Genomic DNA, 55,885 nt, shown 5'->3' with positions numbered 1-55,885 from the left:
CGGATCAATTTTTCCTGAATCACCTGCTGATCCCCCTCCAGCAACACCTGCTGCTTACCCGCGACCATCACCGCTGCCGGCAACCCGTCCCGGTACACAACTCGATTGCCACTCACTGCCGGCACCTTGCTGCCTGGCAACAGCGTGCCCACCAGGTTCAATGGGTCCGCGCCACACACCGCAATCAAACTCCCATCATGGGGCCGACGCCGCACTTCACGCAGCAATGGAATCGCCTCCGGCAACGCAAACTGCTCTCCCGCCAAGCCACTCACAAACCGTCCGCCACGAATCTCCCCGCGCGCTTCCAGGCGGTGAAAGGTGCGCAGCAATTCGCGCCAACTCGGCAGCCATTCCGCCTCGCGCTCCAGCAGGCGCCAGAACACCACGCCATAGCGGCGCAGCAGGGTCATCGCCACATGCTCCAGGATTTCGGCCGAGTGCGGGCCGGCGGCAGTCGACGGGCGCCGGACCAGCGCCCAGCGACCCGCATCGTCCATACCGCCCACAAACGCCCCGCGCCCACGCCGGCTGCTGCGCGCCTGGCGTTTACTGGCGGGGGTGGTCAGGGCGCGCAGGCCGGCGAAGCTGTCGGCGTTCACCAACCCGGCGCCTACCAGTTCCTGCAAGGCGGTTTCCAGTTCACTGCGCAGCAAGTGGGCTTCGTGCACCAGTTCATCAAAAAACAGCGCGCCGTGATCGCGCAGTGCCTGGTGCACCTTTTGCGCCTTGGGCGACAGCGTGGTGGCGTCAGTGAGTTCGGTGAGGCCGCTCCACAGCCCCACTTGGCTGCGTGGCAGCAACACTACCGGCGTGCTGCGCAACGCGATGGCGCTGGTCTTGTTGCTCAAGCGCGTCCACACCAGCTTGCCGCTGCGGCACAGCTCGTCAAGCCAGATGGAGGAATAGTCCTTGAGGCGCGCACTGAGCAGGTCGCTGTCCCAGGCGGACGTGGCAGCGGCATAGCCTTCAAACTGCCCGACGATCTGCGGCAACATCGCGCTGCCCTGGCCACGGGTGCTGTCGGACACGTGCTGCCAATCGAATAGAAAACGCATGAAGTCCTGCAACGCCACCGGCTCGATTTCCCGGCGCAGGCGCTTGACCGTGTAGCGATGGATGCGCGCCAGCAGGTGGCGTTCGCACCATTGCTCCTGGGTGGCGCCAGGGCTGAAATGCCCGCGCAGCACGTAGCCTTCCTGCTCCAGGCGGGCGAGCGCCTGGGTCACATCCGCCACCGGCAGGGCCAGGGGCGCGGCGATCTCGATCAGGCTCAGTGGGCCGAACCCACCGAGGCGCGCGCGCAGTACTTCGGTCACGGCCTCCTCAACGGTCCAGGGCTCATCGAAACCGGGCAGCAACGGCACATCGCCGGGGTAGATTGTCTGCACACAACTCAGGCGTTCAACCGCGACCCACAGGCTGGTGTGTAAGTGAGTGTGCAGTTGATAGGCGCGACCACGCTTGGCCAACGCCTGCAGCCACTGCGCCCATTGCGGGGTGACTTCGTTGCTGGCGATGCACGCCAGGCTCATCAGCGCCTCATGCATTTCATCCAGCCCGTTGGGCGCCGGCCATGCTTCTTCGCGCACGCCAGCGATGGCCTCCGCATCCAGGGCGCCGAGGTCGTCGGTGCTCTGCGGGTCGCTCCAGCGCCGGTTGAGCACGGCCTGGGTGCGCCGTTCTTCCAGCGGCGCATCGTCGAGAAAGGTGTAGGGCCGCGCGCTGAGAATTTCTGCAGCCATGGGGGAGGGCGCCGGCAGGTCGCGGCTGATCAGGCGCACGTCGCCGCGCTCCATGCGCCGCAGCAGGGCCAGCCAGGCGTCGCTGTCCATGGCTTCGTGCAGGCAGTCATCGAGGGTTTGCTCCACCAATGGATGCTCGGGCACTTCGCGCTCGCCAGCGAGGTTTTCCAGGCAGGCGATCTGGTCGGGGAACACGCTGGCGATCAGGTCTTCGCTTTTCATGCGCTGGATCTGCGGCGCAACCTTGCGTCCACCGGTGTAGCGCGGCAACGCCAGCGCCACACCGGCATTCCAGCGCCAACGCACGCCGAACAGCGGCGCATCCAGCACAGCCTGGATCAGGAGGTGTTCGGCGCTGTGGCTATTGAGGTAACGCCACACCTCATCCAGCTCGAAACTGTGGCTGGTAGACAGTGACAGCACGATTGCATTCTCGCTGGCGGCCGCCTGCAATTCGAAATTGAACGTACGGCAGAATCGCTTGCGCAGGGCCAGGCCCCAGGCGCGGTTGACGCGACTGCCGAACGGCGTGTGGATGATCAACTGAGTGCCGCCGGACGCGTCGAAAAACCGCTCCATGATCAACGTGTCCTGGGACGGCAACGCACCCAGGGCCAAGCGCGTGCGCGCCAGGTAATCGAGGATCTGCTCGGCGCAGGCGCGGTTCAGGCCGAGGGTGCCGGTGAGCCAGTCCTGTGCGGCGTGCAGCTCGCCGGGCGTAGCGCTGAGCAACGCGTCCAGTTGGCCCTGGAGGCGCGCCACCGCCGCCGACAGTTCGTTGCTGCGCCCCGGCGCTTCACCGAGCCAGAAGGGGATGGTCGGCGGCTGGCCATGGGCGTCCTCGACCCGCACTTTGCCGGCGTCGACCCGCAGAATTCTGTAGGACGTGTTACCGAGCTGGAAGATATCCCCGGCGATGCTTTCCACCGCGAAATCTTCGTTGACGCTGCCGATGTTCAAGCTCTGGGGTTCGAGCAATACGCTGTAGTCAGCGTTGTCAGGGATGGTGCCGCCACTGGTCACGGCGGTCAGCTTGGCGCCCCGCCGGCCGCGCAGGGTGCGCGTCAGCGCGTCGCGGTGCAGGTAGGCGCTGCGGATACCCTGGCGCCCGTTGTAGCCCTCGGCGAGCATCTGCAGCAGCGCCTGGTAGTGGCGTTCATCCAGCGTGGCGTAAGGTGCGGCGCGGTGGATGAGGTCCAGCAACGCCTGCTCGGACCATTCCTGGGCGCTGACCTCAGCGATGATTTGTTGGGCCAGTACATCCAGGGGCGCCACGGGAATGTGCAGCGTGTCGAGTTCGCCCCGGCGCACGCAGTCGAGCAGGGCGGCGCATTCGATCAGGTCGTCGCGGGTGGTGGCGAACAGGCGTCCCTTGGGCGTACCGCCCACCTGGTGCCCGGAGCGGCCGACTCTTTGCAGAAAACCGTTGATGGAGCCGGGCGAGCCAATCTGGCAGACCAGGTCCATATCGCCGATATCAATCCCCAATTCCAGGGACGCGGTGGCGATCAGCACTTGCAGCTCGCCGCCCTTGAGGCGTTGCTCGGCGTCCAGGCGCATTTCCTTGGCCAGGCTGCCGTGGTGGGCGGCCACCGCGGTTTTGCCCAGGCGCTCGCTCAAATGCCGGGCCAGGCGTTCGGCCAGGCGCCGGGTGTTGACGAACACCAGCGTGGTGCGGTGCTCGCGCGCCAGTTCGGCGAGGCGGTCGTAGACCAGCTCCCACACATCGTTGGCCATCACCGCCGAGAGCGGCACGGGGGGCACTTCGATATCCAGATCGCGTGGGCGGGCGTGGCCAATATCCACAATCGCGCATGCCCGGCCACTGCCCACCAGGAATCGCGACACCGCGTCGATGGGCTTTTGCGTGGCCGACAAGCCGATGCGCATCAGCGGCCCGGCACACAGGCCTTGCAGGCGTTCCAGGCTCAAGGCCAGGTGGCTGCCCCGTTTGCCGGCGGCGATGGCGTGGATTTCATCGACGATCACCGTGCGCGTGCTGGCGAGCATCTGGCGACCGGAGTCCGAGCCCAGCAGCACATAGAGCGATTCCGGGGTGGTCACCAGGATATGCGGCGGGCGCTTGCGCATCTGCGCGCGGTCTTTTTGCGGGGTGTCGCCGGTGCGCACGGCGGTGCGGATGACCAGCGGCGGCAGGCCGAGGTTCTGCAGGTGCTCAGTAATCCCCGCGAGGGGGTTTTGCAGGTTGATCTGGATGTCGTTGGACAGCGCCTTGAGCGGCGACACGTAGACCACCAGGGTTTCATCCGGCAACTCACCACCGTGGGCCAGGCCTTGGTGGACCAGGTCATCCAGTACCGCCAGGAACGCCGTGAGGGTCTTGCCGGAGCCAGTGGGCGCGGCGATCAGGGTCGATTGGCGCTGGCGGATCAGCGGCCACGCCTGTTCCTGGGCGCCTGTCACCGAAGGGAACGTGCTGCGGAACCAGGTGCTGACAGCGGGGTGGAAGCCGTCCAGGACCGTGTCCGTGGATTCAGGTAGGTTCATGCCTTACGTTATGCGGCCGGCTACAACAAGTTGCAACCCCGCACTTTATCCGTGACGGTTGCGCTACAAACCCGCAAAATGCAACGATTCTGACAAATACCTAATAACCTTCGTTCCACACAGACCGGGCCTGCTCAATCTATGCGAATGCGCCTTATGTTACTGGGCGGCGGGAATGCCCTCGGGCAGGCGCTGATTCGCCTCGGTGCAGAGGAAGACATCGGTTTCCTCGCCCCCAAACCGCCCAAAGACGGCTGGGATGCCGCGAGCCTTACCCAACTGCTCGACGACACCCGTCCCGATGCGTTGATCAACCTCGCCTACTATTTCGACTGGTTCCAGGCGGAAGTGGTCAGCGAAACCCGCCTGGCCGCCCAGGAGTTTGCCATCGAACGCCTGGCCGAACTGTGCCAGCACCACAACATCACCTTGCTGCAACCGTCCAGCTACCGCGTGTTCGATGGCTCCCGCGCCACCGCCTACAGCGAAAAGGACGAGCCGGTGCCCCTGGGCCTGCGCGGCCAGGCGTTGTGGCGAATCGAACAGAGCGTACGCGCTACCTGCCCGCAACATGTATTGCTGCGGTTCGGCTGGCTGCTGGATGACAGTGTCGACGGCACCCTCGGGCGCTTTTTGGCGCGGGCCGAGAAGCCGGATGAATTGCTGATGGCCGACGACCGTCGCGGCAACCCGACACCGGTGGACGATGCGGCGCGGGTGATCATCTCGGTGCTCAAGCAACTCGATTGCGCCGCTCCGCTGTGGGGCACGTACCACTACGCCGGCCACGAGGCGACCACGCCGTTGGCGCTGGGCCAGGCGATCCTCACCGAAGCGCGCAACTTTCACCCGCTGGCGATCGAATCCCCCACCGCCCAGGCCCACGCGGCAAGGCCGGATGCCAGTGAAGAGCCGCAACACGCGGTGCTCGCCTGCAAGAAAATCCTCCACACTTTCGGCATCAAGCCACGGGCGTGGCGGGCGGGGCTGCCGGCGTTGCTGGATCGGTTCTACCGCCACGGCTGATCGGGTGCACAAAACCAATGTGGGAGCCGGCTTGTGTGGGCGCCGGGCTTGCCCGCGATGCAGTCGCCTCGGTCTACCCATTGCACCGAGGCGTTGCTATCGCAGGCAAGCCAGCTCCCACACTAGCCGGCTCCCACATGTTTGGTTGGCCGCGTTTATTGGCGCCTAGTTAGAACTTGTAGCCAATACCCACCATGTAGACCATCGGGTCCACGTCCACATTGACCTTGGCGCGAGTGCCCGGTGCCACGCCGTTGTTTTCCACGGTGGCCTTGGTGCTGATGTCGATGTAGCGCGCCTGGGCGTTGATCATCCATTTGTCGTTGATCATGTAGTCCGCGCCGATCTGCGCGGCCCAGCCCCAGGAGTTTTCAGCCTTGAAGTTGCTGAAGCCTGCACCTTGGGCACGGCTGCCGACGTGTTCGTCGTAGATCCAGGTGTAGTTGATACCGGCGCCCACGTACGGTTGGAAGGCCGACTTGTTGTCCAGCGGGTAGTACACGACGCTCAGGGTCGGCGGCAGGTGTTTCAACGTGCCGAGCTTGCCGTTGGCCGGGCTCAGTGCAGTGCCCTTGATCTTCACATCATGTTCGAAGGGCGTGGCGGCCAGCAGTTCAATACCGACGTGGTTGGTCAGCATGTAGGCGAAGTTCAAGCCCAGCTGGGTGTCGCTGCTCATGGTCGCCTTGCCGCCCAGGTTGGTGCCGGCCAGTGGGCCCTGGTCAACTTTGACGTGGCCGCTGTCCGCCTTCGGGTTCACGGTGATTGCACCGGCGCGCACCAGAATGTCGCCCGCTTCGTGAGCGTGTGCAACGGGGGCGACGAGGGCGAGCGCGAAGAGGGACGCGCCGAGCAGAGACTTGTTCATGGGAGCTCCAAAGGACGTTTAAAAGTTGTAGGTCCAATGGTAAAGATCGTTCCGCCCGGTCTTTTGACTCAGCTCAATGAAAGGTCGATCAGCGTCATTCCGGCAATTCGTACATGTAAATTTTCTCGGCCTCCATCTGGTAACCGGCGTCGGCCAACTCGCTGGTGGACGGTTTGACCTGCATCGCGCCTTCGATCCAGTACGGCTGGTACAACTCATCGAGCTTCACGCCGATTTCGCTTTTGACATGCACGATCTGGTTCGACGGTGGCGGCGGCACGTGGATGCACGCGCCGAAATACGGCACCAGTAGAAACTCGGTGGTGCGGCCTTCTTCGCTGACTTCCAGCGGCACGATGTACCCCGGCAAACGTATGTGCTGGCCATCGAGGCCCTGCACCACCGGCGCATTGGGCAGGTCCTGCTTGGCCGCGGGCGCCGATTCCAGGGCATCCGCCATGCTGGAGAGATTGTGCAGTGGTTGCATGTTCGGCACTTCTGGCGGGGCATCCGGCGGTATCAGTTCCGACCACGTCAGTTCTTTAGGCTCGGCAGCCCAGGCGGGCAGGGCAAGCAGCAGCAACAGTGCAAACAGGGCGCGACGCATCAAGGCCTTCCTCATAAACGTATGGACAGGCCGTCGGCCAGGGATTGTCGATAGGCGCGCCACGCGGGCACGCTGCCCATCAACAGCGCGGCCGCCAGGATACCGGCGAGCAGCGTCCATTCATATTCGCTCGGCCACGACATCGGCAGGTCCAGGCCGTAGTTGGCCTGCAGGTACCCGCGCGACGCGGCGATGCACACATACAGCAACCCCACGCCGGCGATCACCCCGGACAGCGCCAGGGCGAAGGCTTCAAAGATCAGCAGCGTCGCGATGTGCCACGGCCGTGCGCCCACCGAACGCAGGATCGCCATCTCGCGACGGCGTTCGTTGAGGCTGGTGAGGATCGCCGTGAGCATGCCGATCAAGCCGGTGAGCACCACGAACAGTGAGATCACGAACAGCGCTTTTTCGGCGGTGCCCATCATGCTCCACAGCTCTTGCAGCGCCACGCCGGGCAGGATCGCCAGCATCGGCTCGCCACGGAATTCGTTGATCTCCCGCTGCAGGGCGAAGGTGGAAATCTTGTTGTTCAGGCCGAGCATGAACGCGGTGATCGCCTGCGGGGTGAGGTCCATGTTGCGAGCCTGGTCGGCGCTGATGCGGCCTTTGCCCTGGGCCGGCACGCCGTTGTGCCAGTCGATATGGATCGCTTCCATACCGCCGAGGCTGATGTGCAGCGTGCGGTCCACCGGCGTGCCGGTGCGTTTGAGGATACCGACCACGGTGAAGGGTTTGTCATCGTGTTTCACCAGGCTGACCACTGCCACGCCATGGGCCAGCACCAGTTTGTCGCCGAGTTTGTAATGCAATGCGTCGGCGACTTCTGCACCGAGCACCACTTCGAACGGGTCAGTGGCGAAGGCGCGGCCGCTGGCCAGTTCGAGGTTCTGCTTGCGGCCGTATTGGTAGTGCTCGAAGTAGGATTCGTTGGTGCCCATCACACGGTAGCCGCGATGGGAGTCGCCGAGGGAAATCGGGATCGCCCATTTCACCTGGGGGCTGGCGGCGAAGTGTTCGAAGCTGTCCCAGCGGATGTTGTTGGTGGCGTTGCCGATGCGGAACACCGAGTACAGCAGCAGGTTCACCGAACCCGAGCGGGCGCCGACGATCAGGTCGGTGCCGCTGATGGTGCTGGCGAAACTGTTGCGCGCCTCAACGCGCACGCGCTCCACGGCGAGCAACAAGCAGACTGAAAGCGCGATGGCGAAGGCGGTGAGGATCGCGGTAAAGCGGCGGTTAGCCAGGCTGGCCATGGCTAGACGGAACAGATACATCTCAAACCTCTGCGGGCGTGGCGGCGCGATTGAGTTCGGCCAGCGACAGGTTGCGGTCGAACAGCGAAGCCAGGCTCTGGTCATGGCTGACAAACAGCAGGCTGGCGCCGGCTTCGCGGCATTCGGCGAACAGCAGTTGCAGGAAGGCTTCGCGGGCGTCGTAGTCCAAAGCCGAGGTGGGTTCGTCGGCGATCACCAGCTCCGGTTGGCCGATCAACGCACGGGCAGCAGCCACCCGTTGCTGCTGGCCGATGGACAGCGAGTCGGCGCGGCGTTCCAGCAGGTCTTTGTCCTTCAAGCCCAGGTGCGCCAGTAACGCCGCAGCGGCCTGGTCGACACTGCCGTGGCGCTGCTTTGCGCGTTGCGCACGCAGTGTGGAGAAATGGCAGGGCAATTCGACGTTGTCACGCACCGACAGGAACGGCAGCAGGTTGAACTGCTGGAAGATATAGCCGGTGTGATCGACCCGGAAACGGTCGCGCGCACCGGCCGAGAGGTCGGTCAGCTCCTGGCCGAGCAGGCGGATGCTGCCCCGGCTGGGCTTCTGCACACCGCCGAGCAGGCCCAGCAGCGTAGTTTTGCCACTGCCGCTCGGGCCCTTGAGGAACAGGGTTTCCCCCGCTTCCAGGCGGAACGCGGGGATGTCCAGCAACTGTGGGTGACCGGGCCAGTTGAAGCCCAGGTCAGACAGTTCGATCAACGCTTGAGTCATGAGAAATCAATATCGCCTGCGGCTAGAAAAGGGCACCAATCACTATAGGAGCCGGCTTGCCGGCTCCTACAGGGTCCAATCAGAACTTCAGGGTAGCGGCTTGTGCGGTTGCGTCCACACCTTGCTGGCCGCTCGGGCCGATCAGTTGTACCTGAATTTTCTGGGTGGCGGGGAAGGTCTTGAACACCTGGGTCAGGTCAAGATTGCCCAGGGCCGTCGGTGTGGCGCAGGTGAACTGGTAGTGGGCGTGGATTTCACTGTGGTCGTGATGGTGTTCGTGGGCGCCGTCTTTAGCGTCATCATCATCGTCGTCATGGTCGGCTTCGGGTTTGTCGCCGAACAGCGGACTGTTGAGTTCCTGGCTGCTGACCACACAACCGGCGGCTTTAGGCAGGTTGAACAGGGCGACAGGGTTCTCCAGCTGTTTGCGTGCAGCGGCGACCTTGGCTTTATCCGCCGGGGTGGTTGCCAGGTGTTCAAAGCCCACCAGGTTCATTGCCGGGCTGTCCAGTTCCAGCTCCAGGGCTTGGCCGTCGAGTACGGCGTTAAGGCGGCCGACGCCATGCTCATGGGCACCGAGGCTGCCGTGTTCATGGTCGTGATCGTGATCGTCATGAGCATGGGCAACCGCCAAGGGCAGCAGGGCAAACGGCAAAGCAAGCAACAGACGGCGCATGAGAAAGCTCCAGGACATGAAAGTTTTGTTATGTGATCTTATAACAATATGCCGAGAGTTTGACCGCCCGCTTGGCGTTGCGCAAGCCGCGTGGGAGCATGCCTGTCAGAAAACTGCGGGAGTAGGGACGATGTTGCGAATTCGTGGAACCGTCGGCGACCTGCCGGTGGACTTGACCCTGGAGCTGGACGACGGCGATTGGGCGCGACTGGGTGCACAATTGCAGGCGACGCCGGTCGCCAGTGCGGCTACCGCGCCCGTGGCTCCGGTCAAACACAATGATGACCTGTGGCAAGGCGCGCAGGACCTGTTACGCAAGGCCGGACAACTCAGTGGCCTGGAGCTGCTTGACCAGTTGGAAGGCTTGGCCGGCGACGCCTCGGCGGGCAAGCGCCTGTTGGTGCGCCTGCGCCACAGTGCCCATGTGAAGGTTGCCAGCGGCGGGGATACGCCGCTGTACAGCTGGGTTGGCGATTAGTACAACGCGGCGAACAACTTGCGGCGGTACACGGTCACCAGCGGGTGGTCGTTGCCCAACAGTTCGAACACCTGCAGCAAGGTCTTGTGTGGCAGGCCTTCGCTGTAGCTGCGGTTGCGGATGAACAGCTTGAGCAAGCCTTCCAGCGCCGCGTCGTATTGCTGGCGCGCCAGTTGCTGGATCGCCAGCTGATAGGCCGCTTCGTCGTCCTGCGGGTCTTGCGCCAGGCGGCTTTTCAGGTCGGCGGCGTCCGGCAGGTCGGCAGCCTGGCGCAGGAAGGTGATCTGCGCCTTTGCCCCGGCGAGGGCGGCCTTGTGATCGTCGCTCTTTACGGCGTCCAGCACGGTCTGGGCTTCGCCCAATTCACCGCGCTCGGCCAGGCAGCGGGCGTACAGGATCAACGCGGCGGCGTTGGTGTTGTCTTCGCCCAGCAGTGTTACCAGCACAGCTTCGGCATCGCTGATGCGGCCTTCGGCAAACAGCGCCTGGGCCTGCTCCAACGGATCCGCCGCAGCCGGTGGCGGCATCTGCACATGCGGTTCGAGCATTGCCCGCACCGCCGACTCCGGCTGTGCCCCGGCAAACCCGTCCACTGGCTGGCCATCCTTGAACAACACCACTGTGGGCAGGCTGCGAATGCCAAAACGGGCCACGATATCCTGCTCGGCTTCGCAATCGACCTTGGCCAGCAGCAACTCGCCCTGATAACTCTCGGCAATCTGCGCCAGCAGCGGCATCAACGCCTTGCACGGCGCGCACCACTCGGCCCAGAAATCCACCAGCACGGGTTTTTCGAAGGAGTTCTGGATCACTGCCTGGTCAAAGTTGGCGGTGGTGACATCGAAGATGTACGGCGTGGGCTCACTCATGGGGCGTCTCGAATAAAGCGGGAATGGGGCAACTATAAGGGCTGGCGAGCCTGGCTGAAAGTGCGGTGGATTCGGCACCGCTTTCGCGAGCAAACCCGCTCCCACAGGGGGAATGCGGTCACATGTGGGAGCGGGCTTGCTCGCGAAGGTCTCACGAGCGCCGCGAATGGTACAGACTCACCTTGCGAAACTCCCAAGGCTCCGCCAGATCCGGCAAGGTCAGCGCATCAAGAATCGCCAGCCGCTGGTAATCCGGGTGCTGGAAGTCGCGCACGCGCGAATCCGCCACCAGCGCTTCGCGGCCTCGGGTCAGGAACTGGTCGAGCAGTGGCAGGTTCGCGCGGTCGTAGAGCACGTCGGCGACCAGGATCAGGTCGAAGCGGTCGGCTTCAGCGAAAAAATCGGCGCAGTAGCCCAGCTCCACGTCGTTGAGCGCGGCATTCGCCCGGCAGGCCGCCAAGGCCAGCGGGTCGAGGTCGCAGGCCACTACTTCCAACGCGCCGGCCTTGACCGCCGCAATCCCGGCCACGCCGGAGCCGGCGCCAAAATCCAGCACGCGCTTGCCGGCGACCCACTCGGGGTTCGCCGCCAGGTACCGCGCCAGCGCCAGGCCGCTGGCCCAGCAAAAACTCCAGTAGGGCGGTTCATGCAGGATGCGCCGGGTTTCTTCGGGGCTGAAGGCGCGGTCCATGTTGTCTGCATCCAGCAGCCACAACGACAGCTCGGTGCCCGGCAATGAGCAGGGCACCAGTTGCGCGTCGCCGATCAGTTCGCTCAGGGCCGCTTGCAGGTCCAGCGGTGGCGTCATGGTGCCTTGACGAGTTGCAGGGGGCCGGTGGTCTGGGTGATCGCTTGGGTGATGCGCACGGCGGGCAGGTGCAGGATCAACTGGCCGGACTGGCTCGCGCGCCCGCGCAATTCAACCCGCGCACCGGCCGGGAAGGCCTCTGGGTTAAAGCGCAGGCGGAAAGCCAGGGGCTGGCCGTTGCCGGTCAGCACGCTGCTGGCGAGCAATTGCTGTGGGCGCGAACGATCGTCGATCACCAGCAGGGCCATTTCGACTTCGGCACCGGCCGGAATGTTGGTCAGGCTGCCGCTGATTTCCCGCTGGAAGGCGGGCAGGGGGCCGAGGTCTTCGATGCCGGGGACTTTTTTCTCTTGTGCCGGGGTGGGTTGAGGTGCCGCTGGCTTGGGGGCTTCGCTGCTGCAGGCGACCAGGACACTGAACAGGGTGAGCAAAACAAGTGGTCGTAACTGCATGTACGGCTCCAGAAAGGACAAAATCCGTGGCTTAAAAAATAAGAAACATAATAGTCAGCCTATATACCGTAAAGGCTATGGCTTGTCTTGCCACGGGGATGCGCTACCATGGCCCTCCCTTTATTTGTTGCCTGCCAACCATGCACTGTCCCTTCTGCGGTGCCAACGACACCAAGGTCATTGACTCGCGTCTGGTCGCCGAGGGCGATCAAGTGCGTCGCCGGCGCGAATGCCTAGCCTGCGGTGAACGTTTCACCACCTTCGAAACCGCCGAACTGGTGTTGCCGCGCCTGATCAAATCCGACGGCAGCCGCCAACCCTTCGACGAAGAAAAACTGCGCGCCGGTATGCAGCGCGCCCTGGAAAAACGCCCGGTGAGTGTCGAGCGGCTGGAGGCGGCGCTGGTGCATATCAAGCACAAGCTGCGTGCCACCGGTGAGCGCGAGGTCAAGAGCCTGGTGGTGGGAGAGTTGGTGATGGGCGAGCTGCAAAAGCTCGACGAAGTCGCCTATATCCGTTTCGCTTCGGTGTATCGACGCTTCCAGGACCTCAATGAGTTCCGCGAAGAGATCGACCGCCTGGCCCGTGAGCCTGCCAAAGAATGAACCCGCCTTCTGCCGAACAAGCTGTGCTCGACGCCCATTACATGGCTCGCGCCCTCGAACTGGCGCGCAAGGGCCGGTACACCACTCACCCCAACCCCCGGGTTGGCTGCGTGATCGTGCGTGATGGGCAAATCGTCGGCGAAGGCTGGCACGAGCGCACCGGCGAGCCCCATGCCGAGCCCAATGCCTTGCGCGCCGCCGGTGCCAAGGCCCGTGGCGCCACGGTGTACGTGACCCTCGAACCGTGCAGCCATCACGGGCGTACGCCGCCCTGCGCGGATGCGTTGGTCACGGCGGGAGTCGCCCGCGTCGTGGCCGGCATGCAGGACCCGAACCCCGAAGTGGCCGGGCGTGGCATGCAGCGTTTGGCACAAGCCGGTATCGAAGTGCGCAGCGGCGTGCTGGAAGCCGAAGCCCGCGCGTTGAACCCGGGGTTCCTCAAACGCATGGAGCACGGCTTGCCCTTCGTGCGGGTCAAATTGGCGATGAGCCTGGACGGCCGCACCGCGATGGCCAGCGGCGAAAGCCAATGGATCACCGGCCCCGCCGCCCGCGCCGCCGTGCAGCGCCTGCGCGCCGAGGCCAGCGTGGTGCTGACCGGCGCCGACACGGTGCTGGCCGACGGCGCACGCCTGACCGTGCGCGCCGCCGAACTCGGCCTGGATGAAGCCACCACCGCCCTGGCCATGTCGCGTCCGCCGTTGCGCGTGCTGATCGACGGCCGCCTGCGCGTGCCGCTCAACGCGCCCTTCTTCAAGGCTGGCCCGGCGTTGGTCATTACCTGTGTTACGCCGGAAAACCAATTCCCCCGTGGCCCCGAGTGCCTGGTGGTGCCGGGCGTCGATGGCCAGGTCGACTTGCGTGCTGCCCTGGTGGCGCTGGCCGCCCGTGGCGTCAACGAAGTATTGGTGGAAGCCGGCCCAAGCCTGGCGGGCGCATTTGCCCAGCAAGGCCTGGTGGATGAGTACGTGATATTCATCGCCGGCAAGTTCCTCGGCTCCGCCGCCCGGCCTTTGCTGGATTGGCCGCTTGAGAAACTGGCCGACGCCCCCCAACTCAAGATCACTGAAATGCGCGCTGTGGGCGACGACTGGCGAGTCACTGCCATCCCGCTTCTACCAGCGAGCGTATAATTCTGACCGGGCGCTCAAGTGCCCGTCCCGTTTTTCCAGGAGAAGGCCATGTTCACCGGCATTATCGAATCCATCGGCAGCATCCGCGCCATGACCCCCAAAGGCGGCGACGTGCGCCTGCTGGTTGAAACCGGCAAGCTCGATCTGGGCGACGTCAAGCTGGGCGACAGCATCGCCGTCAGCGGCGTGTGCCTTACCGTCATCGAGTTGCCGGGCAATGGCTTTGCTGCCGATGTCAGCCGGGAAACCCTGGATTGCACCGCGATGAACGACCTCAAGGCCGGCAGCCCGGTGAACCTGGAAAAAGCCCTGACCCCGACCACCCGCCTTGGCGGTCACCTGGTCAGCGGCCATGTCGACGGCGTCGGTGAAGTGGTCGCGCGCAGCGAAAACGCGCGTGCCGTGGAATTTCGCATCCGCGCGCCTAAAGAGCTGGCCAAGTACATCGCCCACAAAGGCTCGATCACCGTCGACGGCACCAGCCTGACCGTGAACGCCGTGAACGGCGCCGAATTTGAACTGACCATCATTCCCCACACCCTCAGCGAAACGATCATGGCCTCGTACCAGCCGGGTCGCCGAGTGAACCTGGAAGTGGACTTGCTTGCCCGTTACCTGGAGCGCCTGTTGCTGGGCGAAAAGGCCGCAGAGCCAGCATCCGGTAACATCACCGAAAGTTTTCTGGCCGCTAACGGCTACCTGAAATCCTGACCAAGGGGGTGCCGCGTGGCGCTCAATAGCATCGAAGAACTGGTTGAAGACATCCGCCAAGGCAAGATGGTCATCCTGATGGATGACGAAGACCGCGAGAACGAAGGCGACATCATCATGGCCGCCGAGGCCTGCCAGGCCGAGCACATCAACTTCATGGCCAAGCACGCCCGCGGGCTGATCTGCATGCCCATGAGCCGTGAGCGCTGCGAATTGCTCAAGCTGCCGTTGATGGCGCCGCGCAATGGCTCGGGTTTTGGCACCAAGTTCACCGTGTCCATCGAAGCCACCACGGGTGTCACCACCGGGATCTCCGCTGCTGACCGCGCGCGCACCGTGCAAGCCGCCGCTGCAAAAGACGCCAAGGCCGAAGACATCGTCAGCCCCGGCCACATCTTCCCGCTGATGGCCCAGCCGGGTGGCACCCTGGCGCGCGCCGGCCACACCGAAGCCGCCTGCGACCTGGCGCGCATGGCCGGGTTCGAGCCAAGCGGCGTGATCTGCGAAGTGATGAACGATGACGGCACCATGGCCCGTCGTGCCGAACTCGAAGCCTTTGCCGCCGAACACAACATCAAGGTGGGCACCATTGCCGACCTGATTCACTACCGCATGATCCACGAACGTACCGTTCAGCGGATTGCCGAGCAGCCACTGGACAGCGAACTGGGCCAATTCAATTTGGTGACCTACCGTGATTCAGTCGAAGGCGATGTGCACATGGCCCTGACCCTGGGCACCATTTGCGCCGAAGAACCGACCCTGGTGCGTGTGCACAACATGGACCCACTGCGTGACCTGCTGCTGGTCAAGCAACCGGGCCGCTGGAGCCTGCGCGCCGCCATGGCTGCGGTCTCCGAGGCCGGCAGCGGTGTGGTGCTGTTGCTCGGTCACCCGTTGGATGGCGACGTATTGCTGGCGCATATCCGCGAAACGGCTGACCACGCGCCGGTGAAAAAACCGACCACCTACAGCATCGTCGGTGCCGGTTCGCAGATCCTGCGTGACCTGGGCGTGCGCAAAATGCGCTTGATGAGTGCGCCGATGAAATTTAATGCGATATCCGGTTTCGACCTGGAAGTAGTAGAATACGTGCCCTCCGAATAAAGGCTGGCGATTTTCGCCCCTTGTTCGCGGTTCAAATATCACTAAGGGACGCGTCATACACGCGTCCCGGCTCTTTAAGAGATTTGTCGAATGACCCTGAAGACCATCGAAGGTACCTTCATCGCCCCCAAAGGCCGCTACGCCCTGGTGGTTGGCCGCTTCAACAGCTTCGTGGTTGAAAGCCTGGTAAGCGGTGCCGTGGACGCCCTGGTTCGCCACGGTGTGAGCGAAAGCGACATCACCATTATCCGTGCCCCTGGCGCCTTCGAAATTCCACTGGTTGCGCAGAAAGTTGCTCAGCAGGGTGAATACGCGGCAATCATCGCCCTGGGCGCGGTCATTCGTGGCGGTACCCCGCACTTCGAATACGTTGCAGGCGAATGCACCAAGGGCCTGGCCCAGGTGTCCATGGAATTCGGCGTGCCCGTCGCTTTCGGCGTGCTGACCGTGGATTCCATCGAGCAAGCCATCGAGCGTTCCGGCACCAAGGCCGGCAACAAAGGTGCTGAAGCTGCCCTGTCCGCCCTGGAAATGGTCAGCCTGCTGTCGCAGTTGGAGGCCAAGTGATTTCCGACGAGAGCGACAACTTCAACCCGCGCGAGCCACGTCCAGCCGATGCTGGCAAGCCTTCCAAGAACGAGAAGCGTCGCGCTGCTCGTCAGTTGGCGACCCAGGCGCTATACCAGCGTCACCTGGCGGGCGCATCGTTGAACGAAATCGAAGCACAGTTTCGCGTCGACAACGATTTCACCTTCGCCGACCTGCCGTACTTCCACGACATCCTGCACGGTGTGCATGCCCACCTGACCGAGATCGATACAGCCCTGGCGCCTTGCCTGGACCTGACCATCGAAGAGCTGGACCCGGTTGAGCTGTGCGTGATGCGCCTGTCGGCCTGGGAGCTGCTGTATCGCGTCGACGTGCCGTACCGCGTGGTGATCAACGAAGGTATCGAACTGGCGAAAGTCTACGGTTCGACCGACGGCCACAAGTTCGTCAACGGCGTGCTCGACAAGCTGGCCCCGCGCCTGCGTGAAGCCGAAGTGAAGGCGTACAAGCGCTGAATCGCGCTTGAAACCTGAATGGGCGAGTTTGAGCTGATCCGCAACTACTTCGCCGCCGCGCCCTGTGCGCAAGGCGGCGAAGGCATTGCCCTGGGGATCGGCGATGACTGCGCCTTGCTGGCGCTCCCTGCCGGGGAGCAGCTGGCGATCTCCACCGACACATTGGTGGCCGGGGTGCATTTTTCCGACCCCTGCGACCCGTTCCTGCTGGGCCAACGTTCTTTGGCTGTGGCCGTCAGCGACCTGGCCGCCATGGGCGCCCACCCCCTCGCGTTTACCCTTGCCTTGACCACACCGACCGTCGATGCCGATTGGTTGCAACGCTATGCCCAAGGGTTGAACCTCATGGCGCAACGCTGCGGCGTGGGCCTGGTGGGTGGCGACACCACCCGTGGGCCCTTGAGCCTGACCCTGACAGTGTTTGGCCGTGTACCGGCAGGGCAAGCCTTGACCCGCAGCGGTGCGCGACCCGGCGACCTGCTGTGCGTTGGCGGTGAACTGGGCAATGCTGCCGGCGCCTTGCCGCTGGTGTTGGGCCTGCGCAGCGCCGACGCGGCGGTTGCCGATCCATTGCTGGCCCATTACTGGTCGCCGCAGCCGCAATTGGCCTTGGGGCTGGCACTGCGCGGCAAGGCGACGTCTGCGATGGATATTTCCGACGGGCTCCTGGCCGATTGTGGGCATATCGCTACGGCGTCCAAGGTCAGCCTGCTGATCGAACGCCAGCGCGTGCCATTGTCCCAGGCGCTGCTGGCGTTTGTCGGCGATGACGAAGCGCGCGTGGCGGCCCTGAGCGGCGGCGACGACTACGTGCTGGCCTTCACCCTGCCACCTGTCGAGTTGGCGCCATTGCTGGCCGACGGCTGGCCGATCCATGTGATCGGCCGGGTCGAGGCGGGGCAGGGCGTGACCCTGCTTGACGCCACTGGGCAGGACATCACGCCGGCCATCCGTGGCTACCAGCATTTTCGCGAGACGCCCTGAATCGGCGAGCTGCGCTACCCTCTATAGCGTTATTACGGATGCAAGGCCCTGTAGGAGGTCGTCACCATGGATGTGCGCCGCTGGCTGCTGATAGTGCTGTGTGCTTTTATGGCGGTGGCCCAGGCGCAGGACGTGCCCGGCAAGATCATGCTGGCCAGTGAGGAATGGAACGACTACACCAACAAAGACGGCACCGGCCTGGCCTGGGACGTGATGCGCCAAGTCTTCGAACCCGCCGGTATCAAGGTGCAGATCCGCTCCGTGCCCTATACCCGCTCGGTTGGCCTGGCCCAGCGCGGCGAGGTGGACGGCTGGGTGGGCTCCTATCGTGATGAAGCCGAGGGTGTGTTGTACCCCCACTGGAACTTCGATTCCGACCATATCTACGCGCTCGGGCTGGCCAGTACGCCGGCGCCGACAGTGGCCACGCTGGGCAATTACCGCCTGGCCTGGGTGCGCGGCTACAAGTACGAGGAGTACTTGCCCAACGTGCACCGCTTCAACCAGATCGAGCGCCGCGACGGCATTCTGCCGATGCTGGAACACGCCCGGGCCGACTTCTACATCGATGCGTTGACCGAGGCCAAGTACGTGCTCAGCCAGGCCGATGAGCCGTCGAAGTTTGCACTCACGCCGATTGCCGAACTGCCGTTGTACATCGGTTTTGCCGATAACGAGCGGGGCCGGGGCTTGATGGCTGTCTTTGACCAGCGCATGGCGGCCCTGGTGAAAAGCGGCGAGTTAAAGCCGATATTCGAGCGCTGGAAACAACCCTATCCGTTCTGACGTGCATAGAACCAGGTCGAAGGCCAATCGAACCTATTGATCTTTATCAGCGATAATTCAGCTTAAGCGTCTGTAGGAACGTGCTGTTACAATGGCCGCCTCTGTAAAAACTGAATTCAGGAGCACACGGTGCCCGTCGTTTTCGTCGCCGCTTCCAAGCTGCCTACCCCTTTTGCCACGTTCACCATGAACGGCTTTCTCGAAGAAGCCACCGGGCGCGAGCACGTTGTGCTCAGCCTCGGTGATATCGCGGACGGCGCGCCGGTGCTTGGCCGTGTGCACTCCGAGTGCCTGACTGGCGATGCGTTGTTCAGCCAGCGCTGCGACTGCGGCTCGCAACTGGAAGCGGCTATGCGGGCCATCGCCCGTGAAGGCCGGGGCGTGCTGCTGTATTTGCGTCAGGAAGGCCGGGGCATTGGCCTGATGAACAAGATCCGCGCCTACGAGCTGCAAGATGGCGGCGCCGATACGGTCGAAGCCAACGAGCGCCTGGGTTTTGCTGCCGACCAGCGTGACTACGCGATCTGCCTGCCGATGCTGGAGCACCTGGGCGTCAAGTCCTTGCGCTTGATGACCAACAACCCGCGCAAGGTTAAAGCCTTGACCGAGATGGGCATCACCGTGGCCGAGCGTGTGCCGCTGCACACCGGGCACAATCCGCACAACAAGCTCTACCTGGCCACCAAGGCCAGCAAGCTCGACCACATGATGGGTAACGAGCACCAGGGCGAGGTCGACCGCGCGTGACCCGAGGCCAGGTGAAACGGCGACTGTCCTTCAATTGGTGGCAGTACCTGGCCCTGGCGTTGCTGCCCCTGTTCGTGATCAACCTGGTGTTCGGCCAAGCCGAATCCCTGCTGCCGGTGCTGGCCATGCCGTTCTTCATTGCCGGCGTGGCCTCGATGTTCCTCAGCCTGCGCTACTTCAACGGCTATAAACACGCGTTGATCGCCACCTCCAAAGCCCTCGATACCCCCGAAGAACCGGCTGCCTGGATCACCCTGGCGGCCCGGCGGCGCACGGCGCTGCTGGTTGCTGCCGTCCCGGCCTGGATCGGTGCGCTGGCGGTGTTCGTCGGCCTGGAGGCGGTGCCGCTGTTCCTGTTGGCGCTGTCGACGCTGGTGCTGTTCTACCTCTACCGCATTCCCCGTCAACTGGGATGAGGTGTCACTGGCTGGCGGTGCTGCTGCTGGCATTGAGCGCCCAGGCGCTGGCTGCCGAGCGTGTCGTGAGCCTGGCGCCTTCCCTGTCTGAAATCGTCGCTGAATTGGGTGCCGCCGACATGTTGGTGGGCGTGCTCGACGGCGGGGACCGCCCGACGGCGCTGGCGCACGTCCCGTCAGTGGGGCATTACGGCCAGTTGGACATGGAGCGCTTGCTCAGCCTCAGGCCCGACCTGATCCTGCTGTGGCCCGGCAGTGTCGGCCCAGCCCAGCGCGAGCAACTGCAGCGCCTGAATATTCCGGTGTACGTCGCCGAACCCCACAGCCTTGAACAGCTCACCACCCAGGTCCAGGCCATTGCCGAGCAATTGGGCCGCGCTGAAGCCGGCCGACAGTTGGCCGCGCACTTGCGCCAACGCCTGGCCGAATTGCGCCAGCGCTACCGGCGTACCGAGCCGTTACGCGTGTTTTATCAAGTGTGGAACCAGCCGCTGTATACCGTGGGCGGTGGGCAGATCATCAGCGATGCGCTGAGCGTGTGCGGCGCGCGCAATGTGTTCGATGACCTCAAGTTGCCCGCGCCGCAGGTGAGTATCGAGTCGGTATTGCAGCGTGATCCCGAGATGATCCTGGTGGGGGATCAAGCCCAGAAGGAGGCCTGGAGGGTTTGGCCGGCGATGGCAGAACGGGTGCGGCTGGTGCCCGACAAAGGCCTGGAACGGCCTAGCGGGCAGATGCTGGAGGCGGTGGGGCGGTTGTGTCAGGTGATTGCGCCGGACCGCTGATACCGCTATCGCTAGCCAGCCAGCTACAGGGGAACGCATTCACCGCCAATTCAGATCTCAGGCGTCCACGTGACCCCAAGCATCCACACCCGACCCTCTTCGCGATAATCCTGATTGTTCAAGAACCCCGGGTCGTTATAGCTGTAACGCGCCCGCGTATAGTTCTTGTCCAGCAGGTTATCGACCTTCAGCGACAACGACACTTCCCGATTCAGCGCCCAACTGCTGCGCAACCCCAGCAACGCATAGCCGCCCAGGCGCTGCGTGTTGTCTTCATCGTCATAGCTGCTGCTGATCGCCTGCCAGCTGGCGCCCAATCCCAGTTTGTCGAATTGCCGGTCCAGGTCCAGGTTTAACGTTCGCCGCGCCCGCCGGGCCAGGGTGTGGCCGCTGTCACGGTCGCGGGGGTCGATGAGTGACAGCCCGAGGTTGCCCTGCCAGCCAAACAGTTCCTGCTTTAGCGCAGCCTCAAAGCCGCTGATGCGCGCCGACGCTACGTTCTGCGGCTTGCCGGAGCGGTCGAGGATGATCGCATCGCTCAAGTCAGTGCGGTACAGCGAGGCTTCCAGGCGGGTGCTATCGCTTAGTTGGCTGCGCCATTGCAGCTCGTAGCTCTTTGAGGTTTCAGGCTGCAGGTTGGGGTTGCTGTACTTCGTATCGGGGTAATACAAGTCATTGAAGGTCGGCGCACGGAAACCTTCGCTGTAGCTGAGCAGCACGTCATTGTCCGGGTTGATCGGCAAGGTGAGGGTGCCGCTCCAGCTGTTCTGCCCGCCGAACTGCTGGTTCTGGTCGCGCCGCAGGCCCAGCTCGGTGGAAAACCACTCGCCATGGAAGCGATGCTGTACAAAGGCCGCGCGGTTCCAGCGGCTATTTTCGGTGAAGGTGGTGGAGCCGTGGAAGCGGTCTTCGTACCAGTCACCGCCGAGGATCAGGCTGTTCTGCTCATTCAGCGTCAGGTCGTTCTGCCAGTTGACCGAATCGCGGTAAGTGTTGAACACGCTGAAATCGTCGCTGAGGGTGTCGCGCTTGGTGTCACGGTTCTCGCTGTGGCCCAGTTCCAGGCGCGATTGCCAGTGCTCATTGAGCGTGGCATCGACATAGCCGCTGGCGCTGCTCACGGTGTAGTCGGTGTAGGGCTTTTGCCCGACGGTTTGCCCGGTGGCGACGTCGTAGCGGCCGAAGCTGTTGTCGTACTCGGATTTGCCGCGGTTATCCAGCAGATTGAAACCCACCTCCAGCGCATCGCTGAAGGCGTGGCTGAGGTTCAGGCTGAGGGACCGGTTGCGGTAGGCATCATGGTCGCCATCGCTGGGGAATGAGGTGTGCGTCGAGTTGATGCCGGCGGTTTCATCCAGGCTCCCACCGAGGTTGAAACGGGTCTGTTCATCGCCACCGGAGAGGCCGAGGCTGCGCTCCCAGGTCTGGTGGCTGCCAAACCCGAGCTTCAGGCGCGGTTGCAGGCCCTGCCCGGCATTGCGCCGGGTAAACACCTGGATCACCCCGCCAATCGCATCGCTGCCGTAGATCACCGAACGTGAGCCGCGCAGCACTTCCACCCGCTCGATCTGGTCGACGTTGAGGTATTGCAGGCCGCTGTCGCCGGAAGTGGTATTGGCAATGCGCTGACCGTCCACCAACACCAGGCTTTGCGCGGATTTGGTGCCACGGATATAGACCCCGGGCAAGCTGCCACGGCCACCGGTGGGCGCGATCTGCACGCCGGGCACGCGGCTGAGCAGGTCGGTAAGGCTGGTGGGTTGCAGGCGGTCGATATCGTCGCGGGTGAACACTGTGTTGGCGGCGCTGCTGTCGTTGCGGGCCTGAACCTGGCGGTTGGCGCTGATGACGACGTTGGGGAGTTTCAGCGCGTCGTCGCGGGTGTCGGCGAGCAGGTCTGGCGAGGTTAGAAGCAGTAAGGGGAGGGCGAGGCGAAGGCGTTTCATGGGCTGTCCATGGCTTTTTTAAAATTCACACAAAACCAATGTGGGAGCGGGCTTGCTCGCGAACGCGGTCGAACAGCCACACATCTAGTGACTGATACACCGCTTTCGCGAGCAAGCCCGCTCCCACATTCTAGTTCCGGTTTCAGCTTGGAGATTGGGTTAGAGGCCCAATAGTGCCATACGCTCGCGCACCGAAGCCTCAATCCCGGCCTCATCCAAGCCGCACTCTGCCAGCATCTGCGCCGGCTTGGCGTGTTCGACGTACACATCCGGCAGGCCCAGGTGCAGCACCGACTTGAGGATATTCTCCCGCGCCAGGAACTCGCTGACGGCCGCACCGGCACCGCCCATGATGGCGTTTTCTTCGACGGTCACCAGCAGTTCATGGCTGCCGGCGATCTCGCGCACCAGGGCTTCATCCAGGGGTTTGACGAAACGCATGTCGACCACGGTGGCGTCGATCTTCTCGGCGACTTTCAGTGCTTCGGCCAATTGCACGCCGAACACCAGGAACGTGGTCTTGCTGCCTTGACGACGCACGATACCCTTACCGATCTCGATAGGCACCAGGTCCTTTTCGATTACCGCATTCGGGCCGTTGCCGCGCGGGTAGCGCACGGCGGCCGGGCCGTTGTACAGGTGGCCGGTGCTGAGCATCTTGCGCAGTTCGTTCTCGTCGCTCGGGGTCATCACCAGCATGCCGGGGATGCAGCGCAAGTACGACAGGTCGAAGCTGCCCGCGTGAGTCGGGCCGTCTTCGCCCACCAGGCCGGCGCGGTCGATGGCGAACAGCACGTCGAGGTTCTGCACCGCCACGTCATGCACCAACTGGTCGTAACCGCGCTGCAGGAAGGTGGAGTAGATCGCCACCACCGGCTTGGCGCCTTCACAGGCCATGCCGGCGGCGAAGGTCACCGCGTGCTGCTCGGCAATCGCCACATCGAAGTAACGCAGCGGGAAACGCTCGCTGAACGCCACCAGGTCGGAGCCTTCCTTCATCGCCGGGGTAATGCCCACCAGGCGCGGGTCAGCGGCGGCCATGTCGCACAGCCATTCGCCGAACACACCGGAGTACTTCGGCCCGCTGGCCTTTTTCGGCGCGGCGGCGGGAGCGTCCAGGGGTTCCAGCTTGGTGATGGCGTGATAGCCAATCGGGTCGACTTCTGCCGGGGCGAAGCCTTTGCCTTTCTTGGTGACGATGTGCAGGAACTGCGGGCCCTTGAGGTCACGCATGTTGCGCAGCGTGGCGATCAGAGTGGGCAAGTCATGGCCGTCGATCGGGCCGATGTAGTTCCAGCCCAGCTCTTCGAACAGGGTGCCAGGCACCAGCATGCCCTTGGCATATTCTTCGGTACGGCGGGCAATTTCCCACGCGCCAGGCAGACGCGAGAGCACCTTCTTGCTGCCTTCGCGCATGCTGGCGTAGGTGCGGCTGGAGAGGATTTTTGCAAGGTAGTTGGACAGGCCACCGACATTGCGCGAGATCGACATGTCGTTGTCGTTGAGGATCACCAGCATGTTGGCGTCCACTTCCGGCGCATGGTTGAGCGCTTCGAAGGCCATGCCGGCGGTCAACGCGCCGTCACCAATCACCGCGATCGCCTTGCGATCACTGCCTTGCAGGCGGGCGGCAATCGCCATCCCCAGCGCTGCACTGATGGAGGTGCTGGAGTGGCCGACGCCAAAGGTGTCGTACTCGCTCTCGGCGCGGCGCGGGAAGGCGGCAATGCCGTCCTTCTGGCGCAGGCTGCCCATGCGCTCACGGCGACCCGTGAGGATCTTGTGCGGATACGCTTGATGGCCCACGTCCCACACCAGCCGGTCGTCCGGGGTGTCGAACACGTAATGCAGGGCGATAGTCAGCTCGATGACGCCCAGGCCGGCACCAAAATGCCCACCGGTCTGGCCGACCGTGTAGAGCAATTCCAGGCGCAACTCATCGGCCAGGGTTTCCAGCTCGGCTTCACCCAGTCGACGCAGGCCGGCCGGCGTGACAGCACGGTCAAGCAGGGGCGTGGACGGGCGCTTGCGGGGAATCTCTTGAAACGTCGTGGGCATCAGGCGAATCGTTATAGGTATAGAAGAGGCGGCAGTTTACCTCAAGCATCGCAAACTGCCCACGCAGAGCACCGAACTTGGCTGATATGCGGCGGCAAAGGACGCGCTTATCAGTGCCGGCGTTCGACGATATACCGCGCCAGGTCACGCAGTGGCTCGGCCGCCGCGTCGAAAGGTCGCAGGGCGTCCAAGGCCTGGTCGCGCAGTTCCAGGGCATAGGCCTTGGCGGCTTCCAGCCCCAACAATGCAGGGTAAGTCGGCTTGTCCCGCGCGATATCGGCGCCTTGGCGCTTGCCCAGGGTCGCGGTGTCACTTTCCACGTCGAGAATGTCGTCCTGCACCTGGAACGCCAGGCCGATGGCCAGCGCATAGGTCTTCAGCGCCGCCAATTGCGCTGCTTCGGCGCGCCCGCTGGCCAGGGCACCCAGGTGCACGGCGGCTTCAATCAAGGCGCCGGTCTTGTGGCGGTGCATGTATTCCAGCGCGTGTTGATCAAGCTTCTGGCCCACCGAACCGAGGTCGATGGCCTGGCCGCCGACCATGCCGGCCGGGCCTGCCGCCACGGCCAGGGCGGTGACCATGCGCAAGCGGATCTCGGCGTTGACGTTGCTCAGCGCCGGGTCCAGCAGTGCGCTGAACGCCAGGCTTTGCAGGCCGTCACCGGCGAGGATCGCACAGGCTTCATCAAAGGCTTTATGGGTGGTTGGCTGGCCGCGACGCAAATCGTCGTCGTCCATCGCCGGCAAATCGTCATGCACCAGGGAATAGGCGTGGATCAACTCCACCGCACAGGCCGCGCCATTGGCCTGCTCGGCGGTGGCGCCCAAGGCTTCACACGCCGCATACGCCAGCAGCGGGCGCACGCGCTTGCCGCCATTCATCACGCTATAGCGCATGGCTTCGTAAAGACGCTTGAGTTCGGGGCTTGGCGCAACAAACAACGGTTCCAACGCCGCATTGACCCGGGCTTGGCTACTGGCCTGATACGCGTCGATCATTCGGGCTGTTCCGCATCGAAAGGCTCTTCGGCCAACTCCCCGTCACGCTCCAGCAGCACCTGCACCTTCTGCTCCGCCTGCGCCAAGGCGCTCTGGCAGTCGCGGGTCAGGCCGATGCCTTGCTCAAACGCCGTCAACGAGTCTTCCAGCGACAACTCGCCGTTCTCCAGCCGCTCGACCAGGGTTTGCAGGTCGGCGAGGGATTGTTCGAAATCGAGTGCAACTTTTTTGCGGGCCATGGCGGCTATTCCGGTAGACGGTAAACCGGCGGGACACTAGCAGACATGGGGATTCTGGGCAAATAAGCGGGGGAGGGTGTTCAGGTGGTGAGCCGAATAAGCGCCCTATTCGGCTCATCAAATGAGCCGACTACCCATTTTATTCGGCTCACCGCCGGTCAGGATCTTTGCGTCATTGACGAGCACTGTTCTTGTGATGTTTTCAACTGTGCTTCAAATGTCTGCAATCCCACGTGCATTTCCTGTAGCGCGGCAATTTTCAGGGCCAGTTCCTGCTTCTTGTCTGCGATTGCCTGGTCCGCCCGCTCCCAAGGCAATGCATCGCCTATGTGGCCTGCAAGAATTTCCTGCAACTCCTTGAGCTTGAACCCCAATTGCTGCGCGCACTTGATAAACATCAACAGCTCAACGTTCTGCGCCGAATAGACCCGGTATTGGCCCTGACGCTGTGCCGCAGGCACCAGCCCAATTGCCTCATAGTGACGAATCGCCTTGATGGTCGTGCCCGACAACTGCGCGGCTTTGCCGATGTACATGAAAACTCCTTTTTTCCGTTAAAGCGCCGGCCTGTTTCAGCCATGTATCCCGCTGCGCCGCAGTGGAGCCCAACACCGGCCCGAACAGCAGCGTCTTTGCAGTCTTGACACCACAAAGCCCCAGCGTGGTCTTGCGCATCTGGTGAATGCCCGGCATGCGATAGAACCAACGGTAATACCATGGCGGCGTGTCCAGGGTCACCAGTAAATGTGCCGTTCGGCCGTGGAGCAGTTTGTCAGGAAAAGCCTTGCCCGCTCGGTATTTAAAGGCAAAACCGGGTAGGAAAATTCGGTCGATAAAGCCCTTCATCAGCGCCGGGATGCCCCCCCCACCAGATCGGGAAAATAAATGTCAGGTGAGTGGCCCAGAGGATGTCGGATTGCGCGCTGAGCAGGTCGGGCTCCAGCGGCTGAATCTGGGTGTAACCGTGATGAAGGACGGGGTCGAAAGCCAGGTCGCCCAAGCGTACGACACGTACTTCATGGCCGGCGTTTTTTGCCGCCTGGATGTAGGTATCAGCCAGGGCGGAACAAAAGCTAGAGGCGGAAGGATGGCCGAGGATCACCAGGGTACGCGGGGTCATGGGGAGGTCCTGAACAGGGCGTTCCAGGGTAAAGGCTGCTGCATAGGGGAGAGTCAAGTCAGTAGTCTGCAATGGCCAGCAGGACGTTTCTGTAGGTATTGAAGGGGCCTTCCTGGAACGATCTTCGCCCCTTGTGACCGTCAATGCGCCTGACTAGCCTGCCTCAAAACTCCAGAGTGACATGGCACGAGCGAACCCTGTATCGGCTTGACCACACCTCCAGCGGGCTATAGTGACTGGCTGACGGACCTGAAAGGCCGTATTCATGCGGCGCAACAACGCTCAACACTGGCAGTGAATCGGGAATTGGTGTTGCTCTATTGGCAGATCGGCCACGACATTTTGACCCGCCAGGCGGAGCAGGGCTGGGGCAGCAAAGTCATAGATCGACTTGCCCAGGATTTGCGTGCGGCCTTTCCCGAATGAAGGGTTTTTCGCCGCGTAATCTCAAGTACATGCGTGCTTTTGCCGAGGCGTGGCCAGATGCTGAATTTGTGCAAGAGGTGCTTGCACAATTGCCCTGGTATCACCATTTGGCATTACTGGACAAACTCCCCGGCCCCGAAACCCGCCGCTGGTACATAGCCCAGGCGATAGAGAACAACTGGTCGCGTAACTCGCTGGTGATGCACATCGAAAACCGCTTGTTGGATCGCAGTGGCAAGGCGGTCAGCAACTTCGAGACCCGCCTGCCCAAACCGCAATCCGACCTGGCGCGTGAGTCGCTGAAAGACCCTTACCGTTTTGACTTCCTCAGCCTGGCCCTGGACGCGCAGGAGCGCGACATAGAAAACGCCTTGATCAAACACGTCACCGACTTTCTATTGGAGCTGGGCGCCGGTTTCGCCTTTGTCGGCCAGCAAGTACTGCTGGATGTCGGAGGAGATGAGTTCTTTGTCGATCTGCTGTTCTATCACGTGAAACTACGCTGCTACGTGGTCATCGAACTGAAAGCCGGCAAGTTCAAACCCGAGCATCTGGGGAAGCTGAGCTTTTATCTGGCTGCCGTCGATGCCCAGCTTAAACATCCACAAGATGGGCCCACCATCGGCCTGCTGTTGTGCAAGAGCAAGAACGAAGTCGTCGCCGAATATGCGTTGCGCGATAACAATCGACCGATTGGTGTAGCGGAATATCAACTGGTTGAGTCGTTGCCCGCAGAGCTGCGAACCAGCCTGCCAAGCATCGAGCAGATCGAGCGGGAGCTGGCGGGTTAAACCGACAGATAGCCTCAAAACCCCGGCGGAATATACCCCGGCACAAATGGCACATTCAGGCACTTGCCATGCAGGATCCGGCCATCCTCAATCCTGAACAGCACGATCTTCTTCGCCTTATCCACCGTGGCTTCCAGCTTGCAATCCGAACTGTGCCCGACTTGCTGGTAATACTCGGTGTACACCATCCCGTTCCCGGTGTGATTCATTGAAGTCCCGGCGGCTTCAGTGGTTGTCCATGAAGAGGATTTGTGCCAGGTCATCACTACCTGCGTGTCGCCATTGGGCGCATTCTGCTTCTTCATCGAGTCGGGCTTGCCGAATAAATCCAGCGCCTCTTGCACGTCACGGCCTTCCCAGCGCGACTGTGCAATCAGGTGACACCCGTTGATAAACAGCACGGCGGGCAACAAAAGCCCAGGCAGCAACAGCCTTTTCCATGTAGGCATCGTGAATCCTTCTTATAGGTGAGTGTTGCTCAGCGCTTGTTGCCCAGCATGTCGTCGAGGTCATCGATCATCTGGCTCTTCTCCTGAGTCGGCCCCAACTGGTCGAACATGGCCTTGGTGGTCTGGATCATCTGCAGGTGGGTCATCTTGCCCATGGCGATGGTGTCCTTGCTCTTGCCCGGTTCGCAGACATACGCGAGCGTGCGGTCGAGCCAGAACTCCTTTGGCGTCTGCCACGTGTTGGAGACTTTCAAGTGCGTAAGGGTGTAGGAAAACGGTGCAACCGACTGGCCATTGAGAAAGCGCACCTTGCGCGTGGAACACTGCACTTCGATGTTGTACACATCGATCATCGGCTTGCCCGGTTCTTCATAAACCACCGTGACGGCCACCAGTTTCGCGCCCTTGTTGTGGTTCGATGGAACCACCGAAGTGCGGTCGGCCACATACATGACATTTTGATGGGCCCGGCCGCTGCCGTAGATGATCGACCAGTCGCCGATCGGTGTTTCTTCATCGGCCACTACCGACGTTGTGCTGATCAGCAAGACGGGCAGCAGTGCCAGGCAGCGCCCGACTGTGGTTAAGGTATTCAATAGCGTCCTTCCTTGAGGCTCGAAATAAGCGAAGGACTTTATTGGTGAGGCGGTGCCGTCACAATTAGGGCGAGTGTGCTAATGGCGCTTTGCTAGTTAACCAAAAAAGCCTGCGTTTTAAGGCAGGCTTAGTGTGTGCAGCAGTTGAGTTAGTCCTTACGCGCCGTCAACGCCGAGTAACCATTCATCAAATTGCGATAGTTAGGAATGCGCTGGGACAACAGATTCCCCAGGCCTTCGATGTCATTGCGCCAGTCGCGATGCAGCTCACAGGCCACCGAGAACCAGTTCATCATCTGCGCCCCGGCTTGCGTCATCCGGCTCCACGCCGCCTGCTGCACCGTGGTGTTGAACGTGCCCGACGCATCGGTGACCACGAACACATCAAACCCTTCCGCCAGCGCCGACAAGGTCGGGAAGGCTACGCAAACGTCCGTGACCACACCGGCAATGATGATCTGCTTACGGCCGGTGGCTTTGATCGCCTTGACGAAGTCTTCGTTGTCCCAGGCATTGATCTGACCAGGGCGAGCGATGTAGGGCGCGTCCGGGAACATCTCCTTCAGCTCTGGCACCAGCGGGCCGTTGGGGCCTTGCTCGAAGCTGGTGGTGAGGATGGTCGGCAGGTTGAAGAACTTGGCCAGGTCGGCGAGGGCCAGGACGTTGTTCTTGAACTCGTTGGGCGAGAAGTCCTGTACCAGGGAGATCAGGCCGGTCTGGTGGTCGACCAGCAGGACTACGGCGTCGTCTTTGTTCAAGCGGTTGTAGGTTGCAGTGCTCATGGTTGGATCCTTTTTTGTTTAGGTTGGTTGGGCGTTGCGTTCAACATGGGCACAGATTAATGGGTGGCCTGCGAGGGATAAATCGGCTGGGATAGGTAATACCGTCAACTCAGACGAGACAATTGTTGCGCGGGCAAGAGGACAACTCTGTTTCGTGACAGGAAAATGTAAGGAAAAAAATCTCACGCGTGAGCTATTGAGTGTGGCGAAAATAGCCTGTAGATTTTCTCACGCGTGAGTTTTTCACAGCGAGGTCAGTACCATGAAAAGCAGCTCTCCATCGAGCCCGCCAGCAGGGCCCGATACCGATTCAGCCAGCCTTCCGGGAGAGCGCTCGAAGCCGTCCGCGAAAAAGCCATCGAGCTTTTACATGAAGCAGATGCGCGCGGGCCTGGCGGCCGCCGGCTATGTGAAACACGAGACTTGGGTGCTTCCCGAAAACCGAAGCCTGCTCAAGCAGATGGAGAAACAGCTTCGCCAGCCGATCCTGGCTGGCTCATTCATGTCGGAGAATTTCATGAGCGCAGGTAACAACTGGAATATCGATCGCCTCTTCACGGCGCTTCAGGCCCTGGACGAGGTGGTCTCCAACGACATTACGCTTTCTCTGGTTCAAGGCTCCGAGTCGAGCATCAAGCTGGAGATGAACGACTTCGGTGGCTTGCCGATTTACATCGCCGTGGTGGGCGAGCAGATCATCGTCGACACCGTGCTGGTCGATGTCGAGTCCATCAACGATGTCGCGAAATTCAATGACGCGGTACTGCGCAGCCGGGAAATGTTCCCGCTGTCTTCCATCGGTATCGAGTCCATGCCTAACGGGCAGGTGGTCTACAACATGTTCGGCGCGTTGAGCTCCGACTCCAGCCTGACCAACATCGTGACCGAGGTAAAAACCCTGGTCGACAACGTGCAACGCGCCAGCGAAGCCTTTGAACGTTTCTTCAATTAAGCATTCGGGAGTATCCAATGACTCAATCCATCTGGAGCAAACTGTTCACCGCGCTGCGCGGCGGTGCCAGCGAAGTCGGCGAATCGATCGTCGACCAACAAGCCCTGCGCATTCTCGATCAGGAAATTCGTGATGCGGACACCGCGCTGGCCAACGCCAAGCGTGAGCTGGTCAGCATCATGGCCAAGCACAAACTGGCCACTGATCGCGTCAGCGAGTACGACGCCAAGATCAAGGACCTGGAGTCCAAGGCAATGGCTGCCCTGCAGGCCAATCGCGAAGACCTGGCCCTGGAAGTGGCCGAAGCCATTTCGACCCTGACCAGCGAGCGGGACGCCGAGCACAAGCAGGCCACCGAGTTCGGCGCCTACGCCGACAGCATGCGCAAGGACATCACCAAGGCCGAAAGCCGGATCAAAAGCCTGCGCCAGCAAGTGGACATGGCCAAGGCGCGCGAAAGCGTACAGAAGGCCCAGGTCAGCGCCTCCATCGCCAGCGGTGGTGCCAACGGCAAGCTGGAAACTGCCGTCGGTACGCTGAATCGCCTGCAGGCCAAGCAGCAGCAACGTGCTGCGGAACTGCAAGCCCAGGATGAACTGGCCGAGGCGTCGACCGGTACCGACCTGGAACGCAAGCTGCGCGAAGCCGGCATCACGCCGAACGAAGGCAGCGCCAATGCGATTCTGGAACGCCTGAAGCAAAAGTCGGCCGAGTAACACTGCACCTGTGGCGAGGGCGCAAGCTGCTCGCCACAGGTTACCGGTCGCCCGGATGGTATTTATTGTGACCTCGAGGTGAGGATGGACGCCCTGAAGGGTTTCAAGACAATCGCAGGCCTGGCGCTGTTCATGGTCGCGCTGCAAGTGCTCAATGTGGCGACCGGTTACAGCCTCTTGGTCTTCGGCCTGGTCCCACGGACGCTGCAGGGGCTGTTCGGCATCCTCGCCTCACCGTTTCTGCACGGCTCTTTTGCACACCTCAGCGCCAACCTGATTGCCTTCTTGATCCTGGGCACCCTGGTGATTGTCGAGGGGCTCAATCGATTCGTGACCGTCAGCGCGATCATCATCCTGCTGGGCGGCTCTTTGGTCTGGCTGTTCGGCTTCGCGGGCGTGCACGTGGGGGCCAGCGGTTGGGTCTTCGGGTTGTGGGCCTACCTGTTATCGCGCGCCTGGTTCCAGCGGAGCTGGAGCAACCTGATAACGGCCGGTGTCGTGGCGGTACTCTATGGCGGATTGGTCCTTGGCTTCCTTCCTCGCCAGGGCATTTCCTTCGAAGGGCATCTGTTTGGTGCATTCACCGGATTTATTGCAGCCAAGGTACTTCTCTCCAAACCACGCAGCAGGTTTAATGCCGGCTGAGCGCACTTGAGCATCCAGATGTCGAGGCGAAGACGTCATCAGGAATCAAGTACCCAGGGAGTCAGGGGCGAAATGTCGATTTTTCTTCTGTTACGCCTCTACGCGTCCTCCCTCTTTCACCGCTTCGGCTGGGCAGGCCTGGTCATTGCCTTGGGTGTACACCTGAGCACGGCTTACCTGGGCCTGGTGCTTCTGGGCGAGCAACACCTCACTGCCGCCGCCACGTTTGTTTACTTCTATCTCACCACCACACTGACCGTCGGCTATGGCGATCTTGCGCCGCAGACCTCGGCAGGCCGGGTGTTCGTGGCGGCCTGGGTCATGCTCGGCGGCATTGCGCTGCTGACCGCCGCCATCGGCAAAACCACCAGCAGTGTCATCGATGCATGGAGAAAAGGCATGAAGGGCAAAGGCGATTTCACCGGCAAGGTCGGTCATACCGTGCTTATTGGCTGGGAAGGCGCGTCCAGTGAGCGGGTCATTGAGTTGTTGCTGCAAGACGAAACCTCGAACGACAACCTGATCGTCATCTGCGACTGCACCCTCGACGAAAACCCGATGCCGGGCAAAGCGGCGTTCATTCGCGGTGACAGCCTGTCCTCCACGGCGTTATTGCTGCGTGCCGGTGTACCCGGCGCCGAGCGTGTGCTGGTGCGCACCCCGTCGGACGACCTGACACTGGCCACCGTGCTGGCAGTGAATCAGTTGAATCCTGTCGGGCATGTGGTCGCGCACTTCAATGAAAGTGAAATTGCCGCACTGGCCAGCTCCTACGCGCCGCGTTTGGAATGCACTTCCAGCATGGCCATCGAAATGCTGGTGCGCGCCTCTCAAGACCCGGGCTCGTCGGTGGTCATTAATGAGCTACTGTGCGTGGGGCAGGGCGCCACCCAATACCTGATGAAATTGCCCGAGGCCTTTGAAGCCACCTTCGGCGACCTGTACACCCGGTTGAAAGAACACCACAACGCCACCCTCATCGGCTATCGCGCCAAAGGCGCCCAGCAACCGTCGATCAACCCGCCCAGCGCCACGCGCGTTGAAGGTGGCGAACTCTTCTACATCGCCTCTACCCGCCTCAAGGAAATCTCCAATGGGATGGTTTAAACAGTTGATGGGGCTTGAGGCCCCGAACGCGAACTCTCAGTCGAACCGGCCCGCCGCTGAAGCCCTGCCGACCACCGGTCCGCTGGGCCTGGCTCCAGGCAAAGGCGTGATGTTCGACACCACCCTGAAGTTGTTGCTCGACGGGCATACCTCGGTGGTGATCCCCGGTTCCCAGGAAATCTGGAGTAACGGCACCGTCGACCTCGGGCAGTCGACCTGGCTGTCGCGCTACTACATGAACGACGAAGATTACTGGTTGCAGGTGCACACCACCGGCGACATCGCCGGGCAGGTCGAGTCCGTCATCCTGTTCAACTACCTCAGTTACGTCACCCTCAGCAGCGAAGCTGAACTGCGCCGGCTGGCGGGGCCTCAGAGCCTGATCGGGTTGCCGACCTACACCCACAATGGCGTCGAATACACGCGCGTATGGGGCAGCGAGGAGGGCCAGACTGAACTGGTGGCAATGAGCGAGCACGTGATAAACCCCGAGGATTCCTACAGCGTCGAGCACCGCTCAATGCTATATGCCCGTGACACAGGCCTGACCGATCGACGGGAGTTCCTGCTGTTTTCCGTCGAAGAAGACGCGGAAGGCACCATCAGCCTGAGCACGTCGCTGGGCATTTCGCTGTACACAACCGACTTGAACGCGCTCTAAAAAAGGACGAAACACATGCTAGAAGCTCTCTCCATCTCCCTGAACAAAGCGGCTGTGTTCGGGTTTGTCATCTACATCCTCGGGGCTGCGGTGTTGTTCGCGGTGTTCCAGTTCATCTACACCCGTATCACCCCGCACAAGGAGTTCGAGCTGATCCGTGCGGGCAACGTCTCTGCGGCGGTCGCCCTGGGCGGTGCTATCGTCGGCTTCGCCATTCCGGCCAGCAACGTGATTGCCTACTCCATCAACCTCCTCGACTTCGTGGTCTGGGCAGTGATCGCCGCCGTCGTCCAACTGTTGGCGTTCCTGCTGACCAGCCTGGTGCTCAAAGGCACGTCCGAGCGCATCAAGAACGGTGAACTCGCGGCCGGCATCTACGTCGCCGCCGTGGCCATCAGCGTTGGCATGTTGAATGCCGCGTGCATGACGCCTACCCAGAACTGATCGCGCCCGGAGCTCCCGATGAAACGAAGCAAGTACGTCCAGCTGTCGCTGGCAGCGTCGGTCGCCATGGCGATATCCGGCTGTGGCCCGACGGAAAAAACCTACGACCTGCAGAAGAAGTACAACTTCCAGTCGGTCCAGCAGTGCGCCGATGAAAAACTTCCGGTAGACGTCTGCTCGGATGCCTACATGACCGCCATGGCCGAGCATCGCCGCATTGCGCCGGTGTACGACAGCCAGGCCGATTGCGATGCCGATTTCGTCGCCGACTGGTGCCAGCAGGACTCCACCGGCAAGTTCATCCCCCGCCTGGGCGGTTTCGAACTGACCGCCGAAGGCCAGGTGACACAGTCCCAGGTCGATGCGGCCAATGCTCAAGCCAACTCCCAAGCGAACAGTGGCGGCTCAGGCTTCTCCACCACCAGCCTGCTGACCGGCCTGCTGATCGGCAACATGCTGAGCAACAATCGCAACAGCTACCGCTCCGAGCCGGTGTATCGCTACCGCGACGATCGCGGCAATTACGGCTCCTCGACGCTCAACCAGCGCGTCTCCAATGGCGCCACCTTTGGCCGCTCGAACCAGGCCCGCTACGGCAGCAGCAACTACACCAACACGCTGCGCACCTCCGCCAAGTCGAGCTCCGTCGCTTCGGCCACCTCCCGTGGCGGCTTCGGCAGCAAGGCCAGCGCACGCAGCGGCTGGGGTGGCGGCGGGTCGAGCAGTTAAGGAAGGCGGGCCATGAAGAAGATCCACTGCGCAGAACGTCATGACTGGAAACAGACCGCCGACAGCCTCGGCTTTCTGTTCCACACCATCGACAACGAACCCTACTGGGACGAAAGCGCGTACTACCAGTTCACGCTCAAGCAAATCGAGCACGACCTCGAAGACCCGACCACCGAGATCCATGACATGTGCATGGACCTCGTCGCGCGCGTGGTCCACAGCGAAGAACTGCTCGACCGCCTGAGCATCCCCGCGTCCTTCTACGACATGATCCGCACCTCATGGCTGGAAGGCCACCCGCACCTGTACGGGCGCATGGACTTCTCCTACAACGGCACCGGCCCCGCCAAGTTGCTCGAACTCAACTACGACACCCCCACCAGCCTCTACGAAGCCGCGGCGTTCCAATGGGGCTGGCTGGAACAATGCATTGAACGCGGCCTGCTACCCAAACACGCCGACCAATTCAACAGCATCGACACCAAACTGCACCAGGCCTTCGCCCAACTGCAGGTCAACCAGCCCTTCTACTTCGCCTCCATGAAAGACTCGGTCGAAGACAAAGGCACCACCGACTACCTGCGGCTTGTCGCAGAAAAAGTCGGCATCGAATCCCGCCATATCGACATCGAAGACATCGGCCTGACCGCCGAAGGCCGCTTCGTCGACCTCGAAGATCGCTGGATCCCCCACCTGTTCAAGCTGCACGCCTGGGAATTCATCTTCCACGAACCCTTCGGCGCTGCGATTGCCCAGTGCGACACACAGTTCTTCGAGCCCGCGTGGAAAGCCATCCTCTCCAACAAAGGCATCCTGCCGCTGCTATGGGAATTCAACAAAGGGCACCCGAATTTGCTTGCGTCGCACCTGGACAATGAACCGGGTAAAGCCGTGCCTAAGGGTTGGGTGCGCAAGCCGTTCTTCTCACGGGAAGGGGCCAACATTGAATTGCAAACCGCTGATGGGCTGATTGTGAAAGAGGACGGGCCGTATACGGATGCGCCGTTTATTCTTCAGGAATTTGCACCGCTGCCACGGTTTGGGGACAGCTATACGTTGATCGGGTCTTGGGTGATTGGGGACCAGGCGGCAGGGATTGGAGTGCGGGAGGACAATAGTTTGATTACCAAGGATTCGAGCCGGTTTTTGCCGCATTTAATATTGGGTTGAGCGTCTTATCGTCATCATCTGGAATAAACAACATGAAGACGAGGGGCTGTAAACCGCCCGCTTTTGGTCACTCAATTGTCCAACAGCTTGTTGGACAATTGACTTTGGGTTTTAACGGGCATTAAAAAGCCGGCTTGTGGCCGGCTTCTCGGGGACTGCTTCAGCTTGTTTTTGACAAACCTCACCAGCCTTCAAATCGCTCAGCCCACGTTGCGTCGGGCTGAATAGTAGGGGCATCCGCGGGAACTCCTCCGCTTCGCCAGGCAAGGTGGATAGCGCGAAGCCACCCCCTGCCAAATGTGGGCGGCATGATACCCATATTCACTTCAAATGCCCACCTCAGGATCTGATTTAGAGCCTTCCCAGCCCAATAAATGCTCATCCAGCGGCACGGGCGGCCTGCGGTTATTCAACGTGGACCACCAGAACACCCAGCCCACGATCTGGAAGTTCTGTTCGAAGCGCTGTTCGTACGTCAGGTACTCGTCGGGATGTTCGCTGGCATTGTGGCTGCGCATGCGCAAACCGCCTCCCGGCCGGTTGTAGAGGTATTTGATGCGCAGCATGCCGTCGTGTTCTACCGCGTAGATTTCGCCGTCGATGATTTGGGTGCGGCCTCGGTCGATGGCGAGGGTGGCGCCTTGTTGGATGATGTCGATCATGCTGTTGTCGACCATGTAGGCGCCCAGGGCGCGGTCGGGTTTTACGTTGAGGGCCTGGAGGGTGTGCAGGGTGATGCGGACGCATTCGGTGGAGGTGAATGAGGGGTGGAGGTCGATCTCCACGTCGATTTTTCCTGGGGGGCAGGCGGGGTCTGCGAGGTATTTACCGCGTCCTTCGCGGGTGGGTGCGGGCAGTCCTTTTCGGGTGTCCGGGCCTTCCAGCAGGAAGTTGGCCGGTGGGTGCTTGGGGCCTTCGCCGGTGCGCAGCCAACGGCTGGAGATGCACAGCAGTTCTGCGATCTCGTTGAGTCGGCCCATGGGTACACCGCGCTTGAACCAGTTGTTCACGTGTTGAGGCGTGACACCACGGTTCTTGGCGAAGTCGGAGGCGGAAAGATGAACTTCCCGTAGTAGCGCTTTTAAACGATCACCTGATGTATTCATAAACGCAGAGTTTACTGGCCGGAATTACAGATCAAATAAACCATGCGTTGAGTTGCGCGTGTAGGCCTTTGCTTAGTTGTAGCCTAATACGTCGTATTAAAGAATCAGTTAAACGTTGTTTATAAAATGTTGAACTTGTCGTTTAATTTTTCCCACAAAAAAGCCCCGAATGATCGGGGCTTTTTCAATTGCCGAAGCAATGAGGAGCGGGTATCAGCCTTTGTAGGCAGCGACCGACTTCAGGATCTCGGCGCGGGCGGCGTCTGCGTTGCCCCAACCGTCGATCTTCACCCATTTGCCTTTTTCGAGGTCTTTGTAGTTCTCGAAGAAGTGCTTGATCTGTTCCAGCAGCAGTGGCGGCAGGTCGGTGTATTCCTTCACGTCCACGTACAGCTGGGACAGCTTGTCGTGTGGAACCGCGATCACTTTGGCGTCGCCGCCGCCGTCGTCGGTCATGTTCAGGATACCGACCGGGCGTGCGCGGATAACCGAGCCTGGGGTAACCGGGTAAGGGGTCACGACCAGCACGTCGAGGGGGTCACCGTCGTCAGCCAGGGTGTTGGGGATAAAACCGTAGTTGGCCGGGTAGAACATCGGGGTGGCCATGAAACGGTCAACGAACAGGCAGTCGCTGTCTTTGTCGATTTCGTATTTGATCGGCGCGTGGTTGGCCGGAATCTCGATGGCGACGTAGATGTCGTTCGGCAGGTCTTTGCCAGCCGGAATCTTGCTGTAGCTCATTGGGCGTTGCCCCCGTTAATTGGCCAAGAAACTTGGCCGGATTGGCCTAAAAGTGGCGGCGATTATAGGCACATTCCGCCGCCGATGCCATGCGCCAGACGTCGTACGGTCATTCGCCTTGCGGTTGATAACGCGGGTCGCTGGCTTGCAGGTGGGTGAGGCGGGCCAGGGGATCCTGGCGATAAAAGCGGCTGAGTTGGGCGTACACCTGGGGATAATGGCTGACCAGTAAATCCGGGGCGCTGAAAAAATATTCGCTGGTGACGGCAAAGAATTCCGCGGGGTTTTCGGCGGCGTAGGGGTCGATCTCGGTGTCGGCGTCCGGGTTGGCATCCAACTGTCGGTTGAGGTCGTCGTAGGCGCTCTGCATCACGCTGGCCCATTCCTGCACGCGCATGTCGTTATGCAGCGGCGGCAGGCCATTGGCGTCGCCGTTGAGCATGTCGAGCTTGTGCGCCAGTTCGTGGATGACCAGGTTGTAGCCTTCCCAATTGCCGCTGGCGAGCACGCCGGGCCAGGCGAGGATGACCGGGCCTTGTTGCCAGGCTTCGCCGCTGTGCTCGCCGTCCCATTCGTGTTCGATGCCGCTGCTGTCGCGATGACGCTGGGGGCTGACGAAGTCGTCGGGGTACAGCACGATTTCGTGGAAACCCTGGTACCAGTCGAGGTCGCCGAGGTTCATCAGCGGCAGTTGCGCCTGGGCGGCGAGCAGCAGGCGTTGTTCCTGGTGCAGTTCGACGCCGGGCAAGGCAGTGAGGTGTTTCTCGGCGAGGAACACCACACAGGCTTCGCGCAGCCACAGGTCCTGCTCGGCGGTGAGGCCGTCGAGGAAGGTCAGGTGATGGCGCACCCGCTGCCAGGTGTCATCGGCAATTGGGTGCTTGGCCAGCAAGCGCTGGCGACGCCAGGCGCTGAGAGACCACATGGGCGCTTACTGCGACTTGGCTTGGGACGACGCGCGACCAAAACGGCTGCGGAACACGCCAATGATCATCGGCACTAGCGACAGCAGGATGATAAACACCACCAGCAGCGACAGGTTTTTCTTGATGAACGGCACGTTGCCGAAGAAATAGCCCAGGGTCACCAGGCCGCCGACCCAGAGGATGGTGCCCAGCACGCTGAAACCGAAGAAGCGCGCGTAAGGCATTTTCGCGATGCCGGCCACGAACGGTGCAAAGGTGCGCAGGATCGGCAGGAAGCGCGCCAGCGTCACGGTTTTGCCGCCGTGCTTGTCGTAGAAGTCGTGGGTTTTTTGCAGGTAGTCGCGACGGAAGATTTTCGAGTTCGGGTTGTTGAACAAGCGTTCGCCCACCGTTCGCCCAATCACATAGTTGGTGCTGTCACCCAGGATGGCCGCCAGCATCAGCAGGCCGCCCAGCAATACCGGGTCCATGCCACCACCTGCCGCCACGGCGCCGGCGATGAACAGCAACGAATCACCTGGCAGGAACGGCATGACCACCAGGCCGGTTTCGCAAAAGATGACCAGAAACAGAATGGCGTAGATCCACGGACCGTAATTGGTTACCAGCAGGTCGAGGTAAACGTCGAGATGCAGGATAAGGTCGAGCGGGTTGAAATCCATGGATGGCACCTGTGTGAATGGCCCGGCTCAGCAGGCCTGTGCGGAAGCTCGGGTTAATAAGGCTACAAGTGTATGCCGCATTTCTTACAACCCTGAAAGGTCCGCATTATACGGATTGGGAGGTGAAAAGCGTGTTGGTTTTGTAGCGGGGGATGTCGTGCAAAGGCATTCGCAGGCTCAACATTATCTGTAGGCGCTGGCTTGCCGGCGATAGCAGGCACCTCGGTGTATCAGCTGAGACCGAGATGATCCTATCGCCGGCAAGCCGGCTCCTACAGAAGCCTGCGTCGACATTAGATGGGGTGTGGGATCAATCTTCGCTGATCGGCAGCGTGTAGTTCTTGAACTCGGTGTCTTCGCGGAACCCGATCGACTCATAGGTCTTCTGCGCCACTTCGTTGTCGCTGCTGGTCGACACGCGCAGCCGTACCGCGTGGGTCTCCTTGGCCATTTTCTTCGCCGTGCGCATCAGGTTGTCCGCCACCAGTTGCCGGCGGGCGTCTTCGGCCACGTAGATGTCATTGAGGATCCACACGCGCTTGAGCGACAGCGACGAAAAGCTCGGGTAGAGCTGGCAAAACCCCAGCAATTTCTTGTCATCGTCATCCGCCAGGGCCAGGTAAATCACCGATTCCTTGCGGCGCAGGCGCTTTTCCAGGAAGGCCCGCGATGAGTCCGGAAAGGGCAGGGCGCCGTAGAACTCACGGTATTTGACGAACAGCGGGGTCAACAGATCCAGGTGTTCCAGGGTCGCTTGAGTAATCCGCATGCCAGGCCTCAACTTCCAAATGGGGGATGACCACACAAGCGGCCGTGACTCGATGCTGCCTAATGGCGCGAAAAAGCGCAATCGTGCAGCGCTCAGTCATCCGGTGAACTGAGCAGGAAATTGCCTTTCATCAGGTCCGGATCATCCGATTCGATGGTCTGAACCTGCGCCTCGTCCTTGAGATTGACCCCCGACAGCTGCCGACGACACGCCTCTCGCATCAAGTAAAGCAGGCGGTGGGCGGCCATGCCGTAGCTCAAGCCTTCCAGGCGCACATTGGAGATGCAGTTGCGGTAGGCGTCGGTGAGACCCACCTTGGGGTTGTAGGTGAAATACAGGCCCAGGCTGTCCGGCGAACTGAGGCCGGGCCGTTCGCCGATCAGAATGACGGTCATCTTGGCCCCCAGTAACTGGCCCACTTCATCCGCCACCGCCACGCGGCCCTGTTCCACCAGGATGACCGGCGACAAGGACCAACCGTCAGCGCTGCTCTGTTCCTCCAGGCGTGTCAGAAACGGCAAGGTGTGTTTATGCACCGCCAGTGCCGACAGGCCATCAGCGACCACGACCGCCAAGTCCACGCCGCCAGGGTTGGCCGATGCATGATCGCGCAGCAACTGGGCCGACTCATCGCTCAACCGCCGCCCCAGGTCGGGGCGTTGCAGGTACATGTGACGGTCGGTGGCAGCACTGTGCAGCAACAGGCTGTCACGCCCACGCTCGGCTAACTGGCTACTGAGGCCTGCATGGTCGAAGGGCAAATGCACCGCGTCCCGCGCCTGGGCGTGGGCGAACTGGAAATCCAGCTGCGCGCTGGTGGGGATGCTGGTGCCAGTGCGGCCCAGGGCAATACGGGCTGGCGTCAGGCGGCGCAGTTCCAGCCAAGGGTTGTCAGGCAGGTCGAGTTGCACAGGCGGCTCCTTCATCCCAATTGCGCCAAGGCTTGGCGAAACGCCGGTGGCAAGCTGTTGCCGAAGCGCACCTTGCCGTCGGCTTGCGTGAAGATGCCCATCTTGGCCAGCCACTGTTCAAACTCCGGCGCCGGCTTTAAACCCAATGTTTGGCGGGCGTACAGGGCGTCGTGGAACGAAGTGGTCTGGTAGTTGAGCATGATGTCGTCGGAGCCGGGGATGCCCATGATGAAATTGATCCCGGCCACGCCCAGCAGGGTCAGCAGGGTGTCCATGTCATCCTGGTCGGCTTCGGCGTGGTTGGTGTAGCAGATGTCGCAGCCCATGGGCACGCCGAGCAGCTTGCCGCAGAAGTGGTCTTCGAGGCCGGCGCGGATGATCTGCTTGCCGTTGTACAGGTACTCGGGGCCGATAAATCCTACGACTGTATTTACCAGGAACGGTTTGAAGTGCCGGGCCACCGCATAAGCGCGGGTTTCGCAGGTTTGCTGGTCGACACCGAAGTGCGCGTTGGCCGACAAGGCGCTGCCCTGGCCGGTTTCGAAGTACATCAGGTTCTGGCCCAGTGTGCCGCGATTGAGGCTCAGCCCCGCTTCGTAACCTTCCTGCAGCACGCTCAGGCTGATGCCGAAACTGGCATTGGCGGCCTCGGTGCCGGCGATCGACTGGAACACCAGGTCCAGCGGCACGCCACGGTTGATGGCCTCGATGGAGGTGGTGACGTGAGTAAGTACGCAGGCCTGGGTCGGGATCTCGTAGCGCTGGATGATCGCGTCGAGCATCTCCAGCATGGCGCAGATCGAGGCGATGCTGTCGGTGGCCGGGTTGATGCCGATCATGGCGTCGCCGTTGCCGTACAACAGGCCATCGAGAATGCTCGCGGCGATGCCCGCCGGTTCGTCCGTGGGGTGGTTGGGCTGCAGCCGTGTGGATAAGCGCCCACGCAGGCCCATGGTGCCGCGAAACTGCGTGACCACTCGGATCTTCTGCGCCACCAGCACTAGGTCCTGCACGCGCATGATCTTGGACACGGCGGCGGCCATCTCCGGTGTCAGCCCAGGCGCCAAGGCGCGTAGGGAATGTTCATCGGCCGCGTCGCTGAGCAGCCAGTCGCGCAAGCCGCCGACGGTCAGGTGGCTGACCGCGCTAAACGCCTGTTTATCGTGGGTGTCGATGATCAGTCGGGTGACTTCATCGCTTTCATAGGGGATCAGCACTTCTTCCAGGAAGTGTTTGAGCGGGATATTTGCCAACGCCATCTGCGCCGCCACGCGTTCACCGTCGTTCTGTGCGGCGACGCCGGCGAGAAAGTCCCCGGAGCGTGCGGGGCTGGCCTTGGCCATCACGTCCTTGAGGCTGTCGAAGCGGTAGGTTTGAGCACCCACCGCGTGGGAAAAACTTGCCATACAGTGTCTCCTTGGCGACGCAGGCACGGGCCTGCGTCGAGGTTTACGGCTATCAGTGCAAGGCGGCCTCTGCGGCCTGGATCGCCGCGAATTCCTCTTCGGGCGTGCCCGCTACCAAGTGATGCCGGCTGTAGAAAGCAAAGTAAGCAATTAATACTCCATAGATGATCGCGGCGCCAATCACCACCCGTGGATCCACCAGAAAGCCCGCCACCACGGCCACGCAGGCCAGTACCAGGGCAATGCCGGAGGTGAAGATGCCGCCCGGCGTGCGGTACGGACGGTCCATTTTGGGGCGACGGATGCGCAGGGTGATGTGCGCGGCCATCATCAGCACGTAGGAAATAGTCGCACCGAACACCGCCACCAGGATCAGCAAGTCACCCTGGCCGGTCAGCGACAGGCCAAAGCCGATGATGCCGGGGATCACCAAGGCCAGCACGGGCGCCTTGCTCTTGTTGGTCTGGGACAGTCTGCGCGGCAGGTAACCGGCGCGGGACAGTGCGAAGATCTGCCGCGAATAAGCGTAGATAATCGAGAAAAAGCTCGCGATCAGCCCGGCCAGGCCAACCAGGTTGACGAAGCCGCCCATCCAGGTCGAGCCGCCATAGGACAAGGCCAGCGCCTCCACCAGCGGGTTGCCGGACTTGATCAGCGCATAAGTGCCGGCGCCGCCCGGTGCGATCACCAGGATCAGCAAGGCAAAACTGGTCAGCACCACAATGGCGCCGATCAGACCGCGCGGCAGGTCGCGCTTGGGGTTCTTGGTTTCTTCGGCGGCCAGGGGCACGCCTTCTACGGCGAGGAAGAACCAGATGGCATAGGGAATCGCCGCCCACACACCCACGTAACCAAACGGCAGGAAGGTGCTGGCGCCCTTGGCTTCGGTCACCGGGATGTCCAGCAGGTTGGCGACATTAAAGTGCGGCACCATCGACACCAGGAACACGCCCAGGGCAATCGCGGCCACGGCAGTAATCACAAACATCAACTTCAAGGCTTCGCCGACGCCGAAGATGTGGATGCCAATAAAGATGATGTAGAACGCCAGGTAGATCATCCAGCCGCCGATGCCGAACAGCGACTCGCAATACGCGCCGATAAACACCGCGATGGCGGCGGGCGCGATGGCGTATTCGATCAGGATCGCGGTGCCGGTGAGGAACCCGCCCCAGGGCCCGAAGGCGCTGCGGGCAAAGCCGTAGCCACCGCCGGCGGTGGGGATCATGGAAGACAGTTCGGCCAGGGAAAAACACATGCACAGGTACATGGTGGCCATCAGTAAAGTGGCGAGGAACATCCCGCCCCAGCCGCCTTGGGCCAGGCCGAAGTTCCAACCGGCGTAGTCGCCGGAGATCACGTAGGCGACGCCAAGGCCGACCAGCAGCACCCAGCCGGCAGCACCTTTTTTCAATTCGCGTTGTTGGAAGTAGTCGGTGCCGACTTTTTCGAAGTCGACGGAGGATCCAGTGGGTTCGCTAGGCATTGGAAAGTACCTTCCATTCTTATTGTTTTTAACTCGGCCTCTGTGTGCCGAATGAGGTAGCAGCTACTTGCGAAGTTCAAATGTGGGAGCTGGCTTGCCTGCGAAAGCGTTTGGTCAGCTAACACCTACTTGGCTGATACACCGCTTTCGCAGGCAAGCCAGCTCCCACACTTGATCTCATTTCAGGTGGAGAGCGGGTCGCCTGCTAGGAGGCTAAGTTAGAAGAAGCCCAGCGGATTAATGTCGTAGCTCACCAGCAAGTTCTTGGTCTGCTGGTAGTGATCCAACATCATCTTGTGCGTTTCACGCCCCACGCCGGACTTCTTGTAACCGCCGAACGCGGCGTGCGCCGGGTACAGGTGGTAGCAGTTGGTCCACACGCGGCCCGCCTTGATCGCCCGGCCCATGCGGTAGGCGCGGTTGATGTCGCGGGTCCACACCCCGGCGCCCAGGCCGAACTCGGTGTCGTTGGCAATGGCCAGGGCTTCGGCTTCGTCCTTGAAGGTGGTGATGCTCACCACCGGGCCGAAGATTTCTTCCTGGAACACGCGCATTTCATTGGTGCCCTTGAGCAGGGTCGGCTGGATGTAATAGCCGCCAGCCATATCACCGGTGAGCTTCTCGACCTTGCCGCCGGTGAGCAGTTGCGCGCCTTCGCCCTTGGCGATTTCCAGGTAGGACAGGATCTTGTCGAACTGCTGCTCGGACGCCTGGGCGCCGACCATGGTGTCGGTGTCGAGCGGGTCGCCACGTTTGATCGACTCGATCTTCTTCATCACGACTTTCATGAAGTCGTCGTAGATCGACTCTTCCACCAGCGCGCGGGAAGGGCAGGTGCACACTTCGCCCTGGTTGAAGAACGCCAGCACCAGGCCTTCGGCTGCCTTTTCGATGAACGAAGGTTCGGCTTTCATGATGTCGGCGAAGAAGATGTTCGGCGATTTGCCGCCCAGTTCCACAGTGGATGGAATGATGTTCTCGGCCGCCGCATGCATGATGTGCGAGCCCACGGGCGTGGAGCCGGTGAAGGCAATCTTGGCAATGCGCTTGCTGGTCGCCAGCGCTTCGCCGGCTTCCTTGCCGAAACCGTGCACCACGTTCAGCACGCCCGGTGGCAGCAGGTCGCCGATCACTTCCAGCAGCACGTTGATGCCCAGCGGGGTTTGCTCGGCAGGCTTGAGCACCACGCAGTTACCGGCGGCCAGGGCCGGGGCGAGTTTCCATGCGGCCATCAGCAGCGGGAAGTTCCACGGGATGATCTGGCCAACCACGCCCAGTGGTTCGTGGAAGTGGTAGGAGGCGGTGTGTTCGTTGATCTCGGCGCTGGTGCCTTCCTGGGCGCGGATGCAGCCGGCGAAGTAGCGGAAGTGGTCGGCTGCCAGCGGGATGTCGGCGTTGAGGGTTTCACGCACGGCCTTGCCGTTGTCCCAGGTTTCGGTGATGGCCAGCAGTTCGAGGTTCTGTTCGATGCGGTCGGCGATCTTCAGCAGGACCAGCGAGCGGTCCTGGGCCGAGGTTTTGCCCCAGGCGTCAGCGGCGGCGTGGGCGGCGTCCAGTGCTTTGTCGATGTCTTTGGCGGTGGAACGCGGGAACTCGGCGATAGGCTTGCCGTTGACCGGAGAGGTGTTGGTGAAATAGTTGCCATCGACCGGCGCAACGAATTCGCCACCGATGTAGTTGCCGTACTTGGCCTTGAACGAAACGATGGCGCCTTCAGTACCGGGGTGTGCGTAACGCATGGTGGGTATCTCCTGGCTCTTATGTTTATTGGGAGTGCAGCGCAACGAGCGCGTTATAAAGCGTAGAGCAAAGGTTGGGCCACTGCTTTGCGGGCCAGGTAAATCAAGGGTTTAGGGTTTGTTGCAAGGCGTTGCTGTACCAAGGGTGGTACAGGCGGTGTGACAGTTTGTGCCACCTTTGATACAGCCGGTGACCGGTGAGTCTGCCCGGGATTGCAATGGCGGGAGGCCTGGGGGATGCTGGGCGTTCTCACGCAGGGAGAATAATAAGAAATGCACAACGATCATTTCAGTCGCCATGCCCAGCAAGTCCTCACCGTGGCCCATGGTCGCGATCCATCCAGCGATCCCTCCATCGCCCGCTCCTGGCTGCGTTGTCTGGAGGACTATCACCTCGACCCTGCGCAAACCATTGCCCCCACCGTGCTGGAACACGGGCGCCTGCTGGAAAGCCGCGAGCGCCTGCAACAGGTGCTGCATATCGCCGGCAGTGAGATGAACAGCCTGCACCAGCAGCTCTCGGGCGCTGGCCATGCGGTGTTGCTGACCGATTCGCGGGGCGTGATCCTCAACTGTGTCACCGCGCCGTCCGAGCGCAAGATCTTCGAACGCGCCGGGCTGTGGCTGGGCGCCGATTGGAGCGAGGCGTGCGAAGGCACCAACGGCATCGGCACCTGCCTGGTGGAGCGCCAGTCCCTGACCATTCACCGTGATGAGCATTTTCGTGGCCGGCACACCGGGCTGACCTGTTCGGCCAGCCCGGTGTTCGACCCCCATGGTGATTTGCTGGCGGTGCTGGATGTGTCATCCGCACGGGAGGCGGTGTCGCGTCAGAGCCAGTTTCACACCATGGCGCTGGTCAATCTGTCGGCGAAGATGATCGAGAGTTGTTACTTCCTGCGGCATTTTGAAAACCACTGGTTGCTGCGTTTTCATTTGCAGGCCGAGTCGGTGGGGTTGTTCAGCGAAGGGCTGTTGGCGTTCGACGGTGAAGGCCGGATCTGCGCGGTCAACCAGAGCGCGATGAACCTGCTGGGGCAACTGCGCGGCGGTTTGCTGGGGCAACCGGTGGAAGCGTTTTTCGATTGCTCCCTGGACCAACTGCTCGGTCGAGCCAGCGCCAATGCCACGGCCAGTTGGCCGCTGCGCACCCGTGATGGACGGCCACTGTTCGCCGCACTGCGCGGTCAGTCTCGCAGCGTGCCTGCCCCCATGGCCAAGCCGGTGCCGCCTCAGTTGTCCGGCATTTGCCTGGGCGATCCGGCGCTGCAAAATGACTTTCGCAAAGCGCTGCGGGTGTTTGAGCGTGATGTGCCACTGCTCATCAATGGCGAAACCGGCTCCGGTAAAGAAGCCTTCGCCAAGGCCGTGCACCGTGCCAGTCAGCGCACCGATAAAGCGTTTGTAGCGCTCAATTGCGCCGCCATTCCGGAAAGCCTGATTGAAAGCGAGTTATTCGGCTATCGTGGCGGCAGTTTCACTGGTGCCCTCAAGGATGGCATGCGCGGTAAGCTCCAACAGGCCGACGGTGGCACTCTCTTCCTTGACGAAATCGGCGATATGCCACTGGCTTTGCAGACCCGTCTATTAAGGGTGCTGGAGGATCGCCTGGTGGTCCCCATCGGGGGCGAGCCTCAAGCCGTGGATGTCCGGGTTATCAGCGCCACGCACCGTAATTTGCATGAGCGCGTGCGGGACGGCAGCTTCCGCGAAGACCTGTATTACCGTCTTAACGGCCTGGAAATCGGCTTGCCGGCGTTACGCGAGCGCAGTGACAAGTCGCAACTGCTGGACTTCCTCCTGGGGGAGGAGGCCGGTGAGCAACCGGTCAGTGTGGAGCCCGCAGCGCGCGAGGCATTGCTGGCCTTCGCCTGGCCGGGCAATGTTCGTCAGTTGCGCACGGTATTGCGCACACTGGTGGCACTCAGCGATGACGGACGGATAGGGTTGTTGGATCTGCCCGCTATGGTGCAATGCCCCCCTGTTCAACACGCCAGCGAGTCACCCCTCGATGATGCCGAACGACAGACGTTGCTGACGGCATTAGAGCAACGGCACTGGCATATGACGTACACGGCGCAAGCGCTGGGTATAAGTCGTAATACGCTTTATAGGAAATTGCGCAAGTATAAAATCAAACGGCCTGTGGCGGTATCCAGTTAATGTAAGTGTGCCCTGAAGTAACGCTGTCTAACTCGGGTAGTGGCGATTTATCTAATAGGCTGTGGCTTGTACAGGCTGCAGGGAACTGTTTTGCTGCCGGTGACCACGTAATGAACAGAAGTCATAAGGCTTCGCTATTGGGTTTAATACCTGTTTATTATGAGGTGACGATATGCCGCTAATCAAACCACCCCCCGCTCACTTGCCCAAACCTCCGCCGGTGCCGCCTAAAGCGATTCCGCATTACGCGCCTCCAGGCAGCTCTTATAATAAGCAAGGGCAACTGGTCAATAAACAAGGTCAGTTACTCAATGACAAAGGGCAGGCGGTTAATAAACAAGGTCATCTGATTAATTCGAATAACCAGCGGATCAATGCACAGGGGCAGCGGGTTAATAACAGTGGTCAGGCGATCGATAATAAGGGCCGTTTGATCAATGAAAAGGGGCATTTGATAAATACCCAAGGCAAGCTTATCAATGAGAAAAATCAACTCGTCGATACCCAAGGCCGCTTGGTCGATCACTCGGGCCGCTTGGTCAATACTGAGGGGCACTTGGTCGATAGGGACGGAAAGCGCGTCAATCGAGAAGGCTTTCTGATTGATAGCACTGGAAGACCGCTCGATAAGAACGGCAAGGTAGCAAGGGATAAGGCCAGTGCCGTCAAGGGCAATAACGAACCTCATGAACATCTGCTTCCGCCCACAATCAGCCAAAAGGTCCTCGATTGGAAGAACAAAGTGCCAGCGCCCGCTGCTACGCCTAAAATGACGATTGCGGAAGCCACGACCCGGATGATGAATGCCGAAAAAATGGTCAAGTCGGGCGTGATTCCATCGTCGCCATCTGCGGCGCGTGTCGCGCGCGATGCAGCGATCAGTGCTGGGATAACAGGGGTGGTGTCTGCGCCAATTAACATTGGGGCATATGCTGGGTCTACGGCCGCTTCCGAACAAATCAAGGCTTCGTATCTGCCTCAACCCATGATTCCGCCGACGCCCAGCGGGAAGTCAGTGGTCGAACGTCCAGAGGCGCCGGCGACCCCTGACCTCGATAAGCTCTATGCGAGAATGAATGAGGCTCAGGTCCTGGCGTTCACGGTGTCCAATCAGTCGATGGCGCTCAAGTTTGGGGATACCGAAACGGGATTCGTGCCGAATCAAAACTGGTCGAAAGATCCGCTTGAGCGTATGACCCAACTTGAGAACCTATTGGACTTCGCTGAACAGCATACGAAGGAAGTTGCCAACCAATATGAAGTTTTCTTCAAACCTCATCTGGCTATTGAACCCGCTGCCCAAGGGCTTGACGGACTGGAAAGTCGTATGGACACACTCGAGGCACGAATAGCCAAGCTGAATAAGGCACAGGCTGATATCTTGCTAAAAATGGACAAGCCTGCCAGTAAAGAGTGAACGGCTTAGTGCAGGATTTCGCTGTTGGCTTTTGCAGTGCATGTTAATTTCTCAGCGTCGATAGGGGAGGTATAGTCGACGGTCATTGGTGATAAGCCTGACGCTGAATGGAGTATCTGTGACAGGCTTTTCTGAAACATTGCCCGGTAACGCGCAATCGCTTTCGGAGGTGTCGCTATGATTTCCAATCATCTGGATTCATCACGTTTTATGTCGCTCTACCCTCAGTCTGAATCGCCGATAGATAATAAGTTTGAGGGTGCAACTCCTCCCGATATATCCAAAACTTCCCCCCCTTCACGCTATCGACGCAGTGCAGCGTCTTCTTCATCTTCACACGTGGCTGATTATGGTGGGCTGCTAACTAAAGACGTCCCTTTGGCGGCTGACGCCCAGGCCAAATTACGCCAGATAGTTGCCACTTGGAAAGCCGCTCAACCGAAAGTAAGCACTGATGACACCAGCGGTGTGCCGAGCCTTATCGAACGCTTGCGGCTTACCCTTCCTGAACCTTTACGGTCTGGTAAGGATGAACCTGAAAAAACCCTTAAAGCCATTCTCGATTCTCCAGAAGGTCTTGCGTTGGCCAGGTTACTCCAGGACAGCATCGACGCAGTACCCACGGCTACCAGTCTGCAGGAAGTACTGCTTAGCGCGCTATTGTTGGATGTGGATTCGGCAGGAGGCCTGGAGCGTAATAATCTGGCTGGGTACTCGTTGCGTCAGCCAGACAACTGGGGTTACAGCGCTGCGCAAATTGTCACGCGTTTTGAAGCGCATCTAGCCACCCGGTTCGGCGAAGCCAATGCCAAAATCATCGCTTTTCAACTGTTGTCGGTGTCCGCCCCCGAGTTTCTGGTAAAGGATCTGCCCTCGGCGCTGGTGTATGGTTCCCACCAATGGGCCACCTTCAGTGCAGCGGTGGCTCGCCAAGAGGCGAGTGACCCGGGATCGACGTCTACGAAAACCTATGCGCAGATCATGAAAGACGATGAGATAGCGCCTGTTTCGGAGCTTGAAAAGCGTCAGCAACAACTCGCTCAGATGACGGCCGTTATCGACTGGGGTATTGCCAACGGCGTCATTGTTGAAAAAAGTGATGATGCGTACACCCCCCAGGAAGTCGAAAGCGCATTGAAGGCCATGCAAGCACAGCATAAGGCTTTGGCTGATTCCATTGATGCGCTGTCCACGCCGATGCCAACCCGACGAGAGTTGGCACTCGTCGAGCTGCGGCGCGTGTATGGCGTCGAAAATGAAGCTTTTTTTGAGCAGAAGCTGCTGGCGAATGTCCCACCGGGGTCGCCTGGCCGAAAAGCCTATTCGCTGCTGGATATTTACATGTCAGGCGACCTGGGTAAGCACTTCTGGATATCCAGCGACCTTGACTTCAATACCGTGAAAGTGAATGTAGGCTTTCCGAAGTTGCCAAACATCAAACAGCAGTTTGATGAAAGCTTCGACAAATACACCCAAGGGCTCAAAGACGGTTTTGCCGCGCAGTTCAAATATCAGCTCTCATTGCTCCCGCTCGATGACCGGCGGCTGATTGAATACGGCAAGGTCACGACATTCACCCTCCAGAAGCCCAATGCCAATCAGGGCCCTGTCAGCGTTGATCATAAAATTCAAGCGTATATACGCAGCGGCGCGGTACTTATCAGGGCTGAACGTGATGGGACGGTTTGTCATTATCTGTATTCACCGGCGATGGGCCGAATCATCAAGGATGCCGACCCTTCCAGGCCTGGCCTGCAGTTTCCAGGCTCTCGTTTGTACTTCTCGATGTCGCTGCCTGATTCGCCGGGCGGTAAAGAACCGTCGGTCACTATCCTGTGGAGCACAGTCGGTAGTACATCGCCGAAAAACGACCCGGTAGACTTTTCCGCCTATCGTATCTACCCCTCCAAATCGTTGGAGGCCGGTATACCCGGAAAGCATCCCGCCCCGCCGGCGACTTTTTTTTCGCCTAAAACCGATGAACTGTCAGCCGCTGTCGGTGCTTATTTCACGCGAGGCTTGGATGAGGCGAAAACAACAGCCAATGGCAGCACAGAGCAAGAGCGGGAAAGCGCGCGTTCAGAGGCCGTCAAGGCGTTCTTTTTAGGATTGATTCCTTTCTACAATGCGGTTGAAAGCTTTGTGAATGGCAGGCCCGCTGAAGGTTTCTTCAATTTAGTGCTGGATTTGTTTGGCTTTTTTATTCCGGGGCTAAAAGGCGGGCTCCAAGGCGTCAAGCACGGTGTTAGAGCCGGATTGGGTACAACGCTGAACTTCATCAAGGGGTTTGGCAAGGCCGGCGTGAAGGCGCTTAACCCTCTAGCAGATATTTATGACGTGGGCCGTGGTGTATTTAAACTGGGTAAGGCAGGCTTTAAAAAGGTCAGCCGTCTTGGCGGGCGCGGCGGCAGTTTTGATCTTCCCCAAATAGGCAACAATCACGGGATTGCCGAAGGCCTCTACAGGCCGTTGGGCGCTAATGGCGATGCGGTTAACGTCATCGCCGTGGAGCGCAACGGAAAATGGTATGCCTTCGACCCTGTGACTCAAACGCCATACGGCGCGCCATTGAAGGGCTTTGCCCGGCACTCTCCTTCCGCTTCTGTCGGTCCGTTCGAGCGCCGGGTAACTGAGGCGGTGACCGATGCTGGCTTAGACGCTGCTATCACTGAGACGCAAATTGCTTTCCAAAAACACTACGAGCGTCCTGCCGCACCTGACGGCGGTGTTAACCCCGGCGACGTAGAAGTAGTGGACCTGGGGCCGATAGTTGCACCCGTTGACCCTGCCCTTCGAGCTCGTCTCGACGCTGCAACGCGGGGCGCCGGTGAGTTGGGTACGTTGTCGTTGCAATTGGCGCCGGGTGTTGTGGTAGACATCCCGAAATGGTCCAGCGAACCGCTGCAGGTCGTCGACCAGTTGGAGGCTTTCCTGGCGTTGCTCGAGGAGCTCACCATTGATCTTGCACAGGCTTATGAGGTTTTTTTCAAACCGTACAAACACGAAGCCTCCGTCAGTCAGGGCAACGGCGGCGTTGCGGATCGACTGAATACAATTGAGAAAAAAATAGCTGCCATACGTGACGCGCTGACGAAGGTGCCAGCACCGCATAAACAAGCCGTCGCATAGCGTGGGCGGCTCACCTAAAGAGTGCGATTTCCCCCGCCCTGCGCTAACCTGCCTCGATGTTTTACGAGGTCGACTATGCACATTCATATTCTCGGTATTTGCGGCACGTTCATGGGCTCGATGGCGGTTCTGGCCAAAGAACTGGGTCATCACGTCACCGGCTCCGATGCCAACGTCTACCCACCCATGAGCACGCAGTTGCAGGCTCAGGGCATTGAGTTGACCCAAGGCTACGACCCGTCGCAGTTCGACCCGGTACCGGACCTGGTGGTGATCGGCAATGCCATGTCGCGGGGCAACCCAGCAGTCGAATATGTGCTCAACAAAGGTTTGCCTTATGTATCTGGCCCGCAGTGGCTGGCCGACCACGTGCTGCAAGGCCGCTGGGTACTTGCTGTCGCCGGCACTCACGGCAAGACCACCACCAGCAGCATGCTGGCCTGGGTGCTTGAGCATGCGGGCATGAGCCCGGGCTTCCTGATTGGCGGCGTGCCGCAGAATTTCTCGGTGTCGGCGCGCTTGGGCGACACACCGTTTTTTGTGATCGAAGCGGATGAATACGACAGCGCCTTCTTCGACAAGCGCTCCAAGTTCGTTCACTACCGCCCGCGTACGGCGATCCTGAACAACCTTGAGTTCGATCACGCCGACATCTTCCCCGACCTGCCTGCCATCGAGCGGCAGTTCCACCACTTGGTGCGCACCATTCCAAGCGAAGGCCTGGTGATCCACCCGACCACCGAGCCTGCCCTGCAGCGTGTGATCGAGATGGGCTGCTGGACCCCGGTGCAAACCACCGGCGCGGGCGGGCAGTGGCAGGTCAAGCTGCTCAGCGAAGACGGTTCCCGTTTTGAAGTGCTGTTCGAAGGCGAGGCCCAAGGCATTGTCGAGTGGGACATGACTGGCCAGCACAACGTCGCCAACGCCTTGGTCACTCTGGCGGCTGCGCGGCATGTGGGCGTGGTGCCGTCCATGGGCATCGCCGCGCTCAGCGCGTTCAAGAGCGTGAAGCGGCGCATGGAAAAAGTCGCCGATGTGAATGGGATTACCATCTACGACGACTTTGCCCACCACCCGACGGCCATTGCCACCACCCTGGATGGCCTGCGCAAGCGGGTTGGCGACGCGCCGATCATTGCGATTGTGGAGCCGCGTTCCAACTCCATGAAACTCGGCGCCCACCGCGACGGCCTGCCGGAAAGCGTCAACGACGCCGACCAGGTGGTCTGGTACGCACCGGCCAACCTTGGCTGGGACCTGCCGGGGATTGCCGCGCTGTGCACGGTGCCGTCCACCGTATGTGACTCCATCGAAGGCATCATCGAACACGTCAAGCAGCAAGCTAAACCGGGCACCCACGTGGTGGTGATGAGCAACGGCGGCTTTGGTGGCCTGCACGGCAAACTGGCCGAGGCGCTGAAATGAGCGGCCCAGAGCGCGTCACGCTGGCCATGACCGGCGCCTCAGGCGCGCCCTATGGTTTGCGCCTGCTCGATTGCCTGGTGCGTGAAGACCGTGAGGTGCACTTCCTGATCTCCAAGGCCGCGCAGTTGGTGATGGCCACCGAGACTGACGTCGCGTTGCCGCCCAAGGTGCAGACAATGCAGGCCTTTCTCACCGAATACACCGGTGCGGCGGCGGGGCAGATCAAGGTCTACGGTAAAGAAGACTGGATGTCGCCGGTGGCGTCCGGCTCAGGCGCGCCGGCGGCGATGGTGGTGGTGCCGTGTTCCACGGGCACCTTGTCGGCGATTGCCACGGGGGCCTGCAACAACTTGATCGAACGCGCGGCGGACGTGACCTTGAAGGAGCGCCGGCAGTTGATCCTAGTGCCACGTGAGGCGCCGTATTCGAGCATTCACCTGGAGCACATGCTCAAGCTGTCGAACATGGGCGTGACGATTTTGCCGGCCTCGCCCGGTTTCTATCACCAGCCACAGACCATCGATGACCTGGTGGACTTTGTGGTGGCGCGCATTCTCAACTTGCTGAACATCCCACAGGACATGCTGCCACGTTGGGGCGAACACCATTTGAGCAGCGATGAATAAGGCGCTGCTGATGGTGTTGGCGTTGCACCTCACGGGCTGCGCCACCGCGCGCACCTTGGACGCAGCTAAACCAAACGCGCCGGTGGTGTATGCCGGCACGCGGTTGGACTTGTATGCCATGAATGGCGGCTGTTGCGCCATGGACAGATTTGGTGCCGAGGCGCCGGCTTATCCGGGTGTGGACCTGCCGGCGAGTGCGTTGCTCGATACCCTGTTGTTACCGCTGTCGGTGTTGACGGTGTTGGGCGTTGGGTTTAACGCCACAGGTGGCCTTTAGAGGTGTAGTGCCTGGGCTGGCCTCATCGCGGGCAAGCCCGGCTCCCACATTGGCACCGTGTGAACCCCATCCAATGTAGAACTCCCACATTGGAACTGTGTGAACCCCATCAAATGTAGAGCTCCCACATTGGAACTGTGTGCACCCCATCAAATGTAGAACCCCCACATTAGAACTGTGTGCACCCCATCCAATGTAGAACTCCCACATTGGAACTGTGTGAATCCCATCCCATGTAGAACTCCCACATTGGAACTGTGTGAACCCCATCCAGTGTAGAACTCCCACATTGGAACTGTGTGAACCCCATCCAATGTAGAACTCCCACATTAGAACTGTGTGAACCCCATCCAATGTAGAACTCCCACATTGGAACTGTGTGAACCCCATCAAATGTAGAGTTTCCACATTGGAACTGTGTGAACCCCATCCAATGTAGAACTCCCACATTGGAACTGTGTGAACCCCATCCAATGTAGAACTCCCACATTAGAACTGTGTGAACCCCATCAAATGTAGAGCTTCCACATTGGAGCTGTATGAGCCCCATCAAATGTAGAGCTTCCACATTGGAACTGTATGAGCCCCATCAAATGTAGAACTCCCACATTGGAACTGTGTGAACCCCATCCAATGTAGACTCCACCATTTGGAACTGTGTGAACCCCATCAAATGTGGGAGCGGGCTTGCCCGCGAATGCGGTGGGTCAGGCAGCTCATGCATCGACTGACACGCCCCCTTCGCGAGCCAGCCCGCGCTCACACTTGGATCTCTGTCAGGTCGTTAAACCGGATTATTTACCGAGCTTACGCAACTCATCCGACTCCACCACCCGCACCCCATCCTGTTCTTCCAGCGCCAGGCGCCACATGGCCCGGGCCAGTTCGCACACTTCGATGCCGTGGTAT

54 protein-coding genes and 2 pseudogenes (2 of these 56 only partly in view) are annotated in these 55,885 nt (G+C 60.9%); 28 read left to right on the top strand and 28 right to left on the bottom strand.

Annotated elements, in window-relative coordinates:
- Positions 1-4,253 carry the 5' portion of a DEAD/DEAH box helicase gene (locus KUA23_RS26840; RefSeq protein ID WP_252993123.1) on the bottom strand. The gene continues 7 nt to the left of window position 1, outside the view, so 4,253 of the gene's 4,260 nt are visible here — the first part of the coding sequence; the start codon lies at positions 4,251-4,253; the stop codon falls past the left edge of the window.
- Positions 4,254-4,394: 141 nt separating this feature from the next.
- On the opposite strand from KUA23_RS26840, the gene KUA23_RS26835 reads away from it, so the two are divergent.
- Entirely contained in the window at positions 4,395-5,279 is an 885-nt protein-coding gene (locus tag KUA23_RS26835) for a sugar nucleotide-binding protein (RefSeq protein WP_078050384.1), read from the top strand.
- A 169-nt stretch (positions 5,280-5,448) separates the two neighbouring features.
- Here KUA23_RS26835 and KUA23_RS26830 read toward each other — a convergent pair whose 3' ends face one another.
- The 5 genes from KUA23_RS26830 to KUA23_RS26810 all read right to left on the bottom strand — a co-directional run bounded on the left by KUA23_RS26830 (position 5,449) and on the right by KUA23_RS26810 (position 9,419).
- Entirely contained in the window at positions 5,449-6,147 is a 699-nt protein-coding gene (locus tag KUA23_RS26830; RefSeq protein ID WP_016978527.1) for an OmpW/AlkL family protein, read from the bottom strand.
- Positions 6,148-6,241: 94 nt separating this feature from the next.
- Positions 6,242-6,754: a DUF3299 domain-containing protein gene (locus KUA23_RS26825; RefSeq protein ID WP_078050383.1), complete on the bottom strand. Its 513-nt coding sequence runs from the start codon at positions 6,752-6,754 to the stop codon at positions 6,242-6,244.
- Positions 6,755-6,765: 11 nt separating this feature from the next.
- Positions 6,766-8,031, bottom strand: a complete 1,266-nt coding sequence (locus tag KUA23_RS26820) for an ABC transporter permease (protein WP_078050382.1) — start codon at positions 8,029-8,031, stop codon at positions 6,766-6,768.
- Between the two features lies 1 nt (position 8,032).
- Positions 8,033-8,743 carry an ABC transporter ATP-binding protein gene (locus tag KUA23_RS26815; protein ID WP_252993122.1) on the bottom strand — a complete coding sequence of 237 codons (711 nt, stop codon included), beginning with the start codon at positions 8,741-8,743 and terminating at the stop codon, positions 8,033-8,035.
- A gap of 79 nt (positions 8,744-8,822) precedes the next feature.
- Positions 8,823-9,419 (bottom strand): DUF2796 domain-containing protein, encoded by a 597-nt coding sequence (locus tag KUA23_RS26810; RefSeq protein ID WP_252993121.1) that lies wholly within the window; start codon positions 9,417-9,419, stop codon positions 8,823-8,825.
- A gap of 130 nt (positions 9,420-9,549) precedes the next feature.
- Here KUA23_RS26810 and KUA23_RS26805 point away from each other — a divergent pair, with 130 nt between their 5' ends.
- Positions 9,550-9,897, top strand: a complete 348-nt coding sequence (locus tag KUA23_RS26805; RefSeq protein ID WP_078050379.1) for a hypothetical protein — start codon at positions 9,550-9,552, stop codon at positions 9,895-9,897.
- Here the strand turns inward: KUA23_RS26805 and trxA are convergent.
- The 3 genes from trxA to KUA23_RS26790 form a co-directional block, all read right to left on the bottom strand.
- A complete protein-coding gene (gene trxA, locus KUA23_RS26800; RefSeq protein WP_078050378.1) occupies positions 9,894-10,766 on the bottom strand; it encodes a thioredoxin in 873 nt (290 codons plus the stop codon). The genes KUA23_RS26805 and trxA overlap by 4 nt on opposite strands.
- Before the next feature lie 151 nt (positions 10,767-10,917).
- Complete coding sequence (locus tag KUA23_RS26795; protein WP_100492037.1) at positions 10,918-11,574, bottom strand: class I SAM-dependent methyltransferase; 657 nt, start codon at positions 11,572-11,574, stop codon at positions 10,918-10,920.
- Positions 11,571-12,026 carry a YbaY family lipoprotein gene (locus tag KUA23_RS26790; protein ID WP_034109512.1) on the bottom strand — a complete coding sequence of 152 codons (456 nt, stop codon included), beginning with the start codon at positions 12,024-12,026 and terminating at the stop codon, positions 11,571-11,573. Before KUA23_RS26790 ends, KUA23_RS26795 begins: the two co-directional genes overlap by 4 nt.
- A 140-nt stretch (positions 12,027-12,166) precedes the next feature.
- Here KUA23_RS26790 and nrdR point away from each other — a divergent pair, with 140 nt between their 5' ends.
- The 11 genes from nrdR (at position 12,167) to KUA23_RS26735 (ending at position 20,364) form a co-directional block, all read left to right on the top strand.
- Positions 12,167-12,631 carry a transcriptional regulator NrdR gene (nrdR, locus tag KUA23_RS26785; protein ID WP_010206843.1) on the top strand — a complete coding sequence of 155 codons (465 nt, stop codon included), beginning with the start codon at positions 12,167-12,169 and terminating at the stop codon, positions 12,629-12,631.
- Positions 12,628-13,764, top strand: coding sequence for a bifunctional diaminohydroxyphosphoribosylaminopyrimidine deaminase/5-amino-6-(5-phosphoribosylamino)uracil reductase RibD (gene ribD / locus KUA23_RS26780; protein ID WP_078050376.1), 1,137 nt, complete (start codon positions 12,628-12,630; stop codon positions 13,762-13,764). Before nrdR ends, ribD begins: the two co-directional genes overlap by 4 nt.
- 48 nt (positions 13,765-13,812) lie before the next feature.
- Positions 13,813-14,475 carry a riboflavin synthase gene (locus KUA23_RS26775; protein WP_005791849.1) on the top strand — a complete coding sequence of 221 codons (663 nt, stop codon included), beginning with the start codon at positions 13,813-13,815 and terminating at the stop codon, positions 14,473-14,475.
- Positions 14,476-14,490: 15 nt separating this feature from the next.
- Positions 14,491-15,582 carry a bifunctional 3,4-dihydroxy-2-butanone-4-phosphate synthase/GTP cyclohydrolase II gene (gene ribBA / locus KUA23_RS26770; protein ID WP_078050375.1) on the top strand — a complete coding sequence of 364 codons (1,092 nt, stop codon included), beginning with the start codon at positions 14,491-14,493 and terminating at the stop codon, positions 15,580-15,582.
- Positions 15,583-15,672: 90 nt separating this feature from the next.
- Positions 15,673-16,149, top strand: coding sequence for a 6,7-dimethyl-8-ribityllumazine synthase (gene ribH / locus KUA23_RS26765; protein ID WP_003176356.1), 477 nt, complete (start codon positions 15,673-15,675; stop codon positions 16,147-16,149).
- Positions 16,146-16,646, top strand: coding sequence for a transcription antitermination factor NusB (gene nusB / locus KUA23_RS26760; RefSeq protein WP_010206836.1), 501 nt, complete (start codon positions 16,146-16,148; stop codon positions 16,644-16,646). The genes ribH and nusB overlap by 4 nt, the downstream gene beginning before the upstream one ends.
- Before the next feature lie 18 nt (positions 16,647-16,664).
- On the top strand, positions 16,665-17,630 hold the full coding sequence (gene thiL, locus KUA23_RS26755; RefSeq protein WP_252993120.1) for a thiamine-phosphate kinase: 966 nt from the start codon (positions 16,665-16,667) through the stop codon (positions 17,628-17,630).
- Between the two features lie 66 nt (positions 17,631-17,696).
- Positions 17,697-18,416, top strand: coding sequence for a substrate-binding periplasmic protein (locus KUA23_RS26750; protein WP_099491099.1), 720 nt, complete (start codon positions 17,697-17,699; stop codon positions 18,414-18,416).
- A 129-nt stretch (positions 18,417-18,545) separates the two neighbouring features.
- Positions 18,546-19,163, top strand: a complete 618-nt coding sequence (gene ribA, locus KUA23_RS26745; protein WP_016978544.1) for a GTP cyclohydrolase II — start codon at positions 18,546-18,548, stop codon at positions 19,161-19,163.
- Positions 19,160-19,579 carry a nuclear FMR1 interacting 1 family protein gene (locus KUA23_RS26740; protein WP_033897956.1) on the top strand — a complete coding sequence of 140 codons (420 nt, stop codon included), beginning with the start codon at positions 19,160-19,162 and terminating at the stop codon, positions 19,577-19,579. The genes ribA and KUA23_RS26740 overlap by 4 nt, the downstream gene beginning before the upstream one ends.
- Positions 19,576-20,364: a cobalamin-binding protein gene (locus tag KUA23_RS26735; protein WP_252993119.1), complete on the top strand. Its 789-nt coding sequence runs from the start codon at positions 19,576-19,578 to the stop codon at positions 20,362-20,364. Before KUA23_RS26740 ends, KUA23_RS26735 begins: the two co-directional genes overlap by 4 nt.
- A 50-nt stretch (positions 20,365-20,414) precedes the next feature.
- On the opposite strand, the gene KUA23_RS26730 is transcribed toward KUA23_RS26735, so the two are convergent.
- From KUA23_RS26730 to KUA23_RS26705, 6 genes and pseudogenes are all read right to left on the bottom strand, one after another.
- Positions 20,415-22,310 (bottom strand): TonB-dependent receptor domain-containing protein, encoded by a 1,896-nt coding sequence (locus KUA23_RS26730; RefSeq protein WP_252993118.1) that lies wholly within the window; start codon positions 22,308-22,310, stop codon positions 20,415-20,417.
- 159 nt (positions 22,311-22,469) lie between these two features.
- Positions 22,470-24,368, bottom strand: coding sequence for a 1-deoxy-D-xylulose-5-phosphate synthase (dxs, locus tag KUA23_RS26725; RefSeq protein ID WP_252993117.1), 1,899 nt, complete (start codon positions 24,366-24,368; stop codon positions 22,470-22,472).
- A 110-nt stretch (positions 24,369-24,478) separates the two neighbouring features.
- A complete protein-coding gene (gene ispA / locus KUA23_RS26720; protein WP_078050369.1) occupies positions 24,479-25,366 on the bottom strand; it encodes a (2E,6E)-farnesyl diphosphate synthase in 888 nt (295 codons plus the stop codon).
- On the bottom strand, positions 25,363-25,605 hold the full coding sequence (locus KUA23_RS26715) for an exodeoxyribonuclease VII small subunit (RefSeq protein ID WP_003176346.1): 243 nt from the start codon (positions 25,603-25,605) through the stop codon (positions 25,363-25,365). Before KUA23_RS26715 ends, ispA begins: the two co-directional genes overlap by 4 nt.
- A gap of 158 nt (positions 25,606-25,763) precedes the next feature.
- Positions 25,764-26,141: a MerR family transcriptional regulator gene (locus tag KUA23_RS26710; RefSeq protein ID WP_252993116.1), complete on the bottom strand. Its 378-nt coding sequence runs from the start codon at positions 26,139-26,141 to the stop codon at positions 25,764-25,766.
- Positions 26,080-26,725 (bottom strand): annotated as a pseudogene (locus KUA23_RS26705) (NAD(P)H-dependent oxidoreductase). Before KUA23_RS26705 ends, KUA23_RS26710 begins: the two are co-directional and overlap by 62 nt.
- Positions 26,726-26,926: 201 nt before the next feature.
- Between KUA23_RS26705 and KUA23_RS26700 the strand changes: the two are divergent.
- Positions 26,927-27,942, top strand: a pseudogene (locus KUA23_RS26700) (PDDEXK nuclease domain-containing protein).
- 14 nt (positions 27,943-27,956) lie between these two features.
- Here KUA23_RS26700 and KUA23_RS26695 read toward each other — a convergent pair.
- The 3 genes from KUA23_RS26695 to ycaC form a co-directional block, all read right to left on the bottom strand.
- Positions 27,957-28,391 carry a hypothetical protein gene (locus KUA23_RS26695; RefSeq protein ID WP_252993115.1) on the bottom strand — a complete coding sequence of 145 codons (435 nt, stop codon included), beginning with the start codon at positions 28,389-28,391 and terminating at the stop codon, positions 27,957-27,959.
- A gap of 29 nt (positions 28,392-28,420) precedes the next feature.
- Positions 28,421-28,987 (bottom strand): hypothetical protein, encoded by a 567-nt coding sequence (locus KUA23_RS26690; RefSeq protein WP_252993114.1) that lies wholly within the window; start codon positions 28,985-28,987, stop codon positions 28,421-28,423.
- A 149-nt stretch (positions 28,988-29,136) separates the two neighbouring features.
- Positions 29,137-29,769, bottom strand: coding sequence for an isochorismate family cysteine hydrolase YcaC (gene ycaC, locus KUA23_RS26685; RefSeq protein WP_078050363.1), 633 nt, complete (start codon positions 29,767-29,769; stop codon positions 29,137-29,139).
- 370 nt (positions 29,770-30,139) lie between these two features.
- Between ycaC and KUA23_RS26680 the strand changes: the two genes are divergently transcribed.
- The 8 genes from KUA23_RS26680 to KUA23_RS26645 all read left to right on the top strand — a co-directional run bounded on the left by KUA23_RS26680 (position 30,140) and on the right by KUA23_RS26645 (position 36,193).
- Positions 30,140-30,721, top strand: coding sequence for a YjfI family protein (locus KUA23_RS26680; RefSeq protein ID WP_071493700.1), 582 nt, complete (start codon positions 30,140-30,142; stop codon positions 30,719-30,721).
- Positions 30,722-30,738: 17 nt separating this feature from the next.
- On the top strand, positions 30,739-31,437 hold the full coding sequence (locus KUA23_RS26675; protein WP_078050361.1) for a PspA/IM30 family protein: 699 nt from the start codon (positions 30,739-30,741) through the stop codon (positions 31,435-31,437).
- A gap of 84 nt (positions 31,438-31,521) precedes the next feature.
- Entirely contained in the window at positions 31,522-32,082 is a 561-nt protein-coding gene (locus KUA23_RS26670; protein ID WP_252993113.1) for a rhomboid family intramembrane serine protease, read from the top strand.
- Between the two features lie 72 nt (positions 32,083-32,154).
- Entirely contained in the window at positions 32,155-33,189 is a 1,035-nt protein-coding gene (locus tag KUA23_RS26665; protein WP_078050359.1) for an ion channel, read from the top strand.
- Positions 33,176-33,850 carry a DUF2491 family protein gene (locus KUA23_RS26660; protein ID WP_099491088.1) on the top strand — a complete coding sequence of 225 codons (675 nt, stop codon included), beginning with the start codon at positions 33,176-33,178 and terminating at the stop codon, positions 33,848-33,850. Before KUA23_RS26665 ends, KUA23_RS26660 begins: the two co-directional genes overlap by 14 nt.
- A 15-nt stretch (positions 33,851-33,865) precedes the next feature.
- Positions 33,866-34,294: a DUF350 domain-containing protein gene (locus tag KUA23_RS26655; RefSeq protein ID WP_078050357.1), complete on the top strand. Its 429-nt coding sequence runs from the start codon at positions 33,866-33,868 to the stop codon at positions 34,292-34,294.
- 18 nt (positions 34,295-34,312) lie between these two features.
- Complete coding sequence (locus KUA23_RS26650; RefSeq protein ID WP_078050356.1) at positions 34,313-35,023, top strand: DUF1190 domain-containing protein; 711 nt, start codon at positions 34,313-34,315, stop codon at positions 35,021-35,023.
- Positions 35,024-35,035: 12 nt separating this feature from the next.
- Positions 35,036-36,193, top strand: a complete 1,158-nt coding sequence (locus tag KUA23_RS26645; protein ID WP_078050355.1) for a glutathionylspermidine synthase family protein — start codon at positions 35,036-35,038, stop codon at positions 36,191-36,193.
- Positions 36,194-36,519: 326 nt separating this feature from the next.
- Here KUA23_RS26645 and KUA23_RS26640 read toward each other — a convergent pair whose 3' ends face one another.
- From KUA23_RS26640 to exaC, 9 genes are all read right to left on the bottom strand, one after another.
- A complete protein-coding gene (locus tag KUA23_RS26640) occupies positions 36,520-37,299 on the bottom strand; it encodes a LexA family transcriptional regulator (RefSeq protein ID WP_078050354.1) in 780 nt (259 codons plus the stop codon).
- Positions 37,300-37,512: 213 nt separating this feature from the next.
- Positions 37,513-38,040, bottom strand: coding sequence for an inorganic diphosphatase (gene ppa / locus KUA23_RS26635; protein WP_003219382.1), 528 nt, complete (start codon positions 38,038-38,040; stop codon positions 37,513-37,515).
- A gap of 109 nt (positions 38,041-38,149) precedes the next feature.
- Positions 38,150-38,965 (bottom strand): M90 family metallopeptidase, encoded by an 816-nt coding sequence (locus KUA23_RS26630; RefSeq protein ID WP_252993112.1) that lies wholly within the window; start codon positions 38,963-38,965, stop codon positions 38,150-38,152.
- A 6-nt stretch (positions 38,966-38,971) separates the two neighbouring features.
- Complete coding sequence (locus tag KUA23_RS26625; RefSeq protein ID WP_078050352.1) at positions 38,972-39,628, bottom strand: DedA family protein; 657 nt, start codon at positions 39,626-39,628, stop codon at positions 38,972-38,974.
- A 310-nt stretch (positions 39,629-39,938) separates the two neighbouring features.
- The gene (locus KUA23_RS26620) at positions 39,939-40,397 is read right to left on the bottom strand and encodes a GNAT family N-acetyltransferase (protein WP_017528964.1); all 459 of its coding nucleotides are present in this window, start codon (positions 40,395-40,397) and stop codon (positions 39,939-39,941) included.
- 92 nt (positions 40,398-40,489) lie between these two features.
- A complete protein-coding gene (gene eutC / locus KUA23_RS26615) occupies positions 40,490-41,323 on the bottom strand; it encodes an ethanolamine ammonia-lyase subunit EutC (protein WP_078050351.1) in 834 nt (277 codons plus the stop codon).
- A complete protein-coding gene (locus KUA23_RS26610) occupies positions 41,320-42,714 on the bottom strand; it encodes an ethanolamine ammonia-lyase subunit EutB (RefSeq protein WP_252993111.1) in 1,395 nt (464 codons plus the stop codon). Before KUA23_RS26610 ends, eutC begins: the two co-directional genes overlap by 4 nt.
- Positions 42,715-42,766: 52 nt before the next feature.
- Complete coding sequence (gene eat, locus KUA23_RS26605; RefSeq protein ID WP_252993110.1) at positions 42,767-44,200, bottom strand: ethanolamine permease; 1,434 nt, start codon at positions 44,198-44,200, stop codon at positions 42,767-42,769.
- Positions 44,201-44,418: 218 nt separating this feature from the next.
- Positions 44,419-45,939 (bottom strand): acetaldehyde dehydrogenase ExaC, encoded by a 1,521-nt coding sequence (gene exaC, locus KUA23_RS26600; protein ID WP_034109459.1) that lies wholly within the window; start codon positions 45,937-45,939, stop codon positions 44,419-44,421.
- A gap of 273 nt (positions 45,940-46,212) precedes the next feature.
- Here exaC and KUA23_RS26595 point away from each other — a divergent pair, with 273 nt between their 5' ends.
- From KUA23_RS26595 to KUA23_RS26570, 6 genes are all read left to right on the top strand, one after another.
- The gene (locus tag KUA23_RS26595) at positions 46,213-48,102 is read left to right on the top strand and encodes a sigma-54-dependent Fis family transcriptional regulator (RefSeq protein ID WP_078050348.1); all 1,890 of its coding nucleotides are present in this window, start codon (positions 46,213-46,215) and stop codon (positions 48,100-48,102) included.
- A gap of 172 nt (positions 48,103-48,274) precedes the next feature.
- A complete protein-coding gene (locus KUA23_RS26590; RefSeq protein WP_143523122.1) occupies positions 48,275-49,519 on the top strand; it encodes a hypothetical protein in 1,245 nt (414 codons plus the stop codon).
- A 177-nt stretch (positions 49,520-49,696) separates the two neighbouring features.
- On the top strand, positions 49,697-52,648 hold the full coding sequence (locus tag KUA23_RS26585) for a hypothetical protein (protein ID WP_252993108.1): 2,952 nt from the start codon (positions 49,697-49,699) through the stop codon (positions 52,646-52,648).
- Between the two features lie 75 nt (positions 52,649-52,723).
- Positions 52,724-54,073: a UDP-N-acetylmuramate:L-alanyl-gamma-D-glutamyl-meso-diaminopimelate ligase gene (gene mpl, locus KUA23_RS26580; RefSeq protein ID WP_078050344.1), complete on the top strand. Its 1,350-nt coding sequence runs from the start codon at positions 52,724-52,726 to the stop codon at positions 54,071-54,073.
- On the top strand, positions 54,070-54,699 hold the full coding sequence (gene ubiX / locus KUA23_RS26575; RefSeq protein WP_028618086.1) for a flavin prenyltransferase UbiX: 630 nt from the start codon (positions 54,070-54,072) through the stop codon (positions 54,697-54,699). Before mpl ends, ubiX begins: the two co-directional genes overlap by 4 nt.
- Positions 54,692-54,976: a YceK/YidQ family lipoprotein gene (locus tag KUA23_RS26570; protein ID WP_078050343.1), complete on the top strand. Its 285-nt coding sequence runs from the start codon at positions 54,692-54,694 to the stop codon at positions 54,974-54,976. The genes ubiX and KUA23_RS26570 overlap by 8 nt, the downstream gene beginning before the upstream one ends.
- A gap of 794 nt (positions 54,977-55,770) precedes the next feature.
- On the opposite strand, the gene KUA23_RS26565 is transcribed toward KUA23_RS26570, so the two are convergent.
- Positions 55,771-55,885, bottom strand: partial view of an oxidoreductase gene (locus tag KUA23_RS26565; protein WP_078050342.1) — the end only. The gene runs 527 nt beyond the window's last position; the window shows 115 of its 642 coding nt (coding positions 528-642); its start codon lies off the right edge, out of view — the gene reads right to left on this strand; its stop codon occupies positions 55,771-55,773.

It is taken from the genome of Pseudomonas pergaminensis (assembly GCF_024112395.2).
GTDB lineage: Bacteria > Pseudomonadota > Gammaproteobacteria > Pseudomonadales > Pseudomonadaceae > Aquipseudomonas > Aquipseudomonas pergaminensis.
This window is presented reverse-complemented; position numbering and strand designations above follow the sequence as displayed.

Excerpts from the sequence above, each read along its gene's own strand:
- KUA23_RS26650 (WP_078050356.1), top strand. The coding sequence starts at position 34,313 with ATGAAACGAAGCAAGTACGTCCAGCTGTCGCTGGCAGCGTCGGTCGCC.
- KUA23_RS26795 (WP_100492037.1), bottom strand. The coding sequence starts at position 11,574 with ATGACGCCACCGCTGGACCTGCAAGCGGCCCTGAGCGAACTGATCGGC.
- ispA (WP_078050369.1), bottom strand. The coding sequence starts at position 25,366 with ATGATCGACGCGTATCAGGCCAGTAGCCAAGCCCGGGTCAATGCGGCG.
- KUA23_RS26790 (WP_034109512.1), bottom strand. The coding sequence starts at position 12,026 with ATGCAGTTACGACCACTTGTTTTGCTCACCCTGTTCAGTGTCCTGGTC.
- KUA23_RS26695 (WP_252993115.1), bottom strand. The coding sequence starts at position 28,391 with ATGCCTACATGGAAAAGGCTGTTGCTGCCTGGGCTTTTGTTGCCCGCC.
- KUA23_RS26825 (WP_078050383.1), bottom strand. The coding sequence starts at position 6,754 with ATGCGTCGCGCCCTGTTTGCACTGTTGCTGCTGCTTGCCCTGCCCGCC.
- KUA23_RS26645 (WP_078050355.1), top strand. The coding sequence starts at position 35,036 with ATGAAGAAGATCCACTGCGCAGAACGTCATGACTGGAAACAGACCGCC.
- KUA23_RS26610 (WP_252993111.1), bottom strand. The coding sequence starts at position 42,714 with ATGGCAAGTTTTTCCCACGCGGTGGGTGCTCAAACCTACCGCTTCGAC.
- KUA23_RS26750 (WP_099491099.1), top strand. The coding sequence starts at position 17,697 with ATGGATGTGCGCCGCTGGCTGCTGATAGTGCTGTGTGCTTTTATGGCG.
- KUA23_RS26775 (WP_005791849.1), top strand. The coding sequence starts at position 13,813 with ATGTTCACCGGCATTATCGAATCCATCGGCAGCATCCGCGCCATGACC.
- KUA23_RS26680 (WP_071493700.1), top strand. The coding sequence starts at position 30,140 with ATGAAGCAGATGCGCGCGGGCCTGGCGGCCGCCGGCTATGTGAAACAC.
- KUA23_RS26585 (WP_252993108.1), top strand. The coding sequence starts at position 49,697 with ATGATTTCCAATCATCTGGATTCATCACGTTTTATGTCGCTCTACCCT.
- thiL (WP_252993120.1), top strand. The coding sequence starts at position 16,665 with ATGGGCGAGTTTGAGCTGATCCGCAACTACTTCGCCGCCGCGCCCTGT.
- KUA23_RS26570 (WP_078050343.1), top strand. The coding sequence starts at position 54,692 with ATGAATAAGGCGCTGCTGATGGTGTTGGCGTTGCACCTCACGGGCTGC.
- KUA23_RS26805 (WP_078050379.1), top strand. The coding sequence starts at position 9,550 with ATGTTGCGAATTCGTGGAACCGTCGGCGACCTGCCGGTGGACTTGACC.
- exaC (WP_034109459.1), bottom strand. The coding sequence starts at position 45,939 with ATGCGTTACGCACACCCCGGTACTGAAGGCGCCATCGTTTCGTTCAAG.
- KUA23_RS26630 (WP_252993112.1), bottom strand. The coding sequence starts at position 38,965 with ATGTGGTCTCTCAGCGCCTGGCGTCGCCAGCGCTTGCTGGCCAAGCAC.
- ribH (WP_003176356.1), top strand. The coding sequence starts at position 15,673 with ATGACCCTGAAGACCATCGAAGGTACCTTCATCGCCCCCAAAGGCCGC.
- KUA23_RS26665 (WP_078050359.1), top strand. The coding sequence starts at position 32,155 with ATGTCGATTTTTCTTCTGTTACGCCTCTACGCGTCCTCCCTCTTTCAC.
- KUA23_RS26670 (WP_252993113.1), top strand. The coding sequence starts at position 31,522 with ATGGACGCCCTGAAGGGTTTCAAGACAATCGCAGGCCTGGCGCTGTTC.
- KUA23_RS26655 (WP_078050357.1), top strand. The coding sequence starts at position 33,866 with ATGCTAGAAGCTCTCTCCATCTCCCTGAACAAAGCGGCTGTGTTCGGG.
- nrdR (WP_010206843.1), top strand. The coding sequence starts at position 12,167 with ATGCACTGTCCCTTCTGCGGTGCCAACGACACCAAGGTCATTGACTCG.
- eutC (WP_078050351.1), bottom strand. The coding sequence starts at position 41,323 with ATGAAGGAGCCGCCTGTGCAACTCGACCTGCCTGACAACCCTTGGCTG.
- KUA23_RS26590 (WP_143523122.1), top strand. The coding sequence starts at position 48,275 with ATGCCGCTAATCAAACCACCCCCCGCTCACTTGCCCAAACCTCCGCCG.
- KUA23_RS26620 (WP_017528964.1), bottom strand. The coding sequence starts at position 40,397 with ATGCGGATTACTCAAGCGACCCTGGAACACCTGGATCTGTTGACCCCG.
- KUA23_RS26710 (WP_252993116.1), bottom strand. The coding sequence starts at position 26,141 with ATGTACATCGGCAAAGCCGCGCAGTTGTCGGGCACGACCATCAAGGCG.
- eat (WP_252993110.1), bottom strand. The coding sequence starts at position 44,200 with ATGCCTAGCGAACCCACTGGATCCTCCGTCGACTTCGAAAAAGTCGGC.
- KUA23_RS26830 (WP_016978527.1), bottom strand. The coding sequence starts at position 6,147 with ATGAACAAGTCTCTGCTCGGCGCGTCCCTCTTCGCGCTCGCCCTCGTC.
- KUA23_RS26625 (WP_078050352.1), bottom strand. The coding sequence starts at position 39,628 with ATGGATTTCAACCCGCTCGACCTTATCCTGCATCTCGACGTTTACCTC.
- KUA23_RS26820 (WP_078050382.1), bottom strand. The coding sequence starts at position 8,031 with ATGTATCTGTTCCGTCTAGCCATGGCCAGCCTGGCTAACCGCCGCTTT.
- ycaC (WP_078050363.1), bottom strand. The coding sequence starts at position 29,769 with ATGAGCACTGCAACCTACAACCGCTTGAACAAAGACGACGCCGTAGTC.
- KUA23_RS26660 (WP_099491088.1), top strand. The coding sequence starts at position 33,176 with ATGGGATGGTTTAAACAGTTGATGGGGCTTGAGGCCCCGAACGCGAAC.
- KUA23_RS26675 (WP_078050361.1), top strand. The coding sequence starts at position 30,739 with ATGACTCAATCCATCTGGAGCAAACTGTTCACCGCGCTGCGCGGCGGT.
- KUA23_RS26715 (WP_003176346.1), bottom strand. The coding sequence starts at position 25,605 with ATGGCCCGCAAAAAAGTTGCACTCGATTTCGAACAATCCCTCGCCGAC.
- KUA23_RS26640 (WP_078050354.1), bottom strand. The coding sequence starts at position 37,299 with ATGAATACATCAGGTGATCGTTTAAAAGCGCTACTACGGGAAGTTCAT.
- KUA23_RS26835 (WP_078050384.1), top strand. The coding sequence starts at position 4,395 with ATGCGAATGCGCCTTATGTTACTGGGCGGCGGGAATGCCCTCGGGCAG.
- KUA23_RS26815 (WP_252993122.1), bottom strand. The coding sequence starts at position 8,743 with ATGACTCAAGCGTTGATCGAACTGTCTGACCTGGGCTTCAACTGGCCC.
- KUA23_RS26810 (WP_252993121.1), bottom strand. The coding sequence starts at position 9,419 with ATGCGCCGTCTGTTGCTTGCTTTGCCGTTTGCCCTGCTGCCCTTGGCG.
- KUA23_RS26730 (WP_252993118.1), bottom strand. The coding sequence starts at position 22,310 with ATGAAACGCCTTCGCCTCGCCCTCCCCTTACTGCTTCTAACCTCGCCA.
- ppa (WP_003219382.1), bottom strand. The coding sequence starts at position 38,040 with ATGAGCTACAGCAAGATTCCGGCTGGCAAAGACCTGCCGAACGACATC.
- KUA23_RS26735 (WP_252993119.1), top strand. The coding sequence starts at position 19,576 with ATGAGGTGTCACTGGCTGGCGGTGCTGCTGCTGGCATTGAGCGCCCAG.
- ribD (WP_078050376.1), top strand. The coding sequence starts at position 12,628 with ATGAACCCGCCTTCTGCCGAACAAGCTGTGCTCGACGCCCATTACATG.
- trxA (WP_078050378.1), bottom strand. The coding sequence starts at position 10,766 with ATGAGTGAGCCCACGCCGTACATCTTCGATGTCACCACCGCCAACTTT.
- mpl (WP_078050344.1), top strand. The coding sequence starts at position 52,724 with ATGCACATTCATATTCTCGGTATTTGCGGCACGTTCATGGGCTCGATG.
- KUA23_RS26595 (WP_078050348.1), top strand. The coding sequence starts at position 46,213 with ATGCACAACGATCATTTCAGTCGCCATGCCCAGCAAGTCCTCACCGTG.
- ubiX (WP_028618086.1), top strand. The coding sequence starts at position 54,070 with ATGAGCGGCCCAGAGCGCGTCACGCTGGCCATGACCGGCGCCTCAGGC.
- dxs (WP_252993117.1), bottom strand. The coding sequence starts at position 24,368 with ATGCCCACGACGTTTCAAGAGATTCCCCGCAAGCGCCCGTCCACGCCC.